The sequence below is a fragment of the Streptomyces sp. NPDC002701 genome (assembly GCF_042889045.1).
GTDB lineage: Bacteria > Actinomycetota > Actinomycetes > Streptomycetales > Streptomycetaceae > Streptomyces.
Map to the genome: position 1 here is coordinate 347,028 of NZ_JBIAQL010000002.1, position 56,844 is coordinate 403,871.

The 56,844-nt window shown below is 72.1% G+C and carries 47 protein-coding genes and 1 pseudogene; 24 read left to right on the top strand and 24 right to left on the bottom strand.

The features are described from left to right. Positions 1–153 precede the first annotated feature (153 nt). Positions 154–969, bottom strand: a complete 816-nt coding sequence (locus ACFYXC_RS05920) for a class I SAM-dependent methyltransferase (RefSeq protein WP_389547445.1) — start codon at positions 967–969, stop codon at positions 154–156. 118 nt (positions 970–1,087) lie between these two features. Next, on the bottom strand, positions 1,088–2,578 hold the full coding sequence (locus tag ACFYXC_RS05925; RefSeq protein ID WP_388917098.1) for a bifunctional phosphatase PAP2/diacylglycerol kinase family protein: 1,491 nt from the start codon (positions 2,576–2,578) through the stop codon (positions 1,088–1,090). An 81-nt stretch (positions 2,579–2,659) separates the two neighbouring features. Here ACFYXC_RS05925 and ACFYXC_RS05930 point away from each other — a divergent pair, with 81 nt between their 5' ends. Together ACFYXC_RS05930 and ACFYXC_RS05935 are read left to right on the top strand one after the other, a co-directional pair. Further along, entirely contained in the window at positions 2,660–4,279 is a 1,620-nt protein-coding gene (locus tag ACFYXC_RS05930; RefSeq protein ID WP_388917095.1) for an ABC-F family ATP-binding cassette domain-containing protein, read from the top strand. Positions 4,280–4,533: 254 nt separating this feature from the next. Then, positions 4,534–4,785, top strand: a complete 252-nt coding sequence (locus ACFYXC_RS05935) for a DUF6158 family protein (protein ID WP_389547448.1) — start codon at positions 4,534–4,536, stop codon at positions 4,783–4,785. A 77-nt stretch (positions 4,786–4,862) separates the two neighbouring features. On the opposite strand, the gene ACFYXC_RS05940 is transcribed toward ACFYXC_RS05935, so the two are convergent. Then, complete coding sequence (locus ACFYXC_RS05940) at positions 4,863–5,420, bottom strand: type 1 glutamine amidotransferase domain-containing protein (protein ID WP_388917089.1); 558 nt, start codon at positions 5,418–5,420, stop codon at positions 4,863–4,865. 380 nt (positions 5,421–5,800) lie between these two features. Here ACFYXC_RS05940 and ACFYXC_RS05945 point away from each other — a divergent pair, with 380 nt between their 5' ends. Next, on the top strand, positions 5,801–6,595 hold the full coding sequence (locus ACFYXC_RS05945; protein ID WP_388917086.1) for an RNA polymerase sigma factor SigF: 795 nt from the start codon (positions 5,801–5,803) through the stop codon (positions 6,593–6,595). Positions 6,596–6,608: 13 nt separating this feature from the next. Here ACFYXC_RS05945 and ACFYXC_RS05950 read toward each other — a convergent pair whose 3' ends face one another. Continuing rightward, the gene (locus tag ACFYXC_RS05950) at positions 6,609–7,358 is read right to left on the bottom strand and encodes an SDR family NAD(P)-dependent oxidoreductase (RefSeq protein WP_389547452.1); all 750 of its coding nucleotides are present in this window, start codon (positions 7,356–7,358) and stop codon (positions 6,609–6,611) included. A gap of 105 nt (positions 7,359–7,463) precedes the next feature. Here ACFYXC_RS05950 and ACFYXC_RS05955 point away from each other — a divergent pair, with 105 nt between their 5' ends. The 3 genes from ACFYXC_RS05955 (at position 7,464) to ACFYXC_RS05965 (ending at position 10,484) form a co-directional block, all read left to right on the top strand. Then, the gene (locus tag ACFYXC_RS05955) at positions 7,464–8,072 is read left to right on the top strand and encodes a TetR/AcrR family transcriptional regulator (RefSeq protein WP_388917080.1); all 609 of its coding nucleotides are present in this window, start codon (positions 7,464–7,466) and stop codon (positions 8,070–8,072) included. A 225-nt stretch (positions 8,073–8,297) separates the two neighbouring features. Continuing rightward, the gene (locus ACFYXC_RS05960; RefSeq protein WP_388917076.1) at positions 8,298–9,119 is read left to right on the top strand and encodes a hypothetical protein; all 822 of its coding nucleotides are present in this window, start codon (positions 8,298–8,300) and stop codon (positions 9,117–9,119) included. Positions 9,120–9,245: 126 nt separating this feature from the next. Next, a complete protein-coding gene (locus ACFYXC_RS05965; protein ID WP_389547456.1) occupies positions 9,246–10,484 on the top strand; it encodes an aminotransferase class I/II-fold pyridoxal phosphate-dependent enzyme in 1,239 nt (412 codons plus the stop codon). A 33-nt stretch (positions 10,485–10,517) separates the two neighbouring features. Here the strand turns inward: ACFYXC_RS05965 and ACFYXC_RS05970 are convergent, their stop codons facing one another. Together ACFYXC_RS05970 and ACFYXC_RS05975 are read right to left on the bottom strand one after the other, a co-directional pair. Continuing rightward, entirely contained in the window at positions 10,518–11,147 is a 630-nt protein-coding gene (locus ACFYXC_RS05970) for a DedA family protein (RefSeq protein ID WP_388917070.1), read from the bottom strand. A gap of 68 nt (positions 11,148–11,215) precedes the next feature. Continuing rightward, a pseudogene (locus ACFYXC_RS05975) lies at positions 11,216–11,983 on the bottom strand (MBL fold metallo-hydrolase); the annotation flags it as partial. Between the two features lie 84 nt (positions 11,984–12,067). Here ACFYXC_RS05975 and ACFYXC_RS05980 point away from each other — a divergent pair. The 4 genes from ACFYXC_RS05980 (at position 12,068) to dnaK (ending at position 17,558) form a co-directional block, all read left to right on the top strand. After that, positions 12,068–12,493, top strand: coding sequence for a hypothetical protein (locus tag ACFYXC_RS05980; protein WP_388917067.1), 426 nt, complete (start codon positions 12,068–12,070; stop codon positions 12,491–12,493). A gap of 222 nt (positions 12,494–12,715) precedes the next feature. Beyond that, positions 12,716–14,803 (top strand): alkaline phosphatase family protein, encoded by a 2,088-nt coding sequence (locus ACFYXC_RS05985; protein WP_389547460.1) that lies wholly within the window; start codon positions 12,716–12,718, stop codon positions 14,801–14,803. A gap of 261 nt (positions 14,804–15,064) precedes the next feature. Continuing rightward, a complete protein-coding gene (locus ACFYXC_RS05990; protein WP_388917061.1) occupies positions 15,065–15,490 on the top strand; it encodes an OsmC family peroxiredoxin in 426 nt (141 codons plus the stop codon). A 160-nt stretch (positions 15,491–15,650) separates the two neighbouring features. Further along, positions 15,651–17,558: a molecular chaperone DnaK gene (gene dnaK / locus ACFYXC_RS05995; protein ID WP_389547463.1), complete on the top strand. Its 1,908-nt coding sequence runs from the start codon at positions 15,651–15,653 to the stop codon at positions 17,556–17,558. Positions 17,559–17,636: 78 nt separating this feature from the next. On the opposite strand, the gene ACFYXC_RS06000 is transcribed toward dnaK, so the two are convergent. Then, complete coding sequence (locus ACFYXC_RS06000; RefSeq protein ID WP_388917055.1) at positions 17,637–18,500, bottom strand: helix-turn-helix domain-containing protein; 864 nt, start codon at positions 18,498–18,500, stop codon at positions 17,637–17,639. A gap of 232 nt (positions 18,501–18,732) precedes the next feature. Here ACFYXC_RS06000 and ACFYXC_RS06005 point away from each other — a divergent pair, with 232 nt between their 5' ends. Beyond that, entirely contained in the window at positions 18,733–19,152 is a 420-nt protein-coding gene (locus tag ACFYXC_RS06005; RefSeq protein WP_388917052.1) for a hypothetical protein, read from the top strand. Between the two features lie 27 nt (positions 19,153–19,179). Here the strand turns inward: ACFYXC_RS06005 and ACFYXC_RS06010 are convergent, their stop codons facing one another. Beyond that, a complete protein-coding gene (locus tag ACFYXC_RS06010; RefSeq protein ID WP_389547467.1) occupies positions 19,180–20,049 on the bottom strand; it encodes a helix-turn-helix domain-containing protein in 870 nt (289 codons plus the stop codon). A 192-nt stretch (positions 20,050–20,241) separates the two neighbouring features. On the opposite strand from ACFYXC_RS06010, the gene ACFYXC_RS06015 reads away from it, so the two are divergent. Next, a complete protein-coding gene (locus ACFYXC_RS06015; protein ID WP_388917045.1) occupies positions 20,242–20,547 on the top strand; it encodes a 4a-hydroxytetrahydrobiopterin dehydratase in 306 nt (101 codons plus the stop codon). A gap of 8 nt (positions 20,548–20,555) precedes the next feature. After that, positions 20,556–21,326 (top strand): class I SAM-dependent methyltransferase, encoded by a 771-nt coding sequence (locus tag ACFYXC_RS06020; RefSeq protein WP_389547472.1) that lies wholly within the window; start codon positions 20,556–20,558, stop codon positions 21,324–21,326. Here the strand turns inward: ACFYXC_RS06020 and ACFYXC_RS06025 are convergent. Together ACFYXC_RS06025 and ACFYXC_RS06030 are read right to left on the bottom strand one after the other, a co-directional pair. Next, positions 21,253–21,819: a hypothetical protein gene (locus ACFYXC_RS06025; RefSeq protein WP_389547475.1), complete on the bottom strand. Its 567-nt coding sequence runs from the start codon at positions 21,817–21,819 to the stop codon at positions 21,253–21,255. The genes ACFYXC_RS06020 and ACFYXC_RS06025 overlap by 74 nt on opposite strands. Beyond that, a complete protein-coding gene (locus ACFYXC_RS06030) occupies positions 21,816–22,295 on the bottom strand; it encodes a hypothetical protein (protein ID WP_388917036.1) in 480 nt (159 codons plus the stop codon). Before ACFYXC_RS06030 ends, ACFYXC_RS06025 begins: the two co-directional genes overlap by 4 nt. Before the next feature lie 73 nt (positions 22,296–22,368). On the opposite strand from ACFYXC_RS06030, the gene ACFYXC_RS06035 reads away from it, so the two are divergent. Together ACFYXC_RS06035 and ACFYXC_RS06040 are read left to right on the top strand one after the other, a co-directional pair. Beyond that, entirely contained in the window at positions 22,369–23,322 is a 954-nt protein-coding gene (locus ACFYXC_RS06035; protein WP_388917033.1) for a helix-turn-helix transcriptional regulator, read from the top strand. Positions 23,323–23,413: 91 nt separating this feature from the next. Beyond that, the gene (locus tag ACFYXC_RS06040; protein ID WP_388917030.1) at positions 23,414–25,285 is read left to right on the top strand and encodes a rhamnogalacturonan lyase; all 1,872 of its coding nucleotides are present in this window, start codon (positions 23,414–23,416) and stop codon (positions 25,283–25,285) included. Between the two features lie 78 nt (positions 25,286–25,363). Here ACFYXC_RS06040 and ACFYXC_RS06045 read toward each other — a convergent pair whose 3' ends face one another. After that, positions 25,364–28,033, bottom strand: coding sequence for a cellulose binding domain-containing protein (locus ACFYXC_RS06045; RefSeq protein ID WP_389547479.1), 2,670 nt, complete (start codon positions 28,031–28,033; stop codon positions 25,364–25,366). Positions 28,034–28,247: 214 nt separating this feature from the next. Then, positions 28,248–31,160: a glycoside hydrolase family 48 protein gene (locus ACFYXC_RS06050; RefSeq protein ID WP_389547482.1), complete on the bottom strand. Its 2,913-nt coding sequence runs from the start codon at positions 31,158–31,160 to the stop codon at positions 28,248–28,250. Positions 31,161–31,648: 488 nt separating this feature from the next. Between ACFYXC_RS06050 and ACFYXC_RS06055 the strand changes: the two genes are divergently transcribed. The 3 genes from ACFYXC_RS06055 (at position 31,649) to ACFYXC_RS06065 (ending at position 35,284) form a co-directional block, all read left to right on the top strand. Beyond that, a complete protein-coding gene (locus ACFYXC_RS06055; RefSeq protein ID WP_388917020.1) occupies positions 31,649–33,361 on the top strand; it encodes a glycoside hydrolase family 6 protein in 1,713 nt (570 codons plus the stop codon). Positions 33,362–33,599: 238 nt separating this feature from the next. Then, the gene (locus tag ACFYXC_RS06060; RefSeq protein ID WP_389547486.1) at positions 33,600–34,490 is read left to right on the top strand and encodes a class I SAM-dependent methyltransferase; all 891 of its coding nucleotides are present in this window, start codon (positions 33,600–33,602) and stop codon (positions 34,488–34,490) included. A 92-nt stretch (positions 34,491–34,582) separates the two neighbouring features. Beyond that, the gene (locus ACFYXC_RS06065) at positions 34,583–35,284 is read left to right on the top strand and encodes an SDR family oxidoreductase (protein ID WP_388917014.1); all 702 of its coding nucleotides are present in this window, start codon (positions 34,583–34,585) and stop codon (positions 35,282–35,284) included. Between the two features lie 15 nt (positions 35,285–35,299). Here the strand turns inward: ACFYXC_RS06065 and ACFYXC_RS06070 are convergent, their stop codons facing one another. From ACFYXC_RS06070 to ACFYXC_RS06085, 4 genes are all read right to left on the bottom strand, one after another. Further along, entirely contained in the window at positions 35,300–35,992 is a 693-nt protein-coding gene (locus tag ACFYXC_RS06070; RefSeq protein WP_389547489.1) for a glycoside hydrolase family 75 protein, read from the bottom strand. A gap of 182 nt (positions 35,993–36,174) precedes the next feature. Beyond that, positions 36,175–36,963, bottom strand: coding sequence for an aldo/keto reductase (locus ACFYXC_RS06075; protein WP_388917418.1), 789 nt, complete (start codon positions 36,961–36,963; stop codon positions 36,175–36,177). Positions 36,964–37,219: 256 nt separating this feature from the next. Beyond that, positions 37,220–39,046, bottom strand: coding sequence for an AMP-dependent synthetase/ligase (locus ACFYXC_RS06080; RefSeq protein WP_389547492.1), 1,827 nt, complete (start codon positions 39,044–39,046; stop codon positions 37,220–37,222). Between the two features lie 289 nt (positions 39,047–39,335). Then, positions 39,336–40,202, bottom strand: coding sequence for a LysR substrate-binding domain-containing protein (locus tag ACFYXC_RS06085; RefSeq protein ID WP_389547495.1), 867 nt, complete (start codon positions 40,200–40,202; stop codon positions 39,336–39,338). Between the two features lie 132 nt (positions 40,203–40,334). On the opposite strand from ACFYXC_RS06085, the gene ACFYXC_RS06090 reads away from it, so the two are divergent. Further along, complete coding sequence (locus ACFYXC_RS06090; protein WP_389547497.1) at positions 40,335–41,378, top strand: bile acid:sodium symporter family protein; 1,044 nt, start codon at positions 40,335–40,337, stop codon at positions 41,376–41,378. On the opposite strand, the gene ACFYXC_RS06095 is transcribed toward ACFYXC_RS06090, so the two are convergent. Continuing rightward, entirely contained in the window at positions 41,317–42,561 is a 1,245-nt protein-coding gene (locus ACFYXC_RS06095; RefSeq protein ID WP_389547500.1) for a DUF4185 domain-containing protein, read from the bottom strand. The two genes, ACFYXC_RS06090 and ACFYXC_RS06095, sit on opposite strands and share 62 nt — an antisense overlap. 10 nt (positions 42,562–42,571) lie before the next feature. Continuing rightward, complete coding sequence (locus ACFYXC_RS06100) at positions 42,572–44,512, bottom strand: exo-alpha-sialidase (RefSeq protein ID WP_389547503.1); 1,941 nt, start codon at positions 44,510–44,512, stop codon at positions 42,572–42,574. A 224-nt stretch (positions 44,513–44,736) separates the two neighbouring features. Here ACFYXC_RS06100 and ACFYXC_RS06105 point away from each other — a divergent pair, with 224 nt between their 5' ends. Beyond that, positions 44,737–45,264 carry an isochorismatase family protein gene (locus ACFYXC_RS06105; protein WP_388917415.1) on the top strand — a complete coding sequence of 176 codons (528 nt, stop codon included), beginning with the start codon at positions 44,737–44,739 and terminating at the stop codon, positions 45,262–45,264. 179 nt (positions 45,265–45,443) lie between these two features. Here ACFYXC_RS06105 and fdhD read toward each other — a convergent pair whose 3' ends face one another. Genes fdhD through ACFYXC_RS06130 form a run of 5 tightly spaced genes read right to left on the bottom strand, consistent with a single transcriptional unit; the run spans position 45,444 to position 51,958 of the window. Beyond that, positions 45,444–46,307 (bottom strand): formate dehydrogenase accessory sulfurtransferase FdhD, encoded by an 864-nt coding sequence (gene fdhD / locus ACFYXC_RS06110; protein ID WP_388916993.1) that lies wholly within the window; start codon positions 46,305–46,307, stop codon positions 45,444–45,446. A gap of 7 nt (positions 46,308–46,314) precedes the next feature. After that, complete coding sequence (locus ACFYXC_RS06115) at positions 46,315–47,175, bottom strand: 2Fe-2S iron-sulfur cluster-binding protein (RefSeq protein ID WP_388916990.1); 861 nt, start codon at positions 47,173–47,175, stop codon at positions 46,315–46,317. Then, positions 47,172–48,995, bottom strand: coding sequence for an NAD(P)H-dependent oxidoreductase subunit E (locus ACFYXC_RS06120; RefSeq protein ID WP_389547506.1), 1,824 nt, complete (start codon positions 48,993–48,995; stop codon positions 47,172–47,174). The genes ACFYXC_RS06115 and ACFYXC_RS06120 overlap by 4 nt, the downstream gene beginning before the upstream one ends. Positions 48,996–49,002: 7 nt before the next feature. Next, the gene (locus ACFYXC_RS06125; RefSeq protein ID WP_389547508.1) at positions 49,003–50,928 is read right to left on the bottom strand and encodes a molybdopterin oxidoreductase family protein; all 1,926 of its coding nucleotides are present in this window, start codon (positions 50,926–50,928) and stop codon (positions 49,003–49,005) included. Between the two features lie 58 nt (positions 50,929–50,986). Then, positions 50,987–51,958, bottom strand: coding sequence for a 2-dehydropantoate 2-reductase (locus ACFYXC_RS06130; RefSeq protein ID WP_388916981.1), 972 nt, complete (start codon positions 51,956–51,958; stop codon positions 50,987–50,989). A 373-nt stretch (positions 51,959–52,331) separates the two neighbouring features. On the opposite strand from ACFYXC_RS06130, the gene ACFYXC_RS06135 reads away from it, so the two are divergent. The 4 genes from ACFYXC_RS06135 to ACFYXC_RS06150 all read left to right on the top strand — a co-directional run bounded on the left by ACFYXC_RS06135 (position 52,332) and on the right by ACFYXC_RS06150 (position 55,819). Beyond that, complete coding sequence (locus ACFYXC_RS06135; RefSeq protein WP_388916978.1) at positions 52,332–53,663, top strand: OFA family MFS transporter; 1,332 nt, start codon at positions 52,332–52,334, stop codon at positions 53,661–53,663. Continuing rightward, positions 53,635–53,871: a hypothetical protein gene (locus tag ACFYXC_RS06140; RefSeq protein WP_389548479.1), complete on the top strand. Its 237-nt coding sequence runs from the start codon at positions 53,635–53,637 to the stop codon at positions 53,869–53,871. The genes ACFYXC_RS06135 and ACFYXC_RS06140 overlap by 29 nt, the downstream gene beginning before the upstream one ends. A gap of 170 nt (positions 53,872–54,041) precedes the next feature. After that, a complete protein-coding gene (locus ACFYXC_RS06145; RefSeq protein ID WP_388916975.1) occupies positions 54,042–54,980 on the top strand; it encodes a beta-ketoacyl-ACP synthase III in 939 nt (312 codons plus the stop codon). Between the two features lie 161 nt (positions 54,981–55,141). Further along, the gene (locus tag ACFYXC_RS06150; protein ID WP_388916972.1) at positions 55,142–55,819 is read left to right on the top strand and encodes a GntR family transcriptional regulator; all 678 of its coding nucleotides are present in this window, start codon (positions 55,142–55,144) and stop codon (positions 55,817–55,819) included. Positions 55,820–55,911: 92 nt separating this feature from the next. On the opposite strand, the gene ACFYXC_RS06155 is transcribed toward ACFYXC_RS06150, so the two are convergent. After that, entirely contained in the window at positions 55,912–56,736 is an 825-nt protein-coding gene (locus ACFYXC_RS06155; RefSeq protein WP_389547513.1) for an NAD(P)H-binding protein, read from the bottom strand. Between the last annotated feature and the right edge of the window lie 108 nt (positions 56,737–56,844).

Genomic DNA, 56,844 nt, shown 5'->3' on the forward strand with positions numbered 1-56,844 from the left:
CGGGCCGCCGCGCGGCGCCGCGGCCGGCCCGCCCGGCCCGGGGGGGGGGGGGGCCGGGCCCCCCCCCCCCCCCCCCCCACAAAATCGCGGGGGGGGGGGGGGGGGGGCAACCCCCGCGACCAGCCACAGCGTCCCCGCAGACGAGAACGTTGCTCAGGCCGCTTTACGGCACAGGATCTCCGCGTGCAGCACGGAGAACCACGCATCCTCCCGCCGCCCCCACTCCCGCCACGCCCCGGCCACCGCGTCGAGCTGCTCCGCCGTCGCGTGCCCGCCCTCCCTCGCCCGCTCCGCATAGCCGGAGGCGACCGTACGGTCCGCCCACAGCCCGCTCCACCACGCCCGTTCCTCGGCGGTGGAGAAGCACCAGGTGCTGGACGAGGCCGTGATGTCCTCGAAGCCGGCCGCCAGGGCCCAGGACTTGAGGCGCCGCCCGGCATCCGGCTCACCGCCGTTGGCGCGGGCCACCCGCCGGTACAGCCCGAGCCAGTCGTCCATGCCCGGGAGCTGCGGGTACCAGGTCATCGCCGCGTAGTCCGAGTCCCGTACGGCGACGAGACCTCCCGGCTTCGTGACCCGGTACATCTCCCGCAGCGCCCGCACCGGGTCGCCGACGTGCTGCAGCACCTGGTGGGCGTGGACGACGCAGAACGTGTCGTCCGGGTACTCCAGCGCGTGCACGTCCGCGACGGCGAACCCGATGTTCCGCAGACCGCGTCCGGCGGCCGTGGCGCGCGCCTGGTCCAGGATGCCGGGCGCGTGGTCGACGCCGGTGACATGGCCGTCCGGGACCAGCTCGGCCAGATCGGCGGTGATGGTGCCCGGCCCGCAGCCGATGTCCAGGATCCGCATGTGGGGCTCCAGGGAGCCGAGGAGGTAGCCGGCCGAGTTGGCGGCCGTGCGCCAGGTGTGCGAACGCAGCACGGACTCGTGGTGGCCGTGCGTGTAGACGGCGGTCTCCTTCGGCATGGCGGCATCCGTTCACTCGTACCGGACCCCGCGGAGCGCCTCCGCCGGGGTAGGGGTCACGCTACGCCGCCATGTCGAATCATGAGACCCGCGTCTTGGGATATGGACCGGCCGGTGATCAGCGCAGTCGGCTCGGCCGGTAGACCGTCAGCGCCTCGGGCAGCTTCTGCAGCGTCACATCGCCCTCCACGGTGGTGACCTCGCCGTCGAAGGCCAGCAGGGTGCCGGGCTCGACGCCCTGCACCCGGAGGCCGCCGACCCGCACGGCCGCGTGCGCGGGAGAGCGGGTCAGCGGTCCGGCCACGGCCGCGGCGAGGAGACGTACGGCGGGGAAGCGGCCCCCGTGCACGACCCGCACGTCGAGGCGGCCGTCCGCGAGGTCGTAGCGGCGGGCCGGCAGCGGCCCCATCCGGTGGTAGGTGCCGTTTCCGGCGAACAGCAGCCACAACGGCCGCTCGTCGCCGTCGAACTCCGCCCGCAGCGGATGCCGTCCCGCGCGCAGGACGCGCACGGTCGAGACCACCCCGGCCGGCCAGCCGCCGATCCGCTTCGACCAGCGGTCCCGCTCCCGCACCAGCTCCGGATAGACGCCCAGACTGCACGTGTTGAGGAAGTAGCCCTCCTGCTCGCCGGCGGAGAACCGGCCCACGTCCACCCGTACGGCCTCGCCCCCGGTCAGGGCGCGGCTCAGGCCGCGTACGTCCTCCACGCCCAGGTCCTGCGCGAAGTGGTTGAGCGTGCCGCCCGGCAGCACGGCGAGCGGGAGGTCGTGGTGCAGGGCCACCGTGGCGGCCGCGTTGATCGACCCGTCGCCCCCGCACACGCCCAGCACCACGGCGCGGGCCGCCGCCTTCTCCAGCTCCGCCCGCAGGTGGACCGGTTCGCACTCCACGATCTCCGCGAGCGGCAGGGCGTCCTCGACGGCGCGCACCCGGTCCGCGGTACCCGCGGACTTGTTGACCACGAGTACCAGACCCTCCCCGTCCTGCAGAGCGGGCACGTCCGCACGCGAACGCCCCGGCGGCGGCAGCTGGTCGCGCGTCGGCACCAGCGCGCGGACGGCGAAGGCGGTGCCCGCGCCGAACGCCGCCCCGGCGAGCACGTCGCTGGGAAAGTGGGCGCCCGTGTAGACGCGGGAGAGGGCCACCGCGGCGGCCACCGGCGCCACCACCGCGCCGAGCGAACGGGACTCCAGGGCGACACCCGTCGCGAAGGCCGCCGCCGACGCCGAGTGCCCCGAGGGGAACGAGGTGGTGATCGGCTGCCGCTTCAGCTGCCGCATCACCGGCACGGCGTCCAGCTTCGGACGCGGTCGGCGCACGGAGCGCTTGCCGACCGTGTTGATCGTGGCCGAGGCCACGGCGAGCGAGGCGATACCGCGGGCGGCCGCCCGGCGCGCCCGCGGCGAGCGGGTCGCCGCGAGGGCCGCCGCCGCGCCGAACCACAGCACTCCGTGGTTCGCGCTGCGGCTCAGCCGGGGCAGCAGCGGGTCGGCGCCGGGCCAGTGCCGGGTCGCGACCGCCTCGAAGAGGCGGCAGTCCAGGGCCATCAGCCGGCGGAGCAGGGCATGTCCTGCCTCGGTGGCGGTGAGGTCTACGTCTGCGGTCATGCTCCATCGTCTACCCGCGCAGCCCCACGGCTCGCATATCCGTTTGCTCCGCCCCGCGTCCGCCCCGGAGAATGCGCGACCATGGGACATCTCGAAGCCGCGCACCTGGAGTACTACCTTCCCGACGGGAGGGCGCTCCTCGGCGACGTCTCCTTCCGGGTGGGCGAAGGGGCCGCGGTCGCGCTCGTGGGACCGAACGGCGCGGGCAAGACGACCCTGCTGCGGCTGATCTCGGGGGAACTGAAACCGCACGGCGGCACCGTCACCGTGAGCGGCGGACTCGGCGTGATGCGCCAGTTCGTGGGCTCCGTACGGGACGAGACGACCGTGCGCGACCTGCTCGTGTCGGTGGCCCAGCCGCGCATCCGCGAAGCCGCGCAGGCGGTGGACCGCGCCGAGCACGCCATCATGACGGTCGACGACGAGGCCGCCCAGCTCCAGTACGCGCAGGCGCTCTCCGACTGGGCGGAGGTCCGCGGGTACGAGGCCGAGACGCTCTGGGACATGTGCACCACGGCCGCGCTCGGTGTGCCGTACGACACGGCGCAGTTCCGCGAGGTGCGGACCCTGTCGGGCGGCGAGCAGAAACGGCTCGTCCTGGAGGCGCTGCTGCGCGGTACCGACGAGGTGCTGCTCCTCGACGAGCCGGACAACTACCTCGACGTCCCCGGCAAGCGCTGGCTGGAGGAGAGGCTGCGGGAGACCCGCAAGACGGTCCTGTTCGTCTCCCACGACCGGGAGCTGCTCTCCCGGTCCGCCGAGAAGATCGTCAGCGTCGAACCGGGTCCCGCCGGCGCCGACGCCTGGGTGCACGGCGGCGGCTTCGCCACGTACCACGAGGCCCGCCGTGAGCGCTTTGCACGCTTCGAGGAGCTGCGGCGCCGCTGGGACGAGAAGCACGCCCAGCTCAAGAAGCTCGTGCTCAACCTGCGCCAGGCCGCCTCCATCAGCCATGAGCTGGCCTCGCGGTACCAGGCCGCGCAGACCAGGCTGCGCAAGTTCGAGGAGGCCGGGCCGCCGCCCGAGCCGCCGCGAGAGCAGGACATCACGATGCGCCTGCACGGCGGGCGTACCGGCGTACGGGCCGTGACCTGCAAGGCGCTCGAACTCACCGGGCTGATGAAACCCTTCGACCTGGAGGTGTTCTACGGCGAGCGGGTCGCCGTGCTCGGCTCGAACGGTTCGGGCAAGTCGCACTTCCTGCGGCTGCTGGCCGGCGGCGACGTGGCGCACACGGGGGAGTGGAAGCTCGGCGCGCGGGTCGTGGCGGGCCACTTCGCGCAGACCCACGCGCACCCCGAGCTGGTGGGGCGCACCCTGCTCGACATCCTGTGGACCGAGCACTCCCAGGACCGGGGCGCGGCGATGTCGCGGCTGCGGCGGTACGAGCTGACCGCGCAGGCGGAGCAGCGGTTCGACCGGCTGTCGGGCGGGCAGCAGGCGCGCTTCCAGATCCTGCTGCTGGAACTGGAGGGGTCCACGGCGCTGCTCCTCGACGAGCCGACGGACAACCTGGACCTGGAGTCCGCGGAGGCGCTGCAGGAAGGTCTTGAGGCGTACCAGGGGACGGTGCTGGCGGTCACCCACGACCGATGGTTCGCTCGCGCGTTCGATCGGTATCTGGTGTTCGGAAGTGACGGGCGCGTGCGGGAGACGGCGGAGCCGGTGTGGGACGAGCGGCGGGTCGAGCGCATGCGGTAGCGCTCCGCTGGGGTTGGCCGGGATCGGCGGGCCGGCCGGGGTGGGCCGGCCGGGATGGTGGGCTGGTTGGGCGGGGGTTGTGTGGGGGGTGCGGGGTGGTGGGGGCTTGGCGCGCAGTTCCCCGCGCCCCTTAGGGGCTGCCCCCCCCGTGCGGGGGTGTGTCTGTCTGGAGGGGCGCCTTTGGGTGAGATGTTCGTAAGGTGGAGCTGTAGGGCTGGAAGACGCCGACGGACGTGACGATCGGGGTACCAACCATGGCTGGAGTCGACGCGGGTCTCCTGGACGATCAGCAGTTGATGAAAGAGCTGGAGACGATCCACCGCACCCGTCACGACACGCTGCTGCACGGCTCGAACGACGCTCTGAGCGCCCACAACCTCCGGATGGCGGAACTGGAGGGCGAGTACCTGCGGCGCAATCCCCGCCGCACGGTCGCCGAGGGCCGGACACGGGCGGGTGCGCGGGAACGCGACCCCGATCAGCCCGAGCAGCCCGAACAGTCCTAGCGGGCCGGACGGAGGCGGCCCCCGCTCGGTGAGCGGGGGCCGCCTCCGTGAGCTCGCCGTTCGGCGGTGCGCGGGGGTCAGGTCCGGTCCGCGGGCCGCTTGCGCTTCTGGAACTCCGGCACGAACGCCGCACAGAACGCCTTCAGGTCGTCCGGCTTGCGGCTGGTGATGAGCGTCGCGGGCTTCGCCTCGCACACGGACACCTGCTCGTCGACCCAGGTACCGCCCGCGTTGCGGAGGTCCGTCTGCAGGCTCGGCCACGAGGTGAGGGTGCGGCCACGGACCACGTCCGCCTCGATCAGCGTCCACGGGGCGTGACAGATCGCCGCGACCGGACGCCCCTGCTCGAAGAAGTCGCGGATGAACGACACCGCCTGCCCGTCCATGCGCAGCGCGTCCGGATTGGCCACGCCGCCCGGCAGGACCAGGCCGTCGAAGGCGTCGGCCGAGGCATCGCCCACGACCTCCTGCACGGGGAACACGTCCGCCTTGTCGAGATGGTTGAACGCCTGGATCTGCCCCGGCTCCGTCGACAGCAGGACGGGCTCGCCGCCCGCGTCGACGACGGCCTGCCAGGGGTCGGTGAGCTCGATCTGCTCGACGCCCTCCGGCGCCATGAGAAACGCGATACGCATGAAAACTCCGATCCTTCCCTTACGGCTCCGTGCGGGGTCCCGTCACGTCGCCCGCAGTACCCCTGACACGGCGGTCCAAGCATCCGGCGCCGGCTCTCCGGCCGTCACACACGGGCTCCCGGCCGCCGACAGGCCACCGTGTGCGGGCCGTTGCCGGTTCGCACTCGGGGGGACACGGGGACGCCGGACTCCCACCGGTCCGTACGAGTACGCGTGTTTGCCCCGTACGACCCGGGGCAGGCGAACGTTCAGTGCTTCGGACAGGAGGCACGTCCGTGGGAGTGGCCAGGCCCCGCCCACGGGTGTACCCGTCCGGCATCTGGGTGCGCTCCCGCGGTTGACCTTCCGACCGCGGTACGCCCAGAGGGAGTTGCTCCATCATGCGAACCCGAGCGAGCGCCAGGCACCACCCGCACGACGACGCCCCCGACACCGCGGAGGACTTCCGCACGCTCGCCGCCCTGCCGCCGGGCCGGGAGCGCGACGCCCTCCGTGACCGCATCATCGAGGCATGGCTGCCCATGGCCGAGCGGCTGGCCGGCCGGTTCCGCAGCCGCGGGGAGAACTTCGACGACCTGCGGCAGGTCGCGGCGCTCGGCCTGGTCAAGGCCGTCGACCGCTACGACCCCGAGCGCGGCAACGCCTTCGAGAGCTATGCCGTGCCGACCGTCACCGGTGAGATCAAGCGGCACTTCCGCGACCACATGTGGACCCTGCACGTGCCCCGCCGGGTCCAGGACCTGCGCAACCGCGTCCGCTTCGCGCGCCAGGACCTGTCCCAGACCATCCCCGGCCGGCAGCCCACCGTCGCCGAGATCGCCGAATTCGCGCAGATGAGCGAGGAGGACGTACTCACCGGTCTGGGAGCGCTGGAGAGCTTCACGGCGCTCTCGCTCGACGCCGAACTGCCGGGCAGCGACGACGGGTACTCGTTGAGCGACGCGATGGGAGCGGCCGACCCGGCCCTGGACGTCGTGATCGACCGCGAGGCGGTCAAGCCCCGTCTGGAGGCCCTGCCCGAACGCGAACGGACCATCCTCTACATGCGGTTCTTCGGTGACATGACCCAGAGCTGCATCGCCGAGGAGCTCGGGATCTCCCAGATGCACGTCTCCCGGCTGATCAGCCGTTGCTGCGACCGGCTGCGGGAGCAGGTCATGCGCGACGCCGCGTGACGCGGGCCGCCGGTCAGACCTGGATCTCGCCGCCGTCCACGTAGAGGTTCGCCCCGAGGACGAAACTGCTCTGCGCGGAGGCGAGGAACGCCACCGCGTCGGCGACCTCGTCCGGGCGCCCGATCCGGCCGAGCGGCACACCCGCGGCGAAGCGCGACCTGACGGCGGCCGGGTCTCCCGTACCGGCCACGGCGTCGAGTCCCGGGGTGTCGATGGTCCCGGGGGAGATCGCGTTGACCCGGACGCCGCGGTCCTTGAGCTCGTTGGCCCAGGTCCGGGCGAAGGACCGGATCGCCGCCTTGGAGGCCGCGTACGCGCCGAACGCCGCGACACCGTCGTCGGCACGCACCGAGGAGTTCAGGATCACCGACGCGCCGTCGTTGAGCAGCGGCAGCGCCTTCTGCACCGTGAACAGGGTGCCCCGGACGTTGACACCGAAGATCTCGTCGACGTGCTTCTCGGTGACCTGCTCCAGCGTCGCGAACGACGCGGCGGCGGCGTTCGCGAAGAGCACGTCGAGGCCCCGGCCACGGGCGCGGACCGCGTCGTACAGCCGGTCCAGGTCGGCCAGGTCCGTGATGTCACCCGCCACGGCGGTGGCCAGGGCCGGGCCGATGGTGCGGACGGCCGTGTCCAGCTCGGCCGCGCGCCGGCCGGTGACGAACACGTGCGCGCCCTCGGCGGCCAGCCGCACGGCGGTGGCCAGTCCGATCCCGGTGCCGCCGCCGGTGATGACGGCGGTCTTGCCTTCGAGCTGTCCCATGGTCGTGGCCTCCACAAACTTCCGTACCAATCGGTACTGATCGATGTCGAGGGAGACCGTAACACCTTCCGCATCGACCGGTACAGAAGAGGTATCATCGACCGCATGGAGACGCGCGGGAAGGCACCCATCGGCCGGCCGAGAGGCTTCGACATCGACGAGGCGCTCGAACGCGCCGTGCGGGTCTTCTGGGAGAAGGGCTACGAGGGCGCCGGCCTCACGGACCTCACCAACGCCATGGGCATCACGCGCACCAGCATGTACGCGGCCTTCGGCAACAAGGAGGAGCTGTTCCGCAAGGCCCTGGCGCGGTACACCGAGGGTCCCGCCTCGTACGCGGACCGGGCCTTGCGGGAGCCGACCGCCCGGCAGGTGGCCGCCGCGTTCCTGAGCGGCTCCGCCCGGGCCACCACCAGCCCCGGCTGCCCCACCGGGTGCCTCGGCGTCCAGGGCGCCCTGGCCGCCGGGGAGGCGGGACGCACCGCCCGTGACGCCCTCGTCGTCTGGCGCGAGGAGGCCGTCGACCTCCTCCGCGAGCGGTTCGGGCGCGCCGTCGACGAGGGCGACCTGCCGCCCGACGCCGATCCGGGGCTGCTCGCCCGCTACCTGATGACCGTGGCGAACGGCATCGCCGTGCAGGCCGCCGGCGGCGCCACCCGCGACGAACTCCAGCACGTGGCCGACATGGCCCTGGCGAGCTGGCCGTCCGCCTGACGGCCGTCCGCGCGTGCGCCCGGTCACCCGCCCGGCCGTCCGCTCGGACGGCACCCGCCGGGTCACCCGCCCGGCCGTCCGTGTGGCACGAATGGTGTCCGGCCGCGCGCGCCCCGGCCGGGGGCGGGCTGTGATGGGCTGCGGGGCATGCCGGTCGTGCCCCGCCCCCGCCGCCGCACCCGGGTGCGGGGGGCTCCAGCCGACGGCCGAAGGAGACCGAGCCCCATGCCGCTGAGCCGTACCGCTCGCGCACTGTCCGCCACCGCCCTCACCACCGTCGCACTCGGCACCGCCGCCGCGGCCGCCACCGCGAACTCGGAGGCCGAGGTCAGCCCGCGCTCCGTGGCCCCCGGCGGCACCGTCACCGTCTCCGTCCGCTGCGCACCGTCCGGCGGGCCCCCGCCCGCGGCCGTCGACGCCACCTCGCGGGCCTTCGAGCACGGCACCGCCCGCCTGCACAGGGCCGGGGCCGGGGAGAACCCGCCGGGTGAGGAGGACCCGGCGGACGGGGACACCCCGGAGGGCCTGGAGGACGCGGAGGGCATGAACGACGCGGAGGACGCGGCGGGCGGGGAGGACCCGGCCGGTATGGAGGACACGGCAGGCATGCGGGACCCGTCGGGCGACGAGGACTCCGTGAGCGACGAGGAACTCGCGGACGACGAGGGCCCGGCCGCCGTGGACGACCCGAAGGGCGACGAGGGCCCGGAGGGCGGCATCACCTACAGCGGCACCGCCCGTATCGCGCCCGCCGCCGACTTCGAGGAGGGCGGAGCCCACGGTGGCGGCAGGACCTCCGAGTGGAGCGCCGACGGCGTCTGCCCGGCGGCGCCCGGCGGCGAGGGCAAGGCGTGGCGCGCGTCCTTCACGGTGTCCCCCGAGGGCTCCCACGGCGACGAGGAGGCCCGGCACGGGGTGCGGGCCGGTGCGGGTGGCGCCTTCAACGACTCCACGATCGCCCTCGTGTCCGGCGGTGTCCTCATCACGGGCGCGCTCGGCGCGGCCGTCCACCGGCTGCGCCACCGGGAGTCGTCCCAGGACGGCTGAGCCGCCGGAGCGGACCATCGGGTGGGAAGACCCCCGGAGCAGGACCGGCACCGTGGGGCCGGCACCGTGGGACCAGACCCGTCCGCGGACCGGCAGGTCCGGGGGCCACTGCGCGGAGGTGCACAGATGCGGCGGACCGATCCGCAGGGGCACGGACCCGTCCGTTACGGCCCCGAGCTCCCCGAGCACGGCCTGCCGCTGCCGGCCGGACTCGCCGCCGCCGCGACGGGCGCGCACACCGAGCCGGCCGGCGGGAGCCCCGCGCTCCTGGACGCCGCCCGCGGCTACTGGAGCCGGCGCGGACTGCCCGCCGACCGCGACCGGACCGTCGCGGCGCCCGGCGCCCCCGCCCTGCTGCTCGCGCTGACCGCCGCGCTCGGCGGCGACGTGCTGGTGCCCCGGCCCTGCGCGGCCTGGTGGGCGCCGCAGGCGCGCCTGCTGGGCGGCTCCGTCTTCCCGGTGGCGACGCCCGCCGAGTGCGGGGGGATCCCGGACCCGTACGCGCTGCTGGAGACCGTGCGGCGGGTGCGTACCGAGGGCGGTGACCCGCGGCTGCTCGTCCTGTCCGTGGCCGACGACCCGGCCGCCACCGTCGCGCCGCCCGAAGTGGTGCACGAGACGATCGAGGCCGCCGCGGGCGAGGGTCTGCACGTGGTCAGCGACGAGACCTGGCGCGACACACTGCACGAACCGCACGACACCGTGCTGTTCAGCCCCGCGGAGATGCTGCCGGAGGGGGTCACGGTCCTGACCGACCTCTCCGGTCCCTTCCTCCCGTCCGGCTGGCCCGCCGCGATCGCCCGCTTCCCCGGCAACGCCATGGGCGGCGGGCTGCGCGACCGTGTCCTCGACGTCCTCACCGCACTCGGTGCCAGGATCGCCGCACCGGTCGCCGCGGCAGCCGCGTACGCGCTCGACGAGCCCGACGAGATCACCCACCGCCTCGCCGGGTCCGTACGCGTGCACGCGAGCGTGGCCGGCGCCGTCCACCGGGCCCTCGTCGGGGCGGGGGCCCTCGTCCGGCCCCCGCGGGCCGGGCGTCACCTGTACGCCGACCTCGGTCCGCTGCGGTCCGCGCTCGGCGCGCTCGGTGTCGGCGACGCGCAGGAGCTGGAGGACTTCCTCACCGTCCGCCTCGGCATGCCGGCGCCCGGCGGCCACCGCTTCGGCGACGACCTCGGCGCCCTGCGCGTCCGCCTGGTCACCGGACCGTTCCTCGGTACGACCGACGGCGAGCGCACGGCGTCCCTCCTGGCACCCGAACCGCTGGAACTGCCGCATGTGGCACGCGCGGTGGATCGGCTGGCAGCGGCCCTCGGCGATCTCCGGCACGACGACGCCCGGCGCCGGGAGTCCCCCCGATGACGCGGCAGCCGCCCCCTCGGGGCACGTCGGCGCTCAGCGTGCCGTGGCGCTCCTCAGACGGCGCCACAGGGCCGGGGTCACACTGATCAGCACGGTCAGGACGATCGCGGCGGCCACGCCCTCCCACGGTTCCTCGAACAGGGAGCCCCCGAGGACGCCGATGAGCTGGTACGTCGCCGCCCAGGCGAGGCAGGCCGGGCCGTTCCCGTGGGCGAACCGGCGGACCGGCCACTTCGCCATCAGGCAGGCGAGCATCACCGGGATACGTCCCGCGGGGACCAGCCGGGACAGCACGAGCACCGCGACCCCGTGGTCGGCGAGCTTCTCCTGGGCCTGGGCGAGGCGGTCCTCGGGCGCGCGGTCGCGTATCGCCGCGAGCCAGCGCGAACCGTTCCTCGACCGCATGCCGCGCCGCCCGAGCCAGTACAGCGCTATGTCCCCGAGGAACGCGGCCAGGGCCGCCACCACGAAGACCATCGCCATCGAGAAGGGCGCCGTCTGGTGGACGGCCACCACCGCCGCCGAACTCACCAGCGCCCCGGTCGGGATCACCGGCACCAGCGCACCGATCAGCACCAGCAGGAACAGCGACGGATAGCCGAGCGCCTGCTGGGTGACCTCCGCGGGCACGGTCAGGACCTCGGCGGCGAGCACATGCCTCACCGGGTTTCGCCCTCCCGATCGTCGTCGCCCCGACCGGCCGGCGCGTCCCCAGGTGAAGAGCGGTACCCCGCGATCCGCGGGCGCACACTTTCGCCGTGCTCCAGCCGGTGCACCGTCACGCCGGGCGCACGCTCGGCGGCCAGGCGCACGAACTCGGTTCCCGGGGTGTGGAATTCATGGGGGCGCACGGCGTCCAGTCCGATGGGCCAGTACGTGCCGTAGTGCACCGGCACCGCGCTCCCCGGCCGCAACCGGGCCAGCGCGTCGGCGGCCCGGCCCGCGTCCAGGTGTCCCTCGCCGAGGTGCGGTCCCCAGCCGCCGACCGGGAGCAGCGCCGTGTCGACCGGTCCGACCTCGTCGGCCATCTCGTCGAACAGCCCGGTGTCCCCGGCGAAGTACGTCCGGGACTCGCCCTCGATCACATAGCCGAGGGCGGGAGAGCGGTGCGGGCCGACCGGCAGCCGCCGCCCGTCGTGCCGCGCGGGGACGACCCGTACGGCCAGGTCACCGACGTCCACCCGGTCACCGGGCGCCACTTCGGTGAGGTGCAGCCGGCCGAGCCTGCGCAGCCCCGGCACGGCGCGCCGGGCACCGCGCGGCACCAGCAGGCGGGTGCCGGGGGCGAGCCGGGACAGCGACGGGAGATGCAGATGGTCGGCGTGCAGATGTGAGACGAGTGTCACATCGGCCGCCGCCGCCTCGGGCGGCGGCAACGCGCCCCGGCGCCTGCGCAGATGTGCGAGCCGGCGGGTGAAGAGGGGGTCGGTGAGCACGCGTACGCCCGAGTCCTCCACCGTGCAGGTGGCGTGACCCCACCAAGTGATCTCCACCGGCACTCCTTTGCCTCCTTCGCGCGACTCCCCCCGAGCCTACGGGCAGGAGTAGGGTCGGCGACGAAACCCGGAGGTGAGGGGGACGCCATGGGAGACACACACCGTGCCTCCGGCATGCTTCGCGCGACGACGATCGCCAGCCTGACGCCGTTGGAGGAGCTGGACGACGACCCCTTCCTGGTGGACTCGCGCAGCCAGCACGCCATGTGCGCGCGCTGGGCGGCCGAGCAGGGCTATGTGGTCACCCGGGAACTGCTCCTGCGCGGACTGCGGCCCGACCACTGCGCGCTGTGGGAGGACGCCGAGGCGGGCCTCGTGGATCTGTTCGTCGCGCCGAGCCGCCGGGTCCTGGAGCGGGCGCTCGCCTCGGTCGACGAGTTCACCGCCGAGTGCGCCCGGCGCGGGGTGCGCGTCGAGACGGTCGGGCACGCCGAGCCGTCGTACGACGCCCAGATGAAGGCCAGGGTCCACCGGCGGCTGTCGATGCCCACGGCGGGGTACGACGGGCGCTGAGCGCTCCGCGCGTTCAGCCGGCCCCTGCGGGGTGGCGGGGTCGGCGGTGGGTGGGTGACGGGTCGGTGAGGGCATGCCGCGCAGTTCCCCGCGCCCCTCGGAGGCGCTTCGCGCGCCCCGGGTCGTCGGGTTTGTTCGCCGGTGGGGGGTGTCGCCTGGTGTGGCAGGGTGGGCGCGGGACCGTCGGCAGGAGGGCGGGCGTGGATGTGAGGCGGGCGTGACGTGGGCGGACAACGATGGCGGAGGGTGGGCAGCGCGGTCTGGCGGAGCGTCACCGTATGGGCGGTGTCCACGGTCACGATGCTGGCACTCGCCGGGATCCTGCCCGACTTCAGGATCCAGTCCGTCGACGGCGACAGTGCCACCACCATCGCCGCCACCGCCGCGCTCGGCGCGGGAGCCTTCGGGTTGCTGTCCTCCGTCGTGTGGCCCCTCCTCGTGCGGGCCCTGCTCCTCGTCCCGGCCCTCGTCCTCGGCGTGCTCGTCTTCTTCCTGAACGGCTCGCTCCTGCTCCTGGCCCTGCGCCTGGACCCCTCGGGACAGAGCGAGGCCGCCCCGGAGACCGCCGTGGTGGTCGCCGCGGTGATGTCGGCGGTCGCCTCGGCCACCGGCGGCGCCCTCGCGGTGCGGGACGACGACGCGTACCGGCGCAGGCTGTACCGGCTGTCCGACCGCCGCCGGCGCAGGACACCGCCGGCCGGCACCCTGTCCACCCCCGGCACGGTCTTCCTCCAGCTCGACGGGGTCGGCCACGACGTGCTCGTGGACGCGGTGGGCCGCGGCCTCATGCCCACCGTGGCGGCCTGGCTGGGCCGCGGCGCGGGATCCCGCACCACCCACCGGCTCACCCCCTGGCGCACCGACTGGTCCAGCCAGACCGGCGCCAGCCAGCTCGGCATCCTGCACGGCTCCAACCACGACATCCCCGCCTTCCGCTGGTACGAGAAGGACACCCAGGAGATCGTGGTCTGCAACCGGCCCACCAGCGCCGCGGAACTCCAGCGCCGGGCCGTCGAACGCACCGGCGACAGCGGCCTGCTGAGCCTGGACGGCGCGAGCCGCGGCAACCTCTTCAGCGGCGGCGCCGACCAACTCGCCCTGGTGCTCTCCGTGTCCGCCAGAAGGGGCCGCGAGAACCGCTCCAGGGCGGGCTACTTCGCGTATTTCTCCGACCCCGCCAACGCGGTCCGTACCGCCCTGTCCTTCGTCGCGGACGTCGGCCGTGAGATCGGCGAGTCCACCCGGGCCCGCCTCGGGAAGCGGCGCCCGCGAGTGGGCCGCGGCGGCCTCTACCCGTTCATCCGCGCCTTCGCGACCGTCGTCGAGCGGGACGTCGTCGTCGCGGCGGTCATCGGGGACATGCTCGCCGGACGCGCCTCGGTCTACGCCGACCTGGTCGCCTACGACGAGGTGGCGCACCACTCCGGCCCGCGCAGCAGGGACGCGGAGAGGGTCCTGCAGCGCCTGGACCGCTCGCTGGCCCTGATCGCGCAGGTCGCCGAGCACGCCCCGCGCGCCTACCGCCTGGTCCTGCTCTCCGACCACGGCCAGAGCCCCGGTGAGACGTTCCGCACCCGCTACGGCCTCGGCCTCGGCGAACTGGTCCGGGCCGGCTGCGGCCTGCCCGTGCCCCGCAAGGTGCGGCGTACGCACAGCGGCGCCGAGGCCAGGGCGGCGGTACGGGCCGCGCTGCGCAGGCCGGTCGAGGAGGGCGGCGAACACCACCACCCGGCCGTTCCCGCCTCGGAGCCGCTCGTGCTGGCCTCCGGCAACCTGGGCCTGGTGTCGTTCCCGGACGTGCCGCACCGGATGAGCCGGGAGGAGATCGACGCCCGGCATCCGGCCCTGCTGACCACGCTCGCCAACCATCCAGGCGTCGGGTTCGTGCTCGTGCGCAGCGAGGAGCACGGCGGCCTCGTGCTCGGGGCGCACGGCGCCGCGATCCCCCTGGACGAGCTGGACGAGAACCCCGGCCCGCTCGCCGAGTTCGGTCCGGGCGCCGCCGATGCCGTACGGCGCACGCACGGGTTCCCGCACGTCGCGGACATCATGGTCAACTCCTGGTACGACCCCGAGGAGGGCGAGGTCCTCGCGTTCGAGGAGCAGATCGGCTCGCACGGCGGTCTCGGCGGCGCCCAGGGACGCCCTTTCCTGATGTCGCCGCTCACGTTCTCCGCGCCGGTGCGGGACGGGGAGGAACTGGTCGGCGCCGAGCGGGTGCACCGGGTGCTGCGGAGGTGGCTGCGGGAGTGCGACGGGCCGCAGGTGCCGTTGGCCGGCGCGGCCGTGGACGACGAACGGGTGGCTTGAGCCGCGGAGTTCGGCCGCGGGCCGGTGGGGGCTTGTCGCGCGGTTCCCCGCGCCCCTGAAAGACAAGGGCGCGGGGAACCGCGCGGCCGACTCCCACGCTCGGGTCCGTCGCGGGCACGCCTGCCTGGTCCCGCAGGGCTCGTCCCTGCCGTTCACCGCACGGGGGCCGGTCTTTCGTGTGCGCTGAGCCCGAGCGTGTCCCGAGTGTGATCGGATGGGGACACGGACCCGGAACCGGGACCTCGTCGAAAGGGAATCATCGTGGCAACAACGCGCTCCGCACACACCGTCTGGGAAGGCAACCTGCTCGAGGGCAACGGCGTCGTCACCTTCGACTCCTCCGGCATCGGCGAGCAGCCGGTGTCGTGGCCGTCGCGTGCCGAGCAGGCGAACGGCAAGACCAGCCCGGAGGAGCTGATCGCCGCCGCCCACTCCAGCTGCTTCTCCATGGCGCTCTCGCACGGCCTCGCCGGTGCGGGCACCCCGCCCACCAAGCTCACCACCTCCGCGGACGTCACGTTCCAGCCGGGTGAGGGCATCACGGGCATCCACCTCACGGTGGAGGGCACGGTGCCCGGCCTCGACGACGACGCGTTCGCCGCCGCCGCCGAGGACGCGAAGAAGAACTGCCCGGTCAGCCAGGCGCTGACGGGCACGACGATCACGCTGACGGCGAAGCTCGCCTGACGCCCCGTCCGCCCGCCGATGCCGCGCCCCCGCAAGAGGGCGCGGCATCGTCATGTCCGGCCCGGTCCGGGGTACTCGCCCCATTGACAGGATGGCACTCAAGTTTTGTGATGGAACGCGGTGATGGAACGCGGCAGGCCCGGGTCGGAAGGGGACGGACATGGCACGTGCGGTCGGAATCGATCTCGGTACCACGAACTCGGTGGTGGCCGTACTGGAAGGGGGTGAGCCCACGGTCGTGGCCAACGCCGAGGGCGCGCGCACGACCCCCTCGGTGGTGGCCTTCGCCAAGAACAACGAGGTGCTCGTCGGAGAGGTCGCCAAACGGCAGGCCGTGACGAACATCGAGCGCACGGCGCGCTCCGTCAAACGCCACATGGGCAACCCGAACTGGCGGTTCCCCGACAGCGACAGCGGCACCATCGACGGCACCCGCTACCGCGCGCAGGAACTCTCCGCGCGCGTGCTGCAGAAGCTGAAGCGGGACGCCGAGGCGTATCTCGGCGAGGACGTCACGGACGCCGTGATCACCGTGCCCGCCTACTTCGACGACACCCAGCGCCAGGCCACCAAGGAGGCCGGTGAGATCGCCGGCCTCAACGTCCTGCGGATCATCAACGAGCCGACGGCGGCGGCCCTCGCGTACGGCCTCGACCGCGGCGAGGAGCAGACCGTCCTCGTCTTCGACCTGGGCGGCGGCACCTTCGACGTCTCGCTCCTGGAGATCGGCGACGGCGTCATCGAGGTCAAGGCCACCAACGGCGACACCCAGCTGGGCGGCGACGACTGGGACCAGCGGGTCGTCGAGCACCTCGTCAAACGCTTCAAGGGCCAGTACGGCATCGACCTCGGCCAGGACAAGATGGCGCTGCAACGGCTGCGCGAGGGCGCGGAGAAGGCCAAGATCGAGCTGTCCTCGTCCACCGAGACGACCGTCAACCTGCCCTACATCACCGCCACCGGCGACGGCCCGCTGCACCTCGACGAGAAACTGACGCGCGCCCAGTTCCAGGAGCTCACGGCCGATCTGCTGGAACGCTGCAAGGCGCCCTTCCACCAGGCGGTCAAGGACGCCGGTGTGCAGCTCTCGGCCGTCGACCACGTCATTCTGGTCGGCGGGTCCACCCGGATGCCCGCCGTGACCGAGGTGGTCAGGGAACTCACCGGCAAGGACCCGCACAAGGGCGTCAACCCGGACGAGGTCGTCGCCCTCGGCGCCGCGCTCCAGGCGGGCGTCATCCGCGGTGACGTGAAGGACGTCCTGCTCCTCGACGTCACCCCGCTGTCCCTGGGGATCGAGACCAAGGGCGGCATCATGACCAAGCTCATCGAGCGCAACACCACGATTCCCACCCGGCGTTCGGAGATCTTCACCACCGCCACGGACAACCAGCCGTCCGTCGGCATCCAGGTCTTCCAGGGCGAGCGCGACATCGCCGCCTACAACAAGAAGCTGGGCGTCTTCGACCTCACCGGGCTGCCGCCCGCGCCGCGCGGGGTGCCGCAGATCGAGGTCGCCTTCGACATCGACGCCGACGGGATCATGCACGTCTCGGCGAAGGACCTCGCCACGGGCCGCGAGCAGAAGATGACCGTCACGGGCGGTTCGGCGCTCGCCAAGGACGACATCGACCGCATGATGCGCGAGGCCGAGCAGTACGCCGACGAGGACCGCAAGCGCCGTGAGAGCGCCGAGACCCGCAACCAGGCCGAGCAACTCGTCTACCAGACCGAGAAGTTCGTCCGGGACAACGAGGAGCGGATCCCGGCCGACACGAAGATGGAGGTCGAGTCCGCGATCGCCGAACTGAAGGGGCTCCTGGAGGACCGCGACGGCGCCGACACGAACACCCTGCGCACCGGCGTCGAGAAACTCGCCACCGTCAGCCAGCAGATGGGCCAGGCCATGTACGCCCAGGCCGAGCAGCCGCCCCCGCAGGACGGGGCGGACACCGGGCAGACCTCACCGCCGGACGAGGACGGCGTGGTCGACGCCGAGATCGTCGACGAGGAGCGCCAGGACAAACCCGGCGGGACCGACGGCGGCACGAAGGACGCCCCGGCCTGACAAGACCTGACAAGACACGCCCCCGCCCGTCCCGATCACCGGCGACGCCCGGCCCTCCGGACCCGCGCAGCGCACCGCTCAGAAGTCCGCCCGGCGCTCCAGGATCATTTCCCTGGTGCGCTGGGCGGAGGCCGCGCCGGTCGTCATGTGGTCCAGCACTTCGAGGTGCGCCGCCACCTCCTTGCGGGAGTCCAGGTAGAGCGCCCCGGTCAGGTACTCGGTGTAGACCATGTCCGGCAGCTCGGGCTCCGCGAAACGGAACAGCACGAAGGGCGCGTACGTCCCCGGGTGCGGGCCCGCCGCGAACTCGGCGATCTGCAGCGTGATGTGGTCGTTGTCGACGGTGTCCAGGAGGCGGTCGAGCTGGTCCGCCATCACCTCGGAGCGCATACTGACCGGCCGCTGGAGGACCGTTTCCTCCATGATCACCCAGAGGTGCGGCGGGCGCTCCCCGGTGAGCAGCTTCTGCCGGGCCATCCGCAGGGACACATGACGGTCGATCTCCTCGGGCCCCGTCTGCCCGACCGTGCCCGCCTCCAGGACGGCGCGCGCGTAGTCCTCGGTCTGCAGCAGCCCCGGCACGAAGTGCGGTTCGTAGGACCGGATGATCGAGGCCGAGCCCTCCAGGCTCACATAGAGGCTGAACCAGTCCGGCAGCACGTCGTGGAAGCGCTGCCACCAGCCGGGCTGGTTCGCCTCCTCGACCAGTCGGACGAACGCCGCGCCCTCGTCGTCCGGCACACCGTACGTCGACAGGAGCACCTGGACGTACGGGATCTTCAGCGTGACCTCGGCCATCTCCATCCGGCGGACGGTCGCCGGGGCGACCCGCAGGATCCGTGCGGCCTCGTCCCGCTTCAGCCCGGACCGCTCGCGCAGCTCCTGCAGCCGTCTGCCCAGTACAACCTGCCCCACGGTGGGCGCAGGACGCCTTTCACTCACACCCCACGCCTCCCCTAGCGCCAAGCAATCGCCAGAAGTGTGCCACGTCCGGGGGGCCGGCGGTGCGGGCATGCCCCCGGCTCCCCGCCCGTGTCCTTACCTCCGCGGTAATCGACCGCCCCCGGCGGTGCCCGGCATGGTGGGCCGTGCCGGTTCCCGGGCCGGCGCACTCCGGTCCGGGAACCAGGTCCGCCGACCACTCGGAACCGACCTCGCCGGAGGGTGATCCGCCATGTCCGCAGCCCAGCTCGCCGCCCTTGCCCGCACCACCGAGCCGCACACCATGCTGCGCCGCTTCCTCGCCCTCGACGCGGCGGTGACCGGCGCGAACGGCGTCGCCTACCTGGTCGCGTCCGGCCCGCTGGGCCGCCTGCTCGACGTCGGCTCCGGCCTGCTGCTCGTCCTCGGGGCGCTTCTCACCGTGTACGCGGCCGGCGTCGCCCTGCCGGCCTCGCGCCGGCAGCCGCCCGTCCTCGCCGTACAGGCCGTGATCGGGATCAACCTCGCCTGGACGGTGCTGAGTTTCGTCGCGCTCGCCGGGTGGCTGTCGCCGAGCACCGCCGGCGCGGTGTGGGTGCCGCTGCAGGCGCTGACCGTGGCGGGGTTCGCACTGGTGCAGTACGCGGCACTGCGAGCGGTGCGAAAGAGCTGACCGGGCCCGGTCCCCGCGGACACGGGCTCAGGACATCAGCGCCTGCAGGTACTTGACCGTCGCCGGGTCGGCCGGGAGCAGGGTCTCGATGGCCAGCTCGGCGACCGTCACGTCCATCGGGGTGTTGAACGTGGAGATGGACGAGATGAAGGACAGCACCCGCCCGTCGTGCTCGATCCGCAGCGGCAGCGCGAAGTGCGGGACCGGCTCCGCGGACTCCTCGTCCTGCTGCGGGGAGCCGTGCTCGGGGACCGGGAGCGGGTAGGCCGCCACCTCCTCGTACAGCGCGCGCAGCGGCTCCGAGCGGCGCAGGGCGATGTCCCGTTCCATCTGGTGCAGCAGATGGCCGCGCCACTCGCGCAGGTTGCGGATCCGGGCCGCCAGCCCCTCGGGGTGCAGCGTCAGCCGCATCGCGTTCAGCGGAGGGGCGAGCAGGTGCTCGGGAAGGCTGTCGAGCAGCAGCGCGATGCCCCGGTTGGCGGCGACCACGTTGTAGGTGGCGTCCACCACCAGCGCCGGATACGGCTCGTAGCCCTGGATCAGCCGCTCCACGCCCTCGCGCAGCGCGTCCAGCGCCGGATCGTCCAGCGGGGTCTCCGGATAGTGGGGCGCGTAACCGGCCGCCAGCAGCAGGGAGTTGCGGTCCCGCACCGGTACGTCCAGGTGCTCCGCGAGCCGCAGCACCATCTCCTCGCTCGGCCGGGAGCGGCCCGTCTCGACGAAGCTGATGTGCCGGGCCGACGACCCGGCCCGCAGCGCCAGCTCCAGTTGGCTCACCCGGCGCTGCTCCCGCCAGCCGCGCAGCAGCGGACCGACTCCCTTGCCGACGACGGAGGAACCGCCCGGGGAACCGGGGGACGCGCTGACGGGCCCGGGGGCGGACGCGGCGGTGGCCATGCCCCCGACCGTAGCCGATGCGCGGCCGGTGGGTCGATGAACTTTCACGCGGCCGGATACGGACCTCGTCGCGCCCCCGTGACCCGCCTGACCAGGGACGGGAGAGCCGGTCTGTGGCACGCTGTGGGAATCCGGACACCATGGCCGGACGGCCCGGCTCCCTGACCGGACGTCCTGGAAGGAGCGAGGCACATGCCCCTCGAACCGCTGTCGCAGAAGGACATCGAGGACCGGCTCGCGGAGCTGCCCGGCTGGTCGCTGGACGGAGACCGGATCGCCCGCTCCTACCAGCTGGGCTCGCACTTCGCCGCGGCAGCGCTGGTCGTGCACATCGCCCAGGTGCAGGACGCCCTGGACCACCACTCCGACCTCACCCTCGGGTATCGCACCGTGACCCTCACCGTGCACACCCACAGCGTGGGCGGCGCCGTCACCGAGAAGGATTTCGAGCTGGCCGGCCGGGTCGAGGAGCTCGCCGCCGGGCACGGCGCGAGCTGAGCACGCCGATGTTCGACTACGACGAGGAAGCGGTGCGGTACGACGCGTCCCGGGGCGGCGAACCGCGTGCCGCCGCGGCCGCCGACGCCGTCCTCGGGCTGCTCCCCGCAGGTACGGCCACCCTCCTGGACGTCGCCTGCGGCACCGGCATCGTGACCCGCCGGCTCGCGGCGGCCGGTCTCGACGTGACGGGCGCCGACGCGGCGTGCGGCATGCTGCGCCGGGCCGCCGAACGGGTGCCCGGCCGCGTCGTGCTCGCCGACATCCGCCACCTCCCGTTCCCCGACGCCTCGTTCGACGCCGTCTCGGCGATCTGGCTGCTGCACCTCCTGGACGACGCGGAGCGGGTCGTCGCCGAGGCGGCCCGGGTGCTGCGTCCCGGCGGCGTCCTCGTCACGACCGTCGACAAGGCCGCCTCGCACGACGTGGGCAGCGACATCGACGCCGTGCTGGCGCCGCGCCCCCGCCGCGCCGCCCGCGACCGCTCGGACCTCGTGGCCTCGTACGCCGGCCGGCACGCCCTGCTCCCGGCGGGCCGGGCGAGCTTCCCCGGCCGCGGCCAGGGCCGGACCCCGCTACGGGCCGCGGCCGACGTGCGGCGCGGCTGGTACACCCTGCTGCCGCCGGGCGCGCCCCTCACCGAGCAGCTCGCGGCCCGTCTGGAACAGCTCCCCGGCCAGGATGTCCCGCGCCCCGAACCGGAGTTCAGCCTGCGGTCGTTCCGGAAGCCGGGACAGGGACCGGCCCCGGATTCCGGACCGGGACCGGCCGACGGGTGAACTCCATGACCCAGTTGGTCACCCACGACATTTCACCGCCCGTCTCACCGCCCACCGAGAACGCCTGCTCCCAGCGGGCCGTGCTCGCCGAGATCCCCGACCACACGTACCGCACCCGCACCTCCTCGCCGTCGTGCGTGTCGTCCCCGTGGAACTCGCCGCGCCCGTCGGCGAACCGGCCGGTCACGGGCGGGAGCAGCCGGCCGCTGAGGCTGTTGGACCAGTACAGCGACCACAGCCCGGTCTCCCGGTCGCGCAGCCGCAGGGTCAGCCCCTTCCACCCCTGACCGGGCACGTCCATCTCGTCGAGGTTGCCGCCCCCGTCGAACAGACTCCAGCACCGGCTCGTGCCGGAGAACTCCTCCCAGGCGCTCCCGGCGTCCAGGAAGTCGGCGCGGCGCCGGTGGGCGACGTCCCACTCGCCGTGGAGGAAGGCGAAGTCGCCGGCGACAGCGGCCGGGCCGTCGTCGCGGATGCCGGCCGGGCCGCTCATGCGCGGTCTCCGGTCGTGCCCTCGGGCAGGCGGTCGGCCAGGTAGGCGTCGAGATCGGGGACGTCGGGCGCGAGCATGTGCCGGACCCACGCGTCGCGTTCGTGCAGGAGGGGCGGCAGTTCCCAGACGCATCCGATCCACGGCCGTTCCAGGACGATGAAGTGTGTGGGTTCGCGGTCCGGGCAGCCGAGTACGGGCTGACCCGCCGAAGCGGCCCTGAAGTGCAGGACGTTGTCCCACACCCAGCTGTAGGCGTTGAGGTACGCGCCGTCGTCGCCACCCCGGTGCAGGACGACGAACGTGGCCGGCGGGGTGCCGTCCTCGTCGGGGAGCAGTTTCGGCAGCATCGCGTACGCGGCCTCCTCGACGTCGGGCGCGATGCCCGCCGGGTCGGCGGTGACGTGGTAGCGCTTGATGCGGCGGCCCGCGACCTCGATGGGCGGCGGCACGGTCAGCAGTTTCTCCTTGAAGGCCATGCAGGGGACGCTAGGCCCGCTCCACTGACATCCTCTGTCAGTGGAGCCCGGTGAAGACTGGCATTCTGAGGGGATGAAGTCGGCCCGGCTCGTCTCGATCCTGCTGCTGCTCCAGACCCGGGGGCGGATGACCGCGGCCGATCTCGCGGCGGAGCTGGAGGTCTCGGTGCGTACGGTCTACCGGGACGTCGAGGCGCTGAGCGCCGCGGGCATCCCGTTGTACGGGGACGCGGGGCACGCCGGCGGATACCGGCTCCTCGACGGCTACCGCACCCGCCTGACCGGCCTCACCGCGGGCGAGGCCGAGGCCCTGTTCCTGGCCGGTGTGCCGGGTCCCGCCGCCGAACTGGGACTCGGGCCCCTGCTGGCCACCGCCCAGCTCAAGGTGCGCGCCGCCCTGCCGCGGGAGCTGCGCCGGCACGCCGACCGCATCAGCGGCCGCTTCCACCTGGACGCGCCCGGCTGGTACGCGGACGCCGGCGACGGGGCCGCCCCGTACCTGCCGGCCGTCGCCGACGCCGTCTGGAACGGCAGGGTCCTGCACGTCCTGTACCGCCGCTGGCGCGAGCCGACCGATGTACGGCGCCGCCTCGAACCGTACGGGCTGGTCCTGAAGGCCGGCCGCTGGTACGTGGTGGCGGGCCCGGGCCCGCGGACGTTCCGGGTCGACCAGATCCTGGAACTGACCGCGGCCGACGAGGAGTTCGTACGGCCGGAGGACTTCGACCTCGGCGCGTACTGGGCCGGGTACCAGCGGGACTTCCACGACCGCCTGCGCCGGGCCGAGGCGGTGGTCCGGCTCGCCCCGGGCGTCCGCCTGTCCGGCCCCGCGGGTGACGCGGTGCGCGCCGGCGGCGTGACGGACGCCGCGGGCTGGACGCGGGCCTCGGTGCCCATCGAGTCCGTCGAGCACGCGCACGCCGAGTTCCTGCGCCTGGGCACGGGCATCGAGGTGCTGGAACCGGCCGAACTGCGCGCACGGATGGCGGACACGGTCGCCACACTGGCCCGCAGGTACGGAACGTAGAGAGCGCTTGCCGAGGTGCGGCAACCCGGGTGCCCGCAGTGGCGACTGGGGTGGCAGAACCCGTCTGCCCCTCCCAGGGAGGTACCCCACCGTGCAGCACCCGCAGCGCAGACGCAGCAGGACCCGTCTCCTCCTCTCCACCGTGCTGGCCGGCACCCTCGCCGCCGCCGGACTCACCACGCTCACCGCGCCACCGGCGCGGGCCGCGACCGCCCGCCAGGCCGAGAAGCTCGACCGGGGCGTCGTCAGCGTCCACACCGACGCGGGCAACCTGGTCGGCTGGCGCTGGCTCGGCACCGACCCGGACGGCGTGTCGTTCAACGTCTACCGGGCGGGTACGAAGGTCAACCCGACCCCGGTCACCGGCTCGACGAACTACTTCCACGCCGGCGCGCCCGCCCAGGCCGACTACACGGTCCGCGCGGTCGTGGGCGGCGTCGAGCAGAGCGACTCGGTCAACGCGATCCAGTTCCGCACCGGCTACAAGGACGTCCCCATCACCCCGCCGGCCGGCGGCACGACCCCGGACGGAGTCGCGTACACCTACGAGGCGAACGACGCCTCGGTCGGTGACCTGGACGGTGACGGCGCGCTCGACTTCGTCCTGAAGTGGCAGCCCACCAACGCCAAGGACAACTCCCAGTCCGGCTACACCGGCAACACGGTCCTCGACGGGATCAAGCTCGACGGCACCCGGCTGTGGCGCGTCGACCTCGGGCGCAACATCCGCTCGGGCGCCCACTACACGCAGTTCCAGGTGTACGACTACGACGGCGACGGCAAGGCCGAGGTGGCCGCGAAGACCGCGGACGCCACGGTCGACGGGACGGGCACGGTCATCGGCAGCTCCTCCGCGGACCACCGCAACTCCAGTGGCTACGTCCTGACCGGACCCGAGTACCTGACCATGTTCAACGGCCGGACGGGCAGGGCGATGGGGACCGTGGACTACGTCCCGGCGCGCGGCACGGTCTCGTCGTGGGGCGACTCGTACGGCAACCGTGTGGACCGCTTCCTGGCCGGTACCGCCTATCTGGACGGGGCCCGGCCCTCCCTGATCATGGCGCGCGGCTACTACACGCGCTCGGTGATCGCGGCCTGGGACTGGCGGAACGGGGCGTTCACCCGGCGCTGGACCTTCGACACCAGCGCGTCGACCAACACCGGCAGGGGCTTCGACGGGCAGGGCTCGCACAGCCTGTCGGTCGGGGACGTCGACAACGACGGCAGGGACGAGATCGTCTACGGCTCGATGGCCGTCGACGACAACGGCAACGGCCTGTGGACCGCGCGGACCGGGCACGGCGACGCCCAGCACCTGGGCGACCTCGATCCGGGAACCCCGGGCCTGGAGTACTTCAAGGTCTCCGAATCCACGTCCCAGCCCGCCGAGGTGTACCTGAACCCCGCGAACGGAGCGGTCCGCTGGAAGCTCGCGGCCTGCTGCGACAACGGCAGGGGAGTGGCCGGGGACATCCACGCGGGCAACGACGGCGCGGAGGTCTGGTCGTCCTCCGACACCTCCATCCGTGACGAGGCGGGCGCCGCCAAGGGACGCGAGCCGTCCTCCGCCAACTTCCTGTCCTGGTGGGACGGCGACACCACCCGCGAACTCCTCGACGGCACGCACATCGACAAGTACGGCACGTCCGCCGACACCCGCCTGCTGACGGGCGCCTCGGTCCACTCCAACAACGGCACCAAGGCGACTCCGGCACTCTCGGGCGACCTCTTCGGCGACTGGCGGGAGGAGGTGGTCTGGGCGACCACCGACAACAGGGCGCTGCGCGTCTACTCGACCCCGGCCGAGACGACGACCAGGATCACGACCCTGCTCCACGACACGATGTACCGCACGGGCATCGCCTGGCAGAACACCGCCTACAACCAGCCCCCGCACCCCGGTTTCCACATCGGCGACGGCATGGCGACGGCCCCACGGCCGACCGTCTACACGCCCTAGGACACCGCAGGAGAACGGGCGCACAAGGAGGGCGCGGGCCACTGTGGCCCGCGCCCTCCCGTTCGTCCGGCCCGGGGGTCAGGTCACCGAGCAGGACTGCTCACCGAGCTCGAACGCCGTCGGTCTGCTGTTCGTGCCCGACCAACTGCCGGTGAAGCCGAAGGTCACGGACGAACCGGCGGCCACGTTCGCGTTCCAGCTCACGTTCTTCGTCGTGACCGCCGTTCCGGACTGCGTCTGCTCGGCGTTCCACGCCTGGGCGACCTTCTGACCGTCGCCGAAGGACCAGCCCAGTGACCAGCCGGTCCAGGGCGCCGTGCCGGTGTTGGCGAGCCGGACGTCCGCCTGGAAACCGCCCGACCACTGGTTCGTCACCTGGTAGGTGACCGCGCAGGCACCGGTCGGCGTCGGATCCGTACCGCCGCCGTCCCCGCCGCCCGTGCCGGACGAGTCGCCGTAGATGACGCCGCGGCCGTTCGTCGACACGTACACGCGCCCGTAGACGCGCGGGTCGCCGGTGATGGCCGCACCCGTCCAGCCCCACTGGTGGGCGTCGTCGTTGATGCGGGTCCAGGTCGCGCCCTTGTCCGTGGAGCGGAAGATGCCGCGTACGCCGCCGATCTTCGCGCTCGTGTAGAGCGTCTGGTACGCCGCGCCGGCCGCCGCCTTGCCGAAACCGATCGTGTCGGCCTGCTCGACGCCGGACAGCTTGGTGAAGGTCGCGCCGGAGTCCGTGGAGTGCCACAGCCCGTACGCGCCGTCGCTCGCCCCGCCCGCCAGCCAGACGTCGCCCTTCGTGCCGGGCAGCGCCTTGAACCGTACGCTGTCGCCGCTCGGCAGTCCGGTCGCGGACGAGGCGGTGAAGGTCGCGCCGCCGTCCGAACTGACGTAGAACCTGCCCGACTTGAAGCCGTAGAACGTCTTCGGGTCGACGCGGTCCGACTCCACGACCGCACCGGCCGGGATACCGTTCGACGCCGACCACGACGTGCCGAACCCGGTCGTGTGGTGCACGCCCGCGCCGTCCGGACTCCACACGAACCGGCTGCCGTCGGACGCCGAGGCGACGGTGCCGCCGCCGCTCACGCCCGAAGGGTCGGTACCCGCGAACCAGTTGGCGCCGTTGTCCGTCGAGAACGCCACGTGCGGACCCGAGTCGAGGTTGCCGGCCCGTACCACGATGCCCGGGTTCGACTCCGCGAAGTCGAGGCTCGTCGTGCTGGTGAAGTTCGGCGAGGTGAACATCATCGGGGGGACCTTCGTGAGGTCCGTGTGCCGGAAACCGCCGATGTCACCGAGACCGCTGAGGAGCTGGGCGCCACCGGACGGGGGAGCGGCCAGGTCGAGGACCGCCGTCTCCTCAAGGCCCTGCACCATCGGCTTGATGGTGAACCGACCCCCGCTGTCCCACTGCCCCAGGTTCTCGGTGCCGTAGATCGTCGCGCCCGTCCCGTACATCATCCGGGAGGAGTTGAACGGGTCGATCTCCAGGGCCTCGGTCATCCACCCCAGTTTGGGCGTCTGCTCGGGCGGCGACGGATTCGCGCTCCAGGTCAGCCAGGGCGAGGACGACACGTCCATGGTGTAGCGGTTCGAGCGGGTCGGGTACGACGTGTAGTCCCACGCCTTCGTCCAGGTGCCGCCGCTGTCCGTGGAACGGAAGATCTGCGTGTCCGGCCACCAGGAGCTGTACGCGGTCGCCATCACGGTGCCCGGCTTCTGCCGGTCGACCGTCAGCCCGCTGAACCCGAAGTAGGTGTCGGCCTCCGCGACCGGGCTGATGTCCGTCCAGGCGCCGGTCGCCGTCGCGTACCGCCACAGCCGGCCCTTCCCGCCGTCGTACGGGCCGCCCGTGTCGCTGTACGCGAGGTAGAGATAGCCGTTCTGCGCGTCCAGGACACCCTTGTGGGCCAGATACCCGGTCGGCTGTCCGGCGAGCCGCGACCAGGTCGCGCCCGCGTCGGTGGAGCGGTAGACCGCGTTGTCCTTGTCGGCGACCCCGACGTAGATGGTCCGGGTGGCGTCCGTGCCCGTGGCCGTCGACTCGTCGAAGGTGACCCAGGCGATGCCCTGGTTGTCGGAGGCGTACCCACTCGTGTCGCTCGGATCCTGCACGTAGTTCCCGGCGTTCGGGAAGCTCGTCACCTGCGACCAGGAGGCCCCCGAGTCGGTGGACCGCCACAGCCCCTTGCCGCTGGGCGCGCCCAGGTACAGCACGCTGTTGCGGTGCGGGTCCACCGCGAGCCGCTCGCCCATGCCGCGCCCCGGCATGTTGCCGCCCAGCTTGAACGGCAGGTCGGCCTTCTGCCAGGTCGCGCCCCGGTCGGCGGACCTGAGCACGGCCCCGTTGCCCGGGTCCCAGCTGTTCGTGTACGTGCCGACGGCGGCGTACACCTTGCTCGGCGCCTTGGAGTCGGAGGCGAGGCTCACCACGCCGGTGTGCCCCCACCTGTCCCAGCCCACCGAGTCGAGCAGCGGGGTCCAGCTCTTCGACGCCTCCTGCCAGCGGTAGGCGCCGCCGATGTCGGTCCGGGCGTACGCGAGGTTCTTCTCGGTCCGGTTGAAGACGATGCCGGGCACGAAGCCGCCGCCGTCGATACGGGCGTTCTTCCAGGTGTACGTGTCGGCGGCGACGGACACCGCCGGGGCGGCCTTCGCGGCCACCTGCGCGGCCAGTGCGGGCGGCGTGCCGGCCAGCAGCCCGGCCGCGAGCGCGAGCACGGCGGTCAGGACGGGGGTTCTTCGCACGGTGACCCTCTCCTTGCGTGGGGGGACGGAGAAGCGGAAGGCGGGTGGGCCGGACGGTCCCCGGTGCGGTCGGGGACCGTCCGGCCCGCTGTACGCGAAGCTCTGGGCGCCCCGCGCCCTCCAGGGGCGCGGGGAACTGCGCGACCAGCCACATCAGGCCCGCAGCCTCCGCACCGGCCTCCTCACGGAGCACCGCGCGGAGCGCCCCGCGGGGCTATTCGAGGAGCTCCGCGTACGAGCCCATGGCGAGGGCGATGTCCGCCTGGGCCCAGAACCGGTGGTACGTGAACGTGGGCGCGGCCCCGCCCGCCAGATACGCCTCGATCTTCGACCAGGCGGGATCGTCCTCGTAGAACGACCGGATCGAGTCGAAGGTCGACGACGAGTTGATCGGGTCGCCGTTCGGCATCGTGCCGGTCCACCCGCTCGGGATGTACACGGGGTCGTCGAACCGGTTGTAGTCGGCGCGGGTCTCCGGGACGGCGATGCCCAGCGCGTCCTGGTTGTTCTCCCACATGCCGTCCAGCAGCGCCTTCGCCGTCGTGCGCGCCTCGGTGTCGCCGGACCGGTCGGCGTAGTACGTCAGGGTCTTGGCGTACGCGGCCGCCACTCCGACGTCGTTCGTGTAGTCGGCCACGGTGACGTGCAGTCCGGTGTTGGCGCCGGGACTCGACGCGTTCCAGGTGTCCGGTTTGCCCGACCAGCGGAGCGTGTTCGGGATGCGGAAGGAACCGTCCGGGTTGACCGTCGTGTTGGCCAGTGCCCAGTCCACCCACTTGTCGAGGACGACCTTGGCGTCCGCGTCACCCGTCTGCTGGTAGTACTCGGCGACCCGCTCCATCGACCACGCCTGGAAGCCGAACCACTGGTTGGACGGCGGGTCGTGGTAGACGGGCTTCTCGTCGTAGAACATGCCGTAGAAGGTCGGCGTCCCGGAAGGCGGTGTCGCGTAGCGGCCCTGCCAGCTGTTGGTGGCCCCGCCCGCGATGGCTCCCTCACTCGACTGCAGCCAGCGGTAGAACTCCAGCTGCCGGTCGAGGGACTTGGCCCAGTCCGCCTGCCCCGTCGCCGACTTCGGCTTCAGATCGGCGTACGAGCTGAGCGCGTAGGCGGCCAGGGGGTTCTGGTAGCCGCCGTGCGTGTGGCTGGAACCGATGCGCCAGGCCCAGCCCGCGGAGGTGTCGGTCGCGCCGCCCCACGCGTAGTACCAGTTCAGCAGGTAGTGCGAGGCGTCCTTGCCGGTGGCCGCCGGGCAGGCCGTCGGCCCCACGCAGTTGCCGATCTTCTTGAAGTACTTGTCGTACATCGAGTAGCGGAGATAGTCGCCCATCTTCGCCGCCTTGCCGAGGGTCGCCGACACCTCGGAGCCCTTGCCCTGCTCCTCGGCCCAGATGTCCGCCCAGTACGCGGCCTGCACGGCCCGCGCGTCGGCGTCCGGGGCGTTGGTGAACTTCCACTGCCTGGCGTAGGACGCGTCCTTGGTGAACAGGTCCAGGTAGCCGTTCCTGCCGCCGTACTTGAAGGCGTCGCAGGTCGGCTGTGGCACGGTCTCGAAGACCGACTCCTGCGCACCGCGCTGGAAGGTGTTGATGTAGGACGGTCCGGTGTCCGAGGGACCCGCCTCGCACTTGCCCGGCGAGTTCCCGTACCCGTAGACGTTGTCCACGTCCTGCAGCCAGTGCATGCCGTAGATGTCGTCCGTGCCGTACGCGCTCTTCAGCTCGGCGGCGATCGGGTCGGCACCGACGGAGACACCCGCGTCGAGCTGCGCCGGGTACTCGTTCGGGGTGTCCAGCTCGGGCGCGTAGGTCGCCGGCTTGGAGGCGTTGTAGAACGAGTTGGTCGGCTGGTCGGCGTGCGTCGGGATCATGAACTTCTCCATGATCTCCCAGGCGCCGTTGAACCGCGACCAGTCACCCGTCACCTTGCCGTACATGGCCTGCAGCCACAGCAGGTAGCTGTACGCCTCGGAGGTCGTCTCGTGCCCGTGGTCGGGCGCCTCGACGATCAGTGTCTCCACCGAGTGGTACGGGATGCCCTCCGGCGAGAAGTAGCCGTTCGCCGGGTTGGTGATCTTCCCGTAGAGCTCCAGGAAGCGGGCGTCGTACTCCTTGGACGCGGCGAGCTGCGTGACGGTGACCGCCGCCTTGGCGTGTCCGGTGGCCGTCGACTCGAAGACGGCCGAACCCGTGCCCGTGGCATCGGCCGTGATCGTCACCTTCTGCGCCGTGTTCCAGTTCGACGGGGTGAAGGTGAGCGAGGCCCCGCCGGTGACCGACAGACCCGTGTTGCCGCTGGCGCGGGCGGTCGCCACGGTCACGTTCGCCGACGGCTGGGTCGAGAGCTTCACGTCGTACGTGCCGGTTCTGCTCTGCTGGACGCCCAGTTGGGTCGGCGAGACCACCACGGCGGGGCCCGAGGCGACCGTGATGCCGACCGGTGTCGACTCGGCGGACGCGCCCAGGCTGTCGTACGCCTTCGCGAGCAGCGAATGACTGCCCACGGTCAAGCCAGAAGCCGAAAGCGAGTAGGGCGCGCTGGTGTCGGTGCCGAGCAGGGTCGTGTCGTCGTAGAACTCGACCTTGCTGATCGTCGCGCCGTCCGCGGCCGCGGCGGTCGCGGCGAGCGGGACCGCGGCGCCCTGCGAGTAGACGGCGCCCGCCGCGGGGCTGGTCAGCACGGTGATCGGCGGCTGGTGGGCGCCGGTGCAGGCCGTGCCGTTGATCGCGAAGGACGTGGGTGCGGCGTTGGTGCCGCTGTACGTGAACTGGGCGCCGGTCGTCACAGCGGCGCCGGCCGCGATCGTCCCGTTCCAGGACGCGTTCCTCGCGGTGACCGTCTTTCCCGACTGCGACCAGGTGCCGCTCCAGCCGCTGCTGAGCTGCTGGTTGCCCGTGTGGTCGTAGGTCAGGGTCCAGCCGCTGATCGCTTCCGTGCCGCGGTTGGTGAGGGTGAGTTCGGCGGTGAAGCCGGAGCCCCAGTCGTTCGTCCTGTAGTCGACGCTGCACGCGACGGCCGCCGCCTGCGCGGGAGTGGTACCGGTCGCCAGCATGGTCAACGGAAGGGTGAGGGCCGCCACCACGGCGGTCCACATCCGCCGCGCGCGGCGAGTGTGTCTGGGTGCCATGTTCTGGTTCCTCTCCTTGCGGCTCGGAGACGGGGGGAGGAGCAACAAGCCTTGAACCAGTGGGAGCGCTCCCATACTGGAGAGGGGGATGCAAGGGGTCAAGGTGCTTGAAGAGTCGAAATGATTCGATAGATCAAGAGTGCACCCCCTCTGTTGTTCCCCAACACTTGGCGCTACCTTCGTCCGCACCAGTGGGAGCGGTTCCAACAGTCGACGCGTCCGTCACGGCGCGACCGAACTGCAAGGAGTCCGCTCATGCGACACCCCCCGCGTTCAGTTCTTTTCGACGCACGGCGCCGCCGCACTCCTTCGTCGGCCGCGTCACGACGTGCTTCGACGTGCGCACCCCCCCTGCCGGGGCCGGACCCGGAAACCCGGGACCGCACCTTGGGAACGGCCCTGAGCTCCCCTCACGACGGCACCATCACGTCGTTCGGCATCGGGACGCGTGAGCTCCGCGCGCCCTCGACGGATAGGACATCGTGCACATGAGCCGTACCAGAACTGCACTTCTCGCGGCGCTGGCGCTGGTCGCCGGCACCGCGGGCGCCGCCGTCGCGGCGATACCCTCGGACGTCGGCGCGGCCGCCGTCCCCTGCACCGTCGAGTACAAGGTGCAGAACCAGTGGGACACCGGCTTCACCACCTCGGTGACGCTCACCAACAACAGCGCGGCCAGGTCGAGCTGGGCCGTGAAGTGGTCCTACGCCGGCAACCAGAAGGTCACCAGCGGCTGGAACGCGAAGCTCAGCCAGAGCGGCAACGCGGTGACCGCCGCCAACGAGAACTACAACGGCACCTTGGGGACCGGGAGTTCGATCAGCTTCGGCTTCAACGGCACCTACAGCGGCACCAACGCGCTGCCCACGGCCTTCACCCTCGACGGAGTGGCCTGCAACGTCGACGACGGGGGCTCCGGCCCCACCGACCCGCCGGACCCGGGCACGGGCAGCAGGGTGGACAACCCGTACGCCGGCGCCAAGGTGTACGTGAACCCGGAGTGGCGGGCCAAGGCCGCCGCCGAACCCGGCGGCAGCCGCATCGCCAACCAGCCGACCGGCGTGTGGCTCGACCGGACCGCCGCGATCAACGGCGTGAACGGCGGGATGGGGCTGCGCGCCCACCTGGACGCGGCGCTCGCGCAGAAGGGCTCGGACGAACTGGTCGTCCAGCTGGTCATCTACAACCTGCCCGGCCGTGACTGCTCCGCCCTGGCGTCCAACGGCGAGCTCGGGGCGACGGAGATCGACAAGTACAAGACGCAGTACATCGACCCGATCGCGGCGATCCTCAAGGACACCAAGTACGCGGGTCTGCGCATCGTCACCACCGTCGAGATCGACTCGCTGCCGAACCTCGTCACCAACGTGACGCCCCGCCCCACCGCCACCCCCAACTGCGACACGATGAAGGCGAACGGCAACTACATCAAGGGCGTCGGCTACGCCTTGAACAAGCTGGGCGACGCGCCGAACGTCTACAACTACGTGGACGCCGGACACCACGGCTGGCTCGGCTGGGACGACAACTTCGGACCCTCCGCCGCGCTCTTCAAGGAGGCCGCGAGCGCCGAGGGCGCGACCCTCGCGGACGTGCACGGATTCATCGTGAACACCGCCAACTACAGCGCCACGAAGGAGAACTACTTCACCGTCAACGACACGGTGAACGGGGCCTCCGTCCGCACCTCGAAGTGGATCGACTGGAACCGGTACGTGGACGAGCAGTCCTACGCGCAGGCCATGCGCAACCATCTGGTCTCGATCGGCTTCGACTCGGGCCTCGGCATGCTGATCGACACCTCCCGCAACGGCTGGGGCGGTACGGCACGGCCCACCGGCCCGGGAGCGACGACCACCGTGGACACGTACGTCGACGGAGGCCGTATCGACCGGCGCATCCACCTCGGCAACTGGTGCAACCAGTCGGGCGCGGGTCTCGGTGAGCGGCCGCAGGCGGCGCCGGCGACCGGTATCGACGCCTACGTGTGGATGAAGCCGCCGGGTGAGTCGGACGGGTCCAGCACGGCCATTCCCAACGACGAGGGCAAGGGCTTCGACCGGATGTGCGACCCGACGTACACCGGTAACCCGCGGAACAACAACAACATGTCGGGCGCGCTGCCGAACTCGCCGCTGTCCGGGCACTGGTTCTCCGCGCAGTTCCAGGAGCTCATGAAGAACGCGTATCCGGCACTGTGACCTCCGCTCTGTGCGGGGTCACTCGGAGTGGGGTTCGGGTGCCGGCTGAGTGTGGCCGGCCGCGCAGTTCCCCGCGCCCCTGAAAGATCGCGCAGTTCCCCGCGCCCCTGAGGGTGCGCAGTTCCCCGCGCCCCCGGGTGGGGGGCGCGGGGAACTGTTGCCGTTTCCGCAAGGTGAGTGGCTGTTTCGGGGAGGGGCGTTGCAGGGTGGGGGGACTCCGAACGAGAGGCTCGCCGCCATGGGACACGACCAGAAGAGCGGCCACGACCATCACGGTCACGGCCACACCCATATCGACTTCGCCGAGATGCTTCCGATGCTGGAGCAGGAGGCCGAGCTGTTCACCCCGCTCTACACCGAGGCCGCCGGCTGGCTGAAGGAGCTGCGGCCCGACCCGGAACTGATCGTGGACGCGGGCAGCGGGCCCGGCGTCATCTCCTGTCTGCTCGCCGACACGTTCCCCGAGGCCAGGGTCGTCGCCGTGGACGGCTCCGCGCCCCTCCTGGAGGCGGCCCGCACCCGCGCGGCCCGCCGCGGGATCGCCGACCGCTTCAGCACGCTGGAGGCCGAGCTGGGTGACGGGCTCGGCGACCTGGAGTACCCGGCCGATCTGCTGTGGGCGAGCCGGTCCCTGCACCACGTCGGCGACCAGCGCGGCGCCCTCGCCGGCTTCGCCGACCGGCTCGCACCGGGTGGCACCCTCGCCCTGATGGAAGGCGGCCTGCCCCCGCGCCACCTCCCGCGGGACTTCGGCATCGGCCGCCCGGGTCTGGCGGCACGGCTGGACGCGGTCCAGGAGGAGTGGTTCGCGCGGATGCGGGCCGAACTGCCCGGCGCCGTCGTCGAGGAGGTCGAGGACTGGCCCACCCTGCTGACCGCGGTCGGGCTGCGCCACACCGGGACCCGTACGTTCCTGCTGGACCTGCCCGCCCCGGTGTCCGACGATGCCCGGGCCTTCGTCGCGACCTCCCTGCGGCACCGCCGGGACGGACTCGCGGAAGGGCTCGACGCCGATGACCTGGCCACCCTCGACCGGCTCCTCGACCCGGACGACAAGGCGAGCGTGTTCCACCGTCCGGACGTGTTCGTGCTCGCGGCACTCACGGTGTACGTCGGCGTGAAGCCGTAACGGCCTCCCGCCGAGCGGGTGTTGACATCGAGTGTGCTCGAAGTGATGAACTCCGGGCACTTCGTCGCACACGGCTCGGCTTGGGGGAACACATGACTGACTCACCGGTTGCGCTCATCACCGGCGGCGGGAGCGGTATCGGGGCGGCGGTGGCCCGGCAGCTGCTCGACGCCGGACACCGGGTCACCGTGACCGGCCGCGGGGAGGAGAGGCTGCGCGGGTTCGCGGAGCGCCTGGGCAAGCCCGAGGGCCTGCTGACCTTCCCCGGTGACGCGGCCGACCACGACCAGGTCCGCGCCGCCGTCGAGGCCACGGTGCGGACGTTCGGGCGGCTCGACACCGTCGTCGCCAACGCCGGCTACGCCACCCACGACACCGTCGCGGAGGGTGACCCGGCCGGCTGGCGGGACATGGTGCTGACCAATGTGCTCGGGCCCGCCCTGCTGATCCGGGCGTCCATCGACCGGCTGAAGGAGACACGGGGGCGGATCGTGCTGATCGGCAGCGTGGCCGGGCACGTCCACGGTCCCGGCAACATCTACGGGGCGACGAAGTGGGCCGTGACCGGGCTCGCCGAGAACACCCGCAGGCAGGTCACCGAGTACGGCGTGGGAGTGACGCTGATCTCGCCCGGCCGGGTGGAGACCCCGTTCTGGGACGGCTACGGGAGCCTGCCGCCCGGCCATCTGCTCACTCCGGACCAGCTCGCGGAGTCGGTGGTCTGGGCCGTCCGGCAGCCGAGCGGTGTCGACGTCAACACCGTGGTCGTACGGCCGATCGGGCAGCCGGTCTGACCGGCGTCCGCCCGGTCAGTCCTCTCCGACGAACCGCCTCGCCAGCTCCTCACCGAGGGACACCGCCGCGTCCCGGCTCTCGATCGGCGTGACCCGGGAGGGGGTGAAGACGATGTACGTCACCCCCGAGCCGGTCCCGCCGGTCGCCGGGTCGGGGTCGATGCCGAGGGCTCGGGCGGTGGCGTACGACGCCTCGCCGATGAGGTCCGCGGGGCCGGTGTCCCCGACGACCGCGTACTGGACCCTGTCCCCGTGGATCACCGCGGCCACGCTGCCGCCCTCGACGCCCGCGTCCGCGTAGTTCCAGAGGGAGCTGGGCGAGGGCACCACGACGTGGGGCAGCGTCTCCGAGTTCAGCGGTCTGCCGTCGGACTGCTGGAAGGCGGTCCGGTCCTGGAACCACGGATCGGTGCGCTTGTTGCACCGTGGGGTGACCTGGCCGTCGCAGTCGATGTCCATGTCGGCCTTCCAGAAGACCGCGCCCTTCCCGGCGCACACGGGAATCTCGGCCGCCCGCCCCGCGTCGGTCCGGTACAGGCCGTGCGACACCTGCGGGCAGGACGCCACCTTCGCCAGCAGGGCGGCGGCGGTGACCGCGCTGTCCCGCGCCCGCACGATCCGCACGGACTCGGCGTCCGCGGGGAGTGCCGCGGCGGCGAGCAGGGCGGCGCCGCAGGCCGCGGCGAGGGTGAGGTTCCGAACGCGCATGGAGGGCCCCTTTCGGTGGGTTGCTGCGGGATGGCTGCCCAACGAAATCCCGTATATGCCCTCATATCGGCATGATCAGGAAAAACAGTAAAAACGGGAAAAACATACAAAACCGCCCCCCGATCGGATCGGGAGGCGGCTTCGGTCTGCCGTGGGCCGTCCGGCGTCGGCCGTGGGGTGCGTCAGTCGTTCACCGTTGCCGGGTCGGAGCCCAGGCGGCGGTCCTCGTTCAGCGCGCTGATCGCGGCGATGTCCTCGTCGTCGAGCGTGAAGCCGAAGACGTCGATGTTCTCCTTGATCCGGGACGGGGTCACGGACTTGGGGATCACCACGTTGCCCAGCTGGAGGTGCCAGCGCAGGACGACCTGGGCGGGCGTGCGGTCGTGCTTGCGGGCGACGGCCACGATCGCCGGGACCTCCAGGAGGCCCTTGCCCTGGCCGAGCGGGGACCACGCCTCGGTGGCGATACCCCGTGCCGCGTGGTACTCGCGGACCGCGGCCTGCTGCAGGTGCGGGTGCAGCTCGATCTGGTTGACGGCCGGCACGACGGAGGTCGCGTCGATCAGCTTGTCCAGGTACTCCGGGTGGAAGTTGGAGACACCGATGGACTTGGCGCGGCCGTCCGCGTGGATCTTCTCGAACGCCTTGTACGTGTCGATGTACCTGCCCCTGTCCGGCATCGGCCAGTGGATGAGGTACAGGTCGACGTAGTCGAGGCCGAGCTTGTCCAGGGACTCGTCGAAGGCGCGCAGCGTGGAGTCGTATCCCTGCTCCGCGTTCCAGAGCTTGGTGGTGACGAAGAGGTCCTCGCGGGCGATGCCGGAGGAGGCGAGGCCCTTGCCGGTGCCCACTTCGTTGCCGTAGATCGCCGCGGTGTCGATGCTGCGGTACCCGGCCTCCAGCGCGGTGGCGACGGCTCGCTCCGCCTCGTCGTCCGGCACCTGCCAGACACCGAAGCCCAGCTGGGGCATCTCGACGCCGTTGTTCAGGATGATCGGGGGGACCTTGCTCACGAGCTCTCGATCCTTAAGTCGTCGGGTGATACGTCAGTCGATCCCCATCGTCAACGATCACAGGCTGTTGCGCATTCCTGTCCCGTGTGTTCGCCGGACGAAAGGGAGATTGGCCGGAAAGTACCCGCTCCAGCAGGTCCGAACCATTGACCGGCGCCACCTGAAGGAAACCGCTCGGAGCCGCGCTCGGGACCAGCTCGTGTGAGGCACGCCCCTACGCGCGGTACAGGGCCTCCACCTCTGTCGCGTACGCGTTCTCGATCGCCTTGCGCTTCAGTTTCAGGGACGGGGTCAGCAGGCCGTGCTCCTCGGTGAACTGGTGGGCCAGTATGCGGAACGTGCGGATCGACTCGGCCTGGGAGACCAGGGTGTTCGCGGCCACCACGGCCCGGCGCACCTCGGTCTCCAGGTCGGGGTCCCGCACCAGTTCCGCGGGGGTGGGCCTCGACTTGCCCCGCATCTGCAGCCAGTGTTCGACGGCCTCCCCGTCGAGCGTGACGAGCGCCGCGATGTACGGCCGGTCGTTGCCGACGACGATGCACTGCGCCACCAGCGGATGGTCGCGCACCCGCTCCTCCAGGACCCCCGGCGAGACGCTCTTGCCGCCGGAGGTCACCAGGATCTCCTTCTTGCGCCCGGTGATGGTCAGGTAGCCGTCCTCGTCGAGCGAACCGAGGTCACCGGTGGCCAGCCAGGTGTCGTGCAGGGCCGCGTCGGTGGCCTTCGGGTCGTTCAGGTAGCCCTGGAAGACGTTGTCGCCGCGCAGCCAGATCTCCCCGTCGTCCGCGATGTGCACGGTGGTGCCCGGCAGGGCCTGCCCGACGGTCCCGTACCGGGTGCGCTCGGGCGGGTTGGCGGTCGCCGCGGCCGTGGACTCGGTCAGCCCGTAGCCCTCGTAGATCTGCACGCCGGCGCCCGCGAAGAACAGGCCGAGCCGCCGGTCCATCGCCGAGCCGCCGGACATCGCGTGCCGCACGCGCCCGCCCATCGCGGCACGGATCTTGGAGTAGACGAGCTTGTCGAAGAGCTGGTGCTGCATCCGCAGTGCCGCCGAGGGGCCGGGGCCGATGTCCCACGCCTTCGCCTCCACCGCGTCCGCGTAGCGCACCGCGACCTCGACGGCCTTGTCGAACGGGCCGCCCCTGCCCTCCTTCTCGGCCTTGCGGCGGGCCGCGTTGAAGACCTTCTCGAAGATGTAGGGCACGGCCAGGAAGAACGTCGGCCGGAACGCGGCCAGGTCGGGCAGCAGGGCGGCCGCGTTGAGCTGCGGCTGATGGCCGAACTTGACCTTCCCGCGGATCGCCGCGACCTGCACCATCCGGCCGAAGACGTGCGCGAGCGGCAGGAACAGCAGGGTGGCCGCCTCGTCACCGCGCCTGGAGTGGAAGAGCGGCGCCCAGCGTTCGATCGCCGTGTCCGTCTCGAACATGAAGTTGGCGTGCGTCAGGACGCAGCCCTTGGGGCGGCCGGTGGTGCCCGACGTGTAGATGATCGTCGCCGTCGACTCGGGGGTGACCGCGCGCCGGTGCCGGTGCACCACCTCGTCGTCGAGGTGGCCGCCCGCCTCGTACAGCTCCTGCACGGCGCCCGCGTCGAGCTGCCACAGCTTGTGCAGCGTCGGCAGCCGGTCGATGACCGTGGCGACGGTCATCGCGTGGTCCTCGTGCTCCACCATCGCGGCCGACACCTGGGAGTCGTGCAGCATCCAGAAGACCTGCTCGGCCGACGAGGTGGGGTAGATCGGCACGACCTGCGCGCCGATCGACCACAGCGCGTAGTCGAAGAGGGTCCACTCGTAGCGCGTACGGGACATGATCGCGACCCGGTCGCCGAACCGGACCCCGTGCGCCAGCAGCCCCTTGGCCAGGGCGAGGACCTCGTCGCGGAACCCGGCGGACGTCACGTCCCGCCACGTCCCGCGGTCGTCCTTGCGGCCGAGTGCGATGTGGAGGGGATCCTCCTGGGCATGCTCGAACACGGCATCGGCCAGGCCGCCCACCGGCGGTGCCGACGCCAGGGGAGGGTTGGTGAACTCGCGCAATCCCGCTCCTTGAGTGCTCCGCAGCGCCGTGAAAGCTACCCCACGCACAGCCGCCGCGGGAGGGGCGGCGGAGCACCCCGGGTCCGGGCGTACGCGCTGGTCAACCCCTGAAATCCGGCCACACCGGGGGAGGCCGGGACAGAAACCTTACTCATCCGTAAGTTTCGGTTCCGTAATCTCCACGGAATCTGTACGACCCGCTTACGCGACCTCGGTACGTCCCGCCGGGAGGAGCCCGCGGGCCGGTGGGGGCCTGTCGCGCGGTTCCCCGCGTCTCCCTGCGGGGCCTTCAGCGGGTGCGGTGCAGCCGGTCGCCGCCCGACAGGATCGAGGCCGCCAGCGCGTCCGCCGCACCCCGGGCCGCCGTGTGCCGCCTGCCGTGGACCAGCACGAACTCCACCTCGCCCAGCTCCGGCAGCCCCGCCCGGTCGGGGACGCGGACGAGCCCCGGCGGGATCAGGCCCCGCGAGTGGGCCATCACGCCGAGGCCCGCACGGGCCGCCGCGACGAGACCGTTGAGGCTGCCGCTGGTGCACGCGATGCGCCAGGACCGGCCCTGGCGCTCCAGCGCCTCCAGGGCCAGCGCCCGGGAGATGCCCGGCGGCGGGTAGACGATCAGTGGGACCGGACGGTCGGGATCGAGCCGCAGGCGCTCCGCCCCGATCCAGACCAGCCGGTCGTCCCAGACCAGTTCGCCGCGCGGGTCCCCGGGACGGCGCTTGGCCAGCACCAGGTCGAGTCTCCCGTCGGCCAGCCGCTCGTGCAGGGTGCCCGACAGTTCGACCGTCAGCTCCAGGTCGACCTCGGGATGGTCGTGGCGGAAAGCCTCCAGGATCTCGGTCAGCCGGGTCAGGACGAAGTCCTCCGAGGCGCCGAACCGCAGCCGGCCGCGCAGCCGTGTCCCGGTGAAGAACGCCGCCGCCTGCTCGTGCGCCTCCAGGATCCGACGCGCGAACCCGAGCATCGCCTCGCCGTCCTCCGTCAGTTCCACGGAGTGGGTGTCCCGGGTGAACAGCTGCCGTCCGGCGGTGCCCTCCAGCCGGCGCACGTGCTGGCTGACCGTGGACTGGCGCAGTCCGAGCCGCCGGGCCGCCTGGGTGAAGCTCAGCGTTTGGGCCACGGCCAGGAAGGTACGCAGCTGCGAAGGGTCGTACACGGGCCCCAGGCTAACGCCTCATCACGCTTCATGATGACAGTCAGTGCGGTGTACCGGATTCCCGATCAAGGCGCCGAGGAGGACGATGGAGAGGGCACGCACCATCGCACGACTCAGCAACGACGGAGCACCGTGAAACGCCTGAAGTGGCCGTCCTGGCTGCCGATCGACCCGTACGTCCTGCTGCTGCTCGGGACGGTGGGCCTCGCCGCCCTCCTGCCCGCCCGCGGCACCGGCGCGGACGTGGCCTCCGGGGCCTCCACCGCCGCGATCGCCTTCCTCTTCTTCCTCTACGGGGCACGGCTCTCCACCCGCGAGGCGATGGACGGCGTACGCCACTGGCGGCTGCACCTGACGGTCCTGGCCTGCACGTTCCTGGTGTTTCCGCTGCTCGGTCTGGCGACCCGCGGCCTGGAACCGGTGTTCCTGGACCACTCGCTCCACACCGGGCTGCTCTTCCTGACCCTCGTCCCCTCGACGGTCCAGTCCTCGATCGCCTTCACCTCGATGGCCCGCGGCAACGTGCCGGCCGCGATCTGCGCGGGCTCCTTCTCCTCGCTGGTGGGCATCGTGCTCACGCCGCTGCTCGCCGCGGCGCTCCTCGGCGGCGGCGCCGGCGGCTTCTCTGCGGACTCGCTCGTCAAGATCGTGCTCCAGCTGCTCGTGCCGTTCCTGGCCGGACAGCTCCTGCGCCGCTGGATCGGCGGGTTCGTCACGCGCCACAAGAAGGTCCTCGGGTACGTGGACCGGGGCTCGATCCTGCTGGTCGTCTACACCGCCTTCAGCGAGGGCATGGTGGCGGGCATCTGGCACCAGGTCAGCCCGCTGCGCCTGACCGGTCTGCTCGCCGTCGAGGCCGTCCTGCTCGCGATCATGTTGACGCTGACCTGGTACGGCTCCAAGGCCCTCGGCTTCGGCAGGGAGGACCGCGTCGCCATCCAGTTCGCCGGGTCGAAGAAGTCCCTGGCGGCCGGACTGCCCATGGCGAGCGTGCTGTTCGGCGCCCACGCATCGCTGGCCGTGCTCCCGCTGATGCTCTTCCACCAGATGCAGCTCATGGTCTGCGCGGTCATCGCCAAACGCCGCGCCCGGGACCCCGAGGCGCAGCCGCCCCTCACCCCGGACCCAGCCGGAGCGTCACGAATCGCGGTCGGTACAGGGACACGTTCCGGCTGAGGTTCGCCTGCGCCACCGCCCCGCCGTCCGCGTCCAGCCAGTTGACGTCGTAGCTCAGCACGAGCCGGCCCCCGCCGACCGCGGGATGGGCCTGCGGGTTGTACGCCGCCACACCCGCCCGGCGCTCCGGCAGCGGCGGGCTGAAACCTCTGCCCGGCCCGTGCCAGGGCCCGGTGGGGGAGCACGCCCAGTACGAGGTGACGGTCGTCAGCCCCTCGGCCCCGGCCGCCATCGTGAACAGGACGTACGTCCCCCCGTCGCGCACCACCGTGAACGCGCTGCCCACCCCCCTGTCTCCGCCCCGCCCGCCGTCCCCGAGCACGGGCCGCATGAGCGAGGGGATGGTCCACCGCTCGCCGTCCCAGTACCGCCACGCCGCCGGGTCCGCGAGCCGCCCCCGGGGCACCCGCGCGACATACGCCTTCGACGTCGGCCGGGCGGCGGCCCGCGCGTCGTCACCCCCGAAGACGTACGTCCAGTCGTCGTCGTGGGTCAGCGCGGTCGTGCCGAACAGCACCCGCCGCGCCGGATCGGGGACCTGCCGCTGGTCGAGGATCCGCGTGATGCCTTCGAGCCGCAGCCCGGGCAGCGAGAGCGTGGCGACCTCGGTCGCGGTGGGGAGCCCGTAGATCCAGGGGTACGTGCCGGTGGTCCGGGTCCACAGCACGACCCGGACGACCTGCTCGGACGAGCCGGGGGAGCGGGGCTCCACCCGCGCCGCCACCGGCCAGCGCCACTGCCCGGGCGCCGGGTCGGCGAACAGCGGGGCGGGAAGCGTGCGCCGCAGCCGCCCGCCCTCCATGACCACGGCCGAGTTGCGCACCAGCGGCGCGGTCGTGTCCCGCCAGGCGTAGGACTCACCCGCCGGGTTGGGCGGGCGGTGCACCTGGCCGAGATAGGTGTCGGAGAACAGCCAGAGCACCCGTCCGTCCGGCAGCCGCACCGAGTGCGTGCCGTCCCCGCCGGTCCAGTCGTCGGCCCGCGAGGCGTCGTCCCCGTACCGCGCGAACTCGTCCGTGACCTCCGCGTCCGCCGCCCAGGAGGCGACGGTACGGGCCCGGCAGGCGGCCTCCCCGCGGTCGTCCCGCGGGAAGGCGGTGAGCAGCACGGCGGCGAGGACCAGGACCAGGAGCAGTCCCAGTCCGGTCCCCGCGCGCTGTCGTGCTCGTGTGTCGTCGGGCACGCCCGGGACGTTAGTGGCTGCCGCGCACCCGGTCCATGGGCAGCCACAGGACGGTGCCCCGGGTCACCGTCCTGTTCCCGGCCCGTACACCCGTCAGTTCCTCGTCGCTCAGCGCCCGGTTCCAGACCCGGACGTCGTCGAGGGCGCCGGTGAGGTGGGCCCGGCTGTCGAGTTTCTGCCCGACGTGCACGCCGAAGGGGGAGTTGCGGCTCACCGATCCCGGTACGTCCGCGGTGGCGGTCGCGGTCCCGTCGACGAACAGCGTGAGCTGTCCGGCGCCGCGGCGCAGCGCCAGATGGTGCCACTGCCCGTCGTTGTACGCGCCGGCCGTGCGCACGGACGCGGACCGCGGGGCGCCCGCGCCGTCCCGGGCGGTGATCAGCCCCTGGACCCGGTTGCTCGCGGGCTCACCGCGCAGCCACACCTGCGGCTGGGTGCTGCCGACCCCGCCCATCCACAGGAAGGGCTGCTCGCCCGCCGTGGCCGTGTAGCGGAACCACAGCGACGCCGTGAAGTCCCCCGTCCCGAGCGGCAGTCCGGCGCGGTACGGCAGCCGTACGGCGTCGTCGGTGCCGTCGAACGCGAGGGCGCCGCCGGACACGCCGGCCGTCTCCCGCGCGCCGCCGAGGACCTTGGCACCGGGCGCGCGCGGCGCGAGGTCGGCGGTGGTCGGGTCCGGACCGCGGCGCGGGGCCAGCCAGTCCTCGGTGAACCGCGCGAAGCGGATCTCGTCGCGCGCGTCCACGGCGCCGCCCTCGTACAGCAGCCCCGCCGTGTCACGGGAGATGCCCACCAGGTCGGAGTAGCCGGACCAGTCCGTGGTGACCACGGTGCCCCGGTCGACGCTGTCCCAGGTGCGTCCGCCGTCGTACGAGGAGCGGATCATCATGGTGCGGCGGCGGTCCGGGTCGGCCGGGCAGGCGAGCAGGATCCGGTTGCCGAGGCGCAGGGTGGAGCCCTGGACCTGGGGCGTGTAGAGGTCGGGGAGAGCGCGGAAGGGCGCGGCGAAACTGTCGCCGCCGTCCGTGCTGAACGCCTGCGTGCGGTGCCCGAGGTCGGTGCCGTCCTGTTCGCGTCCGCTGACGAGGACCGTGCCGTCGACGCGTTCGGTCACGGTCATCTCGGACGGCTTCTGGCGGAACGTGCCGTCGGCCGCTGTCGGGTACGAGTCCGTCGCGCCGATCCGCCAGTGGTCACCGCCGTCGTCGCTGACGACGAGCGCCGCGTGGTTGGCGCTGACCCTGCTGCCGTCCCACGTCTCCGTGTTGACGCCGAGGACGAGCCGGCCCGCGTGCCGGCCGCGGGTCAGCTGGATGCCGTGCACGGGACCGGTCGCGTACCAGGAGTTCCAGTGGGCGGGCAGGATCTCGTCGCTGAGGTCGCGGGGCCGCGACCAGGTGAGGCCGTCGTCGTCGCTGTGCTGCAGATGGGGGGTGCGGTCGCACGGGACGGCGCAGTTGCCGCCGTCGGTGCGGCCCGTGTTGTACGTCTCGGCCAGTACGATCCGGCCGGTCTCGCGGTCCACGACCGGGGCGGGGTTGCCGTGGGTGTCGCCCGCGCCCTCGTTGATGACCTGGAGCGGGCCCCAGGTGCGGCCGCCGTCGGTGGAGCGCTTCAGTACGAGGTCTATGTCGCCCGCGTCGCTGCAGTCGTTCACCCGGCCCTCGGCGAAGGCCAGCAGGGTGCCCTCGTTCGTCCTGACGACGGCCGGGATCCGGAAGCAGGCGTATCCGGGATCCTGGGAAGCCTTGAAGAGCACCTGCTGGTCGAAGGCGGTCTCGGCGGAGGCGGCGGCCGGTCCGGGGCCGGCGGCCGGCCGGGCGTGTCCGGTGCCGGGCAGTGCGAGCAGTGCGGTGACGGTGAGGACCGCGGTCAGGGTGGTCCCGACTCCGGCCCTCCACGGTCTGGCGGGGCCGGGAGCCCGGGGGAGTGCGCGGCGGCTTGACAGCATGGTGCGACCTGCCCTTCATGCGTCTGGACATCTGGACATCCCACGTCCCATGTGCGGCACAGACGGTACTGGGCTCGCATCGGCCTCACAAGAAGCGTGCACGGCCGTGGCGCGGAACACCGCATGCCGTCCCCAGGGGTTCGAGTGATTCACCCCTACGTTGTCGCGGATTTCCTCCCCGGCCGACCGGCGCGGGCTAACGTTCCGTCATGAACGCACCGAACATGAACACCCCTCTCGTTCTCGACCCCGCGCGCACCGCGCTCGTGCTGATCGACCTGATGGACCGCATCGTCGGACTGCCCATGGAGCCCCGGAAGGGCCCCGAGGTGCTGTCCGCCTCCGAGAAGCTGATCGCCGGGTTCCGTGCGGCGGGCGCGCTCGTCGTCCTCGTCCGCGCCGAGCGGGCCGGCGTCGCCGAGCAGCCGCCCGGCAGCGGGCTGGTCGAGGGACTCCTCGCCGACGGCGACCTGGAGATAGTGAAGCGGACCTTCAGCGCCTTCCAGGACACCGCTCTGGACGAGCGGCTGCGCGAGCGCGGGATCGGCACGGTGGTGATCGGCGGGATCGCCACGAACCTCGGAGTCGAGTCCACCGGCCGCGTCGCCCGTGACCTCGGCTACGAGGTCGTCTTCGTCGAGGACACCATGGCCACGTACACCACCGCCGAACACGAGGCGTCGGTGAAGCTGAACTTCCCGCGTCTGGGCACCGTCGTCACGACCTCGCAGGTGACCTTCACCGAGGGCTGAGCCCCACCGCACTGGGTCCGCGGGCGCCGGGTACGTACGAGGTACGAGGCCCGGGTACGTACGCGGGCCCGGTAGGTGCCCGGTCCTGGGCGTCCCACGGGGGACTGAGGCGGGGCCCCGCGGCGCAGGGGGCGCTCCCCGCCGGGTGGGGCCCCGCCGCCGTGTCGCGGGGAGACCGGTCAGCCCTGGGCGGCCGCGGCCCGCAGGGCGACGCGGTGCTCGCCCGCGTACACGTTCATGGAGGTGCCCCGCAGGAAGCCGACCAGGGTCAGGTTCGACTCGGCGGCCAGGTCCACGGCCAGCGAGGACGGCGCCGAGACCGCGGCGAGCACCGGGATGCCCGCCATCACCGCCTTCTGCGCCAGCTCGAAGGAGGCGCGCCCCGAGACCAGCAGCACCGTGCGGGACAGCGGCAGCGAGCCGTTCTGGAGGGCACGGCCGACCAGCTTGTCGACGGCGTTGTGCCGGCCCACGTCCTCCCGGATGTCGACCAGTTCGCCGTCCTCGGTGAACAGCGCCGCCGCGTGCAGGCCCCCGGTCCGGTCGAACACGCGCTGCGCCGCGCGCAGCCGGTCGGGGAGGCTCGCGAGCAGTTCGGGTTCGAGCCGTACCGGGGGAGCCGTGTCGCCGTGCGTGTCGTCGATCGTCCAGCGGGCCGTCGTACGGACCGCGTCCAGGCTGGCCTTGCCGCACAGCCCGCAGGACGACGTCGTGTACACGTTGCGTTCGAGGGTGATGTCGGGGATGACGACGCCGGCTGCCGTCCGCACGTCGACGATGTTGTAGGTGTTCGAGCCGTCCACGGTGGCGCCCGCGCAGTAGACGATGTTCTGCAGTTCGTCGGCCCGGCCCAGCACCCCCTCGCTGACCAGGAAGCCCGCCGCGAGCGCGAAGTCGTCGCCCGGGGTGCGCATCGTGATCGCGAGGGGTTTGCCGTTGAGCCGGATCTCCAGTGGTTCCTCGGCGACGAGCGTGTCGGGGCGGGCGGAGACCGCCCCGTCCCGGATGCGGATCACCTTGCGTCGTTCCGTGACTCGTCCCATGTCCTGATCAGTCCCGGTTCTGTACGTGCTGGTAGCCGAAGCGGCCCTTGATGCAGAGGTTGCCGTGGGTCACCGGGTTGTCGTGCGGCGAGGTGACCTTGACGATCTCATTGTCCTGTACGTGCAGGGTGAGATTGCAGCCCACTCCGCAGTAGGCGCAGACCGTGGTCGTCTCGGTCTGCGCCGACTCGTCCCACGTACCCGCCGCACGCATGTCGAACTCCGACTTGAACGAAAGTGCCCCGGTCGGGCACACCTCGATGCAGTTGCCGCAGTACACGCAGGCCGAGTCGGTGAGCGGGGCGTCGTGCTCGACGGCGATCCGGGCGTCGAAACCGCGCCCGGCCACCGAGATCGCGAAGGTGTTCTGCCACTGGTCGCCGCAGGCGTCGACGCACTTGTAGCACAGGATGCACTTGCCGTAGTCGCGCACGTACAGGTCGTTGTCGACCCTTGGCTCCTCGTCGACGCGGGCCGCGTCCGGACCGAACCGGTCGGGCTTCGCCTCGTACTCCTTGAGCCAGCCGGCCACCTCCGGCGTGGTGGACAGGTCGACCGAGGACGCGAGGAGCTCCAGGACGACCTTGCGGCTGTGCCGGGCCCGCTCGGTGTCCGTGCGCACCTCCATGCCCGCCTCCGCCCTGCGGGAGCAGGCCGGGACGAGGGTGCGCGCGCCCTCGACCTCGACGACGCACACCCGGCAGGCGTTCTTCGGCGTGAGGGTGTCGCCCTGGCACAGGGTCGGCACGTCCTTGCCCGCGGACCGGCAGGCGTCGAGGATCGTGGCGCCCTCCGGTGCCCTTACGGGCTCGCCGTCGATCGTGAACTCCAGCAGACGGCGGGGGATCCCCAGCGATGTGACGGTCATTCGTACGCCCCCAGGCGGTCGATGGCGGATTCCACGGCGTTCCACGCGGTCTGGCCCAGACCGCAGATCGAGGCGTCCTTCATGGCCCGGCCCACCTCCCGCAGCAGCGTGATGTCGGCGGCCGCGTCCGCGCCGGTCCGTTCGACGATGCGGTGCAGGGCCTCCTCCTGGCGCACGGTCCCGATCCGGCACGGCACGCACTGCCCGCACGACTCGTCGCGGAAGAACTCGGCGATCCGCAGCAGCAGGCGCGGCAGCGGCACGGTGTCGTCGAAGGCCAGCACGACCCCGGAGCCGAGCGTCGTACCGGCCGCCCGCGTGCCCTCGAAGGTGAGGGGGATGTCCAGTTCGTCGGGCCGTACGAAACCGCCGGCCGCGCCGCCGAGCAGCACCGCGCGCAGCCTCTCGCGGACGCCCGCCAGCTCCAGCAGGTCGCCGAGCGTCGCGCCGAACGGCAGCTCGTAGATCCCGGGCCGGTCCACGCTGCCCGACACGCAGAACAGCTTCGGCCCGGTGGAGGCGCCGGTGCCGATCGCCGCGTACGCCGGGGCGCCGATGGTGAGGATCGGCAGGACGTTGACCAGCGTCTCGACGTTGTTCTCCGCGGTGGGCTTGCCGAACAGCCCCTTCTCCACGGGGAACGGCGGCTTCGAGCGCGGCTCTCCCCGGTACCCCTCGATGGAGTTGAAGAGTGCCGTCTCCTCGCCGCAGATGTACGCGCCCGCACCGCGCCTGATCTCGATGTCGAAGGCGTACCCCTGGCCGAGGATGTCGTCCCCGAGCAGCCCGCGCGCCCGCGCCTGCCCGATGGCGTGCTCCATGCGGCGCAGCGCCCGCGGGTACTCGCCGCGCAGGTACAGGTAGCCCCGGTGCGCCCCGACCGCGTACCCCGCGATCGTCATCGCCTCCACCAGGGAGTACGGGTCGCCCTCCATGACGACCCGGTCCTTGAAGGTGCCCGGCTCGGACTCGTCGGCGTTGCACACCAGGTAGTGCGGACGGTCGGGCTGCGACGCCGTGACCTGCCATTTGCGGCCGGTGGGGAAGGCGGCGCCACCCCGCCCGACCAGGCCCGCGTCGGTGACCTCCCGGATGACCGCGGCGGGGCCGATCGCGAACGCCTGCCGCAGTGCCGAGTAACCGCCGTGCGCCCGGTAGTCGTCGAGCGAGGCCGGATCGACCAGGCCGACCCGGCCCAGCAGCATCAGGGAGGGGTCCCCGGCCTGCGGGACGGCCATGGCGACGGCCGGTTCCTCGGGCGCCGAGTCCGGCGAACTGGCCGCGAGCACGGCCCGCTCGACCGTCGCGGGCGCCGACACGGCCGTACGCACCGGATCCCCGGCCCTGACCGCGAGCGCGGCCGGGGCCCGCTCGCACAGGCCGAGGCAGGGGCTGCGCTCGACACTCACTTCGCTGCCGGGGCCGAGCCGTGCCTCGACGCCCGCGCACAGCTCGGACGCCCCGGCCGCCGTGCACGCCAGGTCCGTGCACACGTGCAGGACCGTCGCCGGGCGCGGCTTCACCGAGAACATCGCGTAGAAGGTGGCCACCCCGTACGCCTCCGCCGGCGGCACGGTGAGCCGCCGGCACAGGTAGTCGAGGGCGCCCTCGCTGATCCAGCCGATCCGGTCGTTGACGGCGTGCAGCCCCGGCAACAGCAGGTCGCGGCGCTCCCGGGCCTCCCGCCCGCCGCGTGCCCACCTGAGATCGGCGTCGGACCGGTCGGCGCCCTCCCACGAGGACTCCGGAGGACCGAGCAGCGCGTCGACGGCCGCCCGTTCCTCGTCCGTCGGTTTGCTGTCACCGAAGTGCAGATCCACTTGACAATCACCTCACTTGAATCGCGACCGGCAGCTTCTCGATCCGGATCGCCGACGCCTTGAACTCCGCCGTCCCCGCGATCGGGCAGTTCGCCTCGATCGTCAGCTGGTTGGTGTCCACCTCGTCGGGGAAGTGCATGGTCATGAACGCGAGCCCGGGCCGCAGCGCGGTGTCGATCCACACCGGGGCCGTCACCGAGCCGCGCCGCGAGGACACCTGGACCTGCTCGCCGACCGCCACGCCGTAGCGCTCCGCGTCCTCCGGGCACAGCTCGACGAACTCGCCGCGCCGCAGCGGCGAGGCGAAACCCCCGCTCTGCACCCCGGTGTTGTACGAGTCGAGCCGCCTGCCGGTGGTGAGGCGGATCGGGTACTCCTCGTCCGTCAGGTCGACGGGCGGATCGTGCTGGACCAGCCCGAAGGGTGCGAGGCGGCCCCGCGCGGCCGGGTCCGGCTCCCACAACCTGCCGTGCAGGTACGTCGGTTCGAGCCGGTCCGTCTCCGGGCAGGGCCACTGGATGCCCTGGTGCTCCTCAAGACGCTCGTACGTCATCCCGTAGTGGTCCGGGGACACCGACCGCAGTTCGTTCCAGACGGCCTCGGAGTCCGCGTACTTCCACTCGTGACCGAGCCGGGAGGCGAGGTCGCAGAGGATGTCGATGTCCTCGCGGGCCTCCCCGGGCGGGGTGACCGCCCGGCGTACCCGCTGGACCCGCCGCTCGCTGTTGGTGGTCGTGCCCTCGGTCTCCGCCCAGCCCGCGGTGGCGGGCAGGACCACGTCCGCCAGCTCGGCCGTCTTCGTCAGGAAGATGTCCTGGACGACGAGGAAGTCGAGCTCCCGCAGCCGGCGTACGGCCTGCCCGCTGTCGGCCTCCGACTGCGCAGGGTTCTCCCCGATGCAGTAGACGGCCCGCAGCGTGCCCTCCTCCATGGCCTCGAACATCTCCGTCAGGTTCAGCCCGTAGTGCGGCTGGACGACGGTGTCCCATGCCGATTCGAACTTCAGCCGGATGTCGGGGTCGAGGATGTCCTGGAAGCCGGGCAGCCGGTTCGGGATGGCGCCCATGTCGCCGCCGCCCTGCACGTTGTTCTGCCCGCGCAGCGGCTGGAGGCCCGAGCCGAAGCGGCCCACGTGACCGGTGAGGAGCGACAGGTTGATGAGCGCGCGCACGTTGTCCGTGCCGTTGTGGTGCTCGGTGATGCCGAGCGTCCAGCACAGCTGGGCGCGCTCGGCGCGGGCGTAGGCGTGCGCCAGCTCCCGTATCGCGGCGGCCGGTACGCCGGTGACCTTCTCGGCGAGCGACAGCGTCCACGGTTCGACGAGCCGCTCGTACTCCTCGAAGCCGGTGGTCGCCCGCTCGATGAACGCCTCGTTCGCGAGCCCCGCCCGGATGATCTCGCGGCCGATCGCGTGGGCCATCGGGATGTCCGTGCCGACGTTCAGCCCGAGCCAGCCCTCCGCCCACTCGGCGGTGGAGGTGCGGCGTGGGTCGACCGCGTACATCCGGGCGCCGTTCCTGATCCCCTTCAGGACGTGCTGGAAGAAGATCGGGTGCGCGAAGCGGGCGTTGGAGCCCCACATGACGACGAGGTCGGTGTGCTCGACCTCCGCGTACGAGGAGGTGCCGCCGCCCGAGCCGAAGGCCGCCGACAGGCCCGCGACGCTGGGCGCGTGGCAGGTGCGGTTGCAGGAGTCGACGTTGTTGGTGCCCATGACCACGCGGGCGAACTTCTGCGCCACGTAGTTCATCTCGTTGGTGGCGCGGGCACAGGAGAACATGCCGAACGCGCCGCGTGCCGCGCCGAGGCCACGGGCGGCCCGGTCCAGGGCCTCGTCCCAGGTGGCGCGCCGGAAGGGCTCGTCCCGGGAGTCACGGACCAACGGGTACTGAAGTCGCTTGTACGTCCTGGGGGTTCGGTCTCGCTTCGTCATGCTGCGTTCCTCGGATCTGGGGTCTTCGGATTCCTCACGCGGCTCCTCATCCGGCTCCTCATGCGGCGGTCCGCAGGGCGAGCAGGTCCGAGATGGCGTGGACGGTGCGGAGCGTGGGCACCGGGACGTCGGTGATCTCCGCGAGTTCGACGACGGCGGCGAGCAGCACGTCGAGTTCGAGCGGTTTGCCGCGCTCCAGGTCCTGGAGCGTCGAGGTGCGGTGGTCGCCGACGCGCTCCGCGCCGGCGAGGCGCCGCTCGATGGAGACGCCCACCTCGCAGCCCAGCGCCTCGGCCACCGCGAGCGTCTCGGTCATCATGATCTCGATGACCTGGCGGGTGCCGCCGTGCAGGCACATCTGCCGCATGGTGGCGCGGGCCAGGGCGCTGATGGGGTTGAAGGAGATGTTGCCGAGCAGCTTGAGCCAGATGTCGTTGCGCAGGTCGGTCTCCACCGGGCACTTGAGCCCGCCGGCCACCATGGCCTCGCTGAACTCCGTACAGCGGACCGAGACCGTGCGGTCGGGCTCGCCGATCGAGAAGCGGGTGCCTTCGAGGTGGCGGACCACTCCCGGTCCCGCCAGCTCGGTCGCCGCGTAGACGACACAGCCGACGGCCCGGGAGGGCGCGATCACCGCACTGACCGCGCCGCCCGGGTCCACGCTCTCGACGCGGTGACCGTCGTGCGGGCCGCCGTGCCGGTGGAAGTACCACCAGGGAATGCCGTTCTGGGCGGCGATCACCGCCGTCGTGTCGTGGAGAAGGGGCTCGATGAGCGGCCCGCACGCCGCGTACGAGTTGGCCTTCAGACCCAGGAGGACGAAGTCGACCGGGCCGACCTCGGCCGGGTCGTCGGTGGCGTGGGTCCGGGCGGTGAAGTCACCGCGCGGACTGAGCACGCGCACTCCGTGCTGCCTCATGGCCGCGAGATGCGGTCCACGGGCGATGAGGTGCACATCGGCACCCGCACGGTGCAGCGCGGCTCCGACGTAGGCGCCGATCGCACCGGCGCCGAGAACTGCGACCTTCACTTGAGGGGCTCCGTTCGGTCGAGGGTACCGAGGAGACGCTGATCAGCGTTGAACCGTGCCGACTCATGTCGACTGAATATTGTCTACAGTATGGGAGTTGGGGCAGCAAGGGTTCGCGCAGCACCTGGCACGCGCCGGCCTACGCGGCCGGGGCGTCGCACGGCCGCCTCCGGTACCGGCCGGAGCCCGCTCCGGGCTCGCTGAGGGTCGCCCCGCGAACACCCTTGGTGCAGGGGCGGAGTTCGGCCGTGAACGCCGTTCGTCGGCCGGAACCGACCGTTCACCGCACCCCGCATACCGTTCACCGCATACGGTCGACGAGTGGGGGTGACCCGCCTTCCCAACCGGACAACCGGTTCCTATCGTCCGGATCATGAGTCCCCCTGTAGCCCCACCGGGCTGGAGCCGCTGGCTGGTCCCGCCCGCGGCCCTGTCGGTCCACCTCTCCATCGGACAGGCGTACGCCTGGTCCGTGTTCAAGCCCTCCCTGGAGTCCGCGCTCGACCTCAGCGGCACCCAGAGCGCGCTGCCCTTCCAGCTCGGCATCGTGATGCTCGGCCTGTCCGCCGCGTTCGGCGGCACGCTCGTGGAGCGCAACGGCCCGCGCTGGGCGATGACGGTCGCCCTGATCTGCTTCTCCTCGGGCTTCCTGCTCTCCGCCCTCGGCGCCGCCACCGAGCAGTACTGGCTGATCGTCTTCGGCTACGGCTTCGTCGGCGGCATCGGCCTCGGCATCGGCTACATCTCGCCCGTCTCCACGCTCATCAAGTGGTTCCCGGACCGGCCCGGCATGGCCACCGGCATCGCCATCATGGGCTTCGGCGGCGGCGCGCTGATCGCCTCGCCGTGGTCCGCGCAGATGCTGGAGTCCTTCGGCTCCGACAGCTCGGGCATCGCACTGGCCTTCCTCGTGCACGGCCTGACGTACGCCGTCTTCATGTCGCTCGGTGTGCTCCTCGTGCGCGTACCGCGCCCCGCGAAGACCGGGGCCGACGGCACCCCGGCGCCACTGGAGGGCGTACAGGTCTCCGCGAACAGCGCCGTACGCACCCCGCAGTTCTGGCTCCTGTGGATCGTGCTGTGCATGAACGTGACCGCGGGCATCGGCATCCTGGAGAAGGCCGCGCCGATGATCAGGGACTTCTTCGCGGACAGCTCGACACCCGTCTCGGTGTCGGCCGCGGCCGGTTTCGTCGCGCTGCTCTCGGCGGCCAACATGGCGGGCCGCATCGGCTGGTCCTCCACGTCCGACCTGATCGGGCGCAAGAACATCTACCGCGTCTACCTGGGCGTCGGCGCGCTGATGTACGCGCTCATCGCCTGGGTCGGGGACTCCTCGAAGCCGGTGTTCGTCATCGCCGCGCTGGTGATCCTCTCCTTCTACGGAGGCGGTTTCGCGACCGTCCCCGCCTATCTGAAGGACCTCTTCGGCACCTACCAGGTCGGCGCGATCCACGGACGGCTGCTCACCGCCTGGTCCACGGCCGGAGTCCTCGGCCCGCTGATCGTCAACTGGATCGCGGACCGGCAGGAGGAGGCCGGCAAGTCCGGGGCGTCCCTCTACGGACTGTCACTGATCATCATGATCGGGCTGCTCGCGGTCGGGTTCGTCGCCAACGAACTCGTCCGGCCCGTCGACGCCCGCCACCACGTGACCGACCGGAAGGAGACCGCCGATGTCCACGAGCGACAGCAATCCGCCTGACGACGGCGTACCCGACAACGGCGTGCCCGGCCTCGGGGTACCCGCCGGCGCAGTACCCGCCGGCGGTACGGCGGGCGGCGTCCCGGCGGACGGACCGGCGCCCGACCGCCGCGCACTGATCGCCTTCGCCTGGGTCTGGGTGGGAGCGCCACTGGCCTATGGTCTGTACGAGCTCGTACGGAAAGCGACCCAGTTGTTCACGGGATAGCCGCCCGGTGGCCGCGCGCATGTCCGCAGGGTAGGTGTTCGGACGGCCGGGGGTCTGACGGAAGCCGACAAGGGTGGCACACCATTCCTGTGACTTCACGTGTCCTCGTACCGGTCAGTACCTGCTCAGACTGGTGAGTCCCGCTACCCATGCAATCAGGGGGACCGCCCATGAACGGCTCACGCGTCACCGCCGTCGGCCACTACCAGCCCGCCAGGATCCTCACCAACGAGGACCTGGCGGAGCTGGTCGACACCAGCGACGAGTGGATCACGAGCCGGGTCGGCATCCGTACCCGCCACATCGCCGGCCCCGACGAACCGGTGGACGAGCTGGCCGCGCACGCCGCCGCCAAGGCCCTGGCGGCCGCCGGCCTCGCCCCCGAGGAGATCGACCTCGTGCTGGTGGCCACCTCCACCGCCGTCGACCGGTCGCCGAACATGGCCGCCCGGGTGGCCGCCCGCCTCGGCATGCCGTCGCCGGCCGTCATGGACCTCAACGTCGTCTGCGCGGGCTTCACCCACGCGCTCGCCACCGCCGACCACGCCGTACGCGCCGGCGGCGCGACCCGGGTCCTGGTGATCGGCGCCGACAAGATGTCGGACGTGTGCGACTGGACGGACCGGACGACCTGCGTGCTCGTCGGGGACGGGGCGGGGGCCGCCGTCGTGGAGGCCGCCGAGGAGAGCGCCATCGGGCCGGTGCTCTGGGGCTCGGTGCCCGAGATGGGGAACGCGGTACGCATCGAGGGCACGCCCGCGCGGTTCGCGCAGGAGGGCCAGAGCGTCTACCGGTGGGCGACGACGAAGCTGCCGGCCATCGCCCGTGCCGCCTGCGAGCGGGCCGGGCTCACGCCCGAGGACCTCGCCGCCGTCGTGCTGCACCAGGCGAACCTGCGGATCATCGAGCCCCTCGCCGAGAAGATCGGCGCCGTGAACGCCGTCGTCGCGCGGGACGTCGTCGAATCCGGCAACACCTCCGCCGCCAGCATCCCGATCGCCCTGTCCAAACTCGTCGAACGCGGCGAGATCTCCACCGGCGACCGGGTCCTCCTCTTCGGCTTCGGCGGCAACCTCTCCTACGCGGGACAGGTCATCCACTGCCCGTGACCCGCGGGTGACCTGCGGCTACGCCACGTGTGACGAGGTCAACTCTCCTCCGGCCTGGCCATTGTGCGCCGTAGACTGTAGACGAAAGACAATCGATACTGGCTTTCAGGCTGCAGTGCCGTCCAGCGCATACGCCGCCGCTGCCCAGGAGGGGGACCGCGATGTTGTCGACCGGACTGCCGCAGGGGTCGGTGCCGAAGCTCGAACGGCCGGGTCCGCTCAGGGACCGCGTCTACGAGGCCCTGCTCGAACTGATCACGACACGCGCCCTCCAGCCCGGCCAGCACCTGGTCGAGAGCGAGCTGGCCGGCCACCTCGGGGTCTCCCGGCAACCCGTGCGTGAGGCGCTGCAACGGCTGAACACCGAGGGCTGGGTCGATCTGCGGCCGGCGCAGGGCGCGTTCGTGCACGAGCCGACCGAGGCGGAGGCGGACCAGCTCCTCACCGTGCGCACGCTCCTGGAGGCCGAGGCGGCCAGGCTCGCGGCGGCCAACACGGGCACCTCGGGCATCGCCGCCCTGGAGGAACTGTGCGCCCGGGGCGAGGAGGCGGTCGCCGCCGACGACGTGGACGGCGCGGTCGCCACCAACGCCCGCTTCCACGCCAAGGTCATGGAGCTCGCGGGCAACACGGTCCTGGCCGAACTGGCCGCGCAGGTCGACCGGCGGGTCCGCTGGTACTACACCCCGGTCGCCCGTCAGCGCGGGCAGCAGTCCTGGATCGAGCACCGTGACCTGATCGCCGCGATCTCGGCCCGCGACGAGCAGCGCGCGACCGAGGTCATGCGCGCCCACACGGAGCACACGCGCAGGACCTACCATGCGCGGCCCCGCGACTAGCGCACCGCTGGGTGGTGCTTGATGTGTCCGCGGGTGTGTGGGGGCTGGTCGCGCAGTTCCCCGCGCCCCTGAAGACGGGGCTGCGCCCGCACTCAGAACGCGTCCACGTGCCCCCGCGCCCACTCGAGGAACGTGCGCGGCGGCCGGCCCGTGACCTCCTCGACCGTCGGCAGGACCTGCGACTCGTCCAGGATCCCGTCGCCGAAGAAGCGCAGGAAGGCATGGGCGTACGGAGCCGGGAAGGCCGCCGCCAGCGCCTCGCGGGTCTCCTCGTCCGTGAGCCCGACGGTCCGCAGGTCGCGGCCCAGCACCTCGGCGAGGACGGCGACCCGGTCGGCGGGCAGCAGGGACTGAGGCCCCGTCAGGGTGTAGGCGCGCCCGCCGTGTTCGGGTGACAGCAGCGCCCGTGCCGCCACCCGGGCGATGTCGTACGGGTCGATGTCCGCCGTGCGGACACCGGGGAACGGCACCCGCACCTCGTCGCCCTTGGCCGTCTGGTCCGCGAGCGACAGCGCGTTGGACATGAAGCTCACCGGCCGCAGGAACGTCCAGGACAGCCCGGATGCCCGCACCTCGTCCTCCGACGCCCGCAGATAGCGGGTGACCGCGTTGTCGTCGGTGAGCTTCGCCGACAGGCCCGACAGCATCACCACCCGCTGCACACCCGCGGCCCGCGCGTCGGCGAGAACGGCGTGCTGTCCCTCGTACCCCGGCATGAGGAACAGGGCGCGCACCCCGTCGAGCGCCTCCCGCACCGTGTGCGGGCGGTTCAGGTCGCCCGCCACGGCCTCGACCCCCCGCGGAAGTCCGGTGGGATCGCCCGAGCGGCTCAGCGCCCGGACCGGCTCACCCTCGGCGGCCACCGCGTGCACGACCTCCGCCCCCACGTTTCCCGTGGCACCCGTCACCAGGATCACGAGCTTCCCCTCTCCCGTCCCGGGTCACGGCGGCCCGGGCCCATGGACCATCCTGCTGCCCCGGGCCGCCGCGGGCCACCGTCTCGCCTTCTCGCGCCCTTCTTTGTC

Coding starts and splice junctions, on each gene's coding strand:
- ACFYXC_RS05920 (WP_389547445.1), bottom strand. CDS start 969: ATGCCGAAGGAGACCGCCGTCTACACGCACGGCCACCACGAGTCCGTG.
- ACFYXC_RS05925 (WP_388917098.1), bottom strand. CDS start 2,578: ATGACCGCAGACGTAGACCTCACCGCCACCGAGGCAGGACATGCCCTG.
- ACFYXC_RS05930 (WP_388917095.1), top strand. CDS start 2,660: ATGGGACATCTCGAAGCCGCGCACCTGGAGTACTACCTTCCCGACGGG.
- ACFYXC_RS05935 (WP_389547448.1), top strand. CDS start 4,534: ATGGCTGGAGTCGACGCGGGTCTCCTGGACGATCAGCAGTTGATGAAA.
- ACFYXC_RS05940 (WP_388917089.1), bottom strand. CDS start 5,420: ATGCGTATCGCGTTTCTCATGGCGCCGGAGGGCGTCGAGCAGATCGAG.
- ACFYXC_RS05945 (WP_388917086.1), top strand. CDS start 5,801: ATGCGAACCCGAGCGAGCGCCAGGCACCACCCGCACGACGACGCCCCC.
- ACFYXC_RS05950 (WP_389547452.1), bottom strand. CDS start 7,358: ATGGGACAGCTCGAAGGCAAGACCGCCGTCATCACCGGCGGCGGCACC.
- ACFYXC_RS05955 (WP_388917080.1), top strand. CDS start 7,464: ATGGAGACGCGCGGGAAGGCACCCATCGGCCGGCCGAGAGGCTTCGAC.
- ACFYXC_RS05960 (WP_388917076.1), top strand. CDS start 8,298: ATGCCGCTGAGCCGTACCGCTCGCGCACTGTCCGCCACCGCCCTCACC.
- ACFYXC_RS05965 (WP_389547456.1), top strand. CDS start 9,246: ATGCGGCGGACCGATCCGCAGGGGCACGGACCCGTCCGTTACGGCCCC.
- ACFYXC_RS05980 (WP_388917067.1), top strand. CDS start 12,068: ATGGGAGACACACACCGTGCCTCCGGCATGCTTCGCGCGACGACGATC.
- dnaK (WP_389547463.1), top strand. CDS start 15,651: ATGGCACGTGCGGTCGGAATCGATCTCGGTACCACGAACTCGGTGGTG.
- ACFYXC_RS06005 (WP_388917052.1), top strand. CDS start 18,733: ATGTCCGCAGCCCAGCTCGCCGCCCTTGCCCGCACCACCGAGCCGCAC.
- ACFYXC_RS06010 (WP_389547467.1), bottom strand. CDS start 20,049: ATGGCCACCGCCGCGTCCGCCCCCGGGCCCGTCAGCGCGTCCCCCGGT.
- ACFYXC_RS06015 (WP_388917045.1), top strand. CDS start 20,242: ATGCCCCTCGAACCGCTGTCGCAGAAGGACATCGAGGACCGGCTCGCG.
- ACFYXC_RS06020 (WP_389547472.1), top strand. CDS start 20,556: ATGTTCGACTACGACGAGGAAGCGGTGCGGTACGACGCGTCCCGGGGC.
- ACFYXC_RS06025 (WP_389547475.1), bottom strand. CDS start 21,819: ATGAGCGGCCCGGCCGGCATCCGCGACGACGGCCCGGCCGCTGTCGCC.
- ACFYXC_RS06030 (WP_388917036.1), bottom strand. CDS start 22,295: ATGGCCTTCAAGGAGAAACTGCTGACCGTGCCGCCGCCCATCGAGGTC.
- ACFYXC_RS06035 (WP_388917033.1), top strand. CDS start 22,369: ATGAAGTCGGCCCGGCTCGTCTCGATCCTGCTGCTGCTCCAGACCCGG.
- ACFYXC_RS06050 (WP_389547482.1), bottom strand. CDS start 31,160: ATGGCACCCAGACACACTCGCCGCGCGCGGCGGATGTGGACCGCCGTG.
- ACFYXC_RS06055 (WP_388917020.1), top strand. CDS start 31,649: ATGAGCCGTACCAGAACTGCACTTCTCGCGGCGCTGGCGCTGGTCGCC.
- ACFYXC_RS06060 (WP_389547486.1), top strand. CDS start 33,600: ATGGGACACGACCAGAAGAGCGGCCACGACCATCACGGTCACGGCCAC.
- ACFYXC_RS06065 (WP_388917014.1), top strand. CDS start 34,583: ATGACTGACTCACCGGTTGCGCTCATCACCGGCGGCGGGAGCGGTATC.
- ACFYXC_RS06070 (WP_389547489.1), bottom strand. CDS start 35,992: ATGCGCGTTCGGAACCTCACCCTCGCCGCGGCCTGCGGCGCCGCCCTG.
- ACFYXC_RS06075 (WP_388917418.1), bottom strand. CDS start 36,963: ATGCCCCAGCTGGGCTTCGGTGTCTGGCAGGTGCCGGACGACGAGGCG.
- ACFYXC_RS06100 (WP_389547503.1), bottom strand. CDS start 44,512: ATGCTGTCAAGCCGCCGCGCACTCCCCCGGGCTCCCGGCCCCGCCAGA.
- ACFYXC_RS06105 (WP_388917415.1), top strand. CDS start 44,737: ATGAACACCCCTCTCGTTCTCGACCCCGCGCGCACCGCGCTCGTGCTG.
- fdhD (WP_388916993.1), bottom strand. CDS start 46,307: ATGGGACGAGTCACGGAACGACGCAAGGTGATCCGCATCCGGGACGGG.
- ACFYXC_RS06115 (WP_388916990.1), bottom strand. CDS start 47,175: ATGACCGTCACATCGCTGGGGATCCCCCGCCGTCTGCTGGAGTTCACG.
- ACFYXC_RS06125 (WP_389547508.1), bottom strand. CDS start 50,928: ATGACGAAGCGAGACCGAACCCCCAGGACGTACAAGCGACTTCAGTAC.
- ACFYXC_RS06135 (WP_388916978.1), top strand. CDS start 52,332: ATGAGTCCCCCTGTAGCCCCACCGGGCTGGAGCCGCTGGCTGGTCCCG.
- ACFYXC_RS06140 (WP_389548479.1), top strand. CDS start 53,635: ATGTCCACGAGCGACAGCAATCCGCCTGACGACGGCGTACCCGACAAC.
- ACFYXC_RS06145 (WP_388916975.1), top strand. CDS start 54,042: ATGAACGGCTCACGCGTCACCGCCGTCGGCCACTACCAGCCCGCCAGG.
- ACFYXC_RS06150 (WP_388916972.1), top strand. CDS start 55,142: ATGTTGTCGACCGGACTGCCGCAGGGGTCGGTGCCGAAGCTCGAACGG.